This is a genomic window from Escherichia sp. 94.0001 (genome assembly GCF_013369155.2).
Lineage (GTDB): Bacteria > Pseudomonadota > Gammaproteobacteria > Enterobacterales > Enterobacteriaceae > Escherichia > Escherichia coli_F.
Genome location: NZ_JABWMS020000037.1, coordinates 1 through 43,989, shown reverse-complemented (window position 1 = coordinate 43,989; position 43,989 = coordinate 1). Strand labels below are relative to the sequence as shown.

Below are 43,989 nucleotides of genomic sequence, written 5' to 3'. Positions count from 1 at the left end.
CGTAGGCCGGATAAGGCGGTCACGCCGCATCCGGCATGAACAACGCGCACTTTGTTAGCAATCTCGGGGCAACTAAATGTCCCCTAAGATTGCGGGTAAACGCAAAACTGCCTGATGCGCTACGCTTATCAGGCCTACACCGCTCCTGCAATATATTGAATTCTTGCGGTTTCGTAGGCCGGATAAGGCGGTCACGCCGCATCCGGCATGAACAACGCGCACTTTGTCAGTAATCTCGGGGCAACTAAATGTCGCCCCCTTTGGTTATTACCCTACCGCTGGTGTCGGATCGTCGCCTTTGTACTCGCGTTTGACTTCCGTCACCTCATCGCCCTTCTCGTTGTGCAGATGCACTTCAAGCTGGTTAAAGGCAATGTTGATGTCGTTTTCACGGCACAGCTGATCGATAGTACGGTTCAGCTCATCGACAGTACGACTGCGGTCACGCAGTTCACGCACGTACAGGCGCAGCTCATGATCCAACGTGCTGGCACCAAACGCCGTAAAGAAGACTTCCGGCATGGGTTCGTGCATCACCCTTGGATGCTCAGTCGCCGCCTTCAGCAATACTTTACGCACTTTTTCCAGATCGGAGCCATAGGCCACGCCCAGACGGATCACCAGACGCGTGGTGGTGTCGGTTAACGACCAGTTGATCAGACGCTCGGTAACAAACGCTTTGTTCGGGATGATCACTTCTTTGCGATCGAAATCGGTAATCGTTGTAGCACGAATACGGATCTTACTGACCGTCCCAGAGTAGGTACCAATGGTTACCGTGTCGCCAATGCGCACCGGACGTTCGAACAGGATAATCAAACCGGAGACAAAGTTACCGAAGATCTCTTGTAAACCAAAACCAAGACCTACGGATAATGCCGCCGCCAGCCACTGGAGTTTATCCCACGAGACACCCAGCGATCCGAACACCGTCATCGCACCAACGGCAATAATGATGTAGTTAAGGATGGTAGTAATGGCATACGACGCGCCCTGGCGCATATTCAGTCGCGAGAGCACCAGCACTTCCAGTAAACCAGGCAGGTTGCGAATCAACGCCCAGGCCACCATTGAGGCGATAATCGCAAACAACAGACTGCCCATGGTGACGTTTTTCACCACCGCAGCGCCAGCTTCAGTGCCGTTGTAATGCCAGAGCGTAATGCTGTCGAGATAGCTGAACACGGTGATCAAATCGGACCAAATCGCCCAGAACATGACACCGAACAGCGCAAACATCAGCAACATAGTAATACGCAGCGTCTGTTGGTTAACCTGCTCCAGTGCAATGGTAGGTTCTTCCGGCGGTTCGGCCCCTTCTGCGCCCTCTTTCACCAGATTCTGTCGACGCGCCAGCGCACGACGCCAGGCGATACGCCGCGCCGCTACGCTTAAGCCGCGCAATACCGTCTGGTACAGCAGGTTCCAGATAATCACCAGATACACGGTTTCAATCCAACGTCCGGAGAGGCGCAGTGTGGTGTAGAAATAACCCGTGGCGGTCAGCACCATCAACGCAATCGGGATTATTGACAGTATGGTAATGGTGACAAGTCGCATGGTGTGCGACTCTTTATCACGCCAGCTTTCGCGGCACATTGGCCATACCAGGAAGGCAATCAGCAGCAGGTTGAAGAAAATCATCGCCTGCCCCAGCACATCATCCATCAGATGCAGCGGGGAAAGTTCTGCCACCACAGACCAGAAATGAATTGGCAGCAACGCGAGACTGATGCGGACAATTTGCCGACGCCAGTGGCTGGTCTGCTGTTCCGGCATGCCAAAGTGACGTACGGCAACACCGTTTTTCTCCAGCACTTTCCAGCACAGGCCAAACACCAGCCAGAAGATCGCCAGTTTTTTACAGAACGACCACAGCAGTTCGCTGATGTTGAGCTGCATGGTTAGCAGAATCAGACCAACCGCAAGAATAATCAGACATACTGGCAGTGCGCGAATCAGGTCGATAAGGATCGCTTTTGGTGTGTTGAGCTGGCTGTCGTTACGCAGGGAACCCACAGCGGAAGCCAGTTTTTGTTGATACGCTTTCAGCCATCCCAGACGCCAGTGGATCAGCCCGGCAATTAATAGCAGTGGTAAACCAGCGAGGAAAGCGATAAAGACGGCAGGCCAGGCTTTTTCCCAGTTTACCGTGATCTTCATCGACTTAAATTCATCTTTCAGCGTTTGTGGGAACGCTTTGATCCAGTCCCAGTCCATTGGACGGTTACTGTTCACCCAAAAGATTTGCTGAGTCAGGATCGATTTCAGGTTTTTCGACACGCTCATTAACTGCTGCTGGTTGATTTGCAGGTTAATGGCCATCATCAACTGGTTACCCAACTGTTTATTAAGCTGATCCAGCAGTTCGCGACGCATATCCACAACCTGGAGTAATGCGTCATGAACTTCACTGTTAACTTCGTTGGCGTGGCCTTCTTCCAGCTTGTTAACGAACGCATCACTCTGGAAGAGCGCATCACGCTGCTGGTTGACTTCAAACTGTTCGAGACGCAAATCCGCGATGCGGTTGGTCATGTTTTCCAGTTCATCCGCCGAGGGCAGCGTTTGTTGTTGCTGGTAAAGGATACGAGACAACAGCAGACTGCCCTTCAGGACGGCAATCTGCTCCTTAATATTTCGTTCCGATTGCAGCGCCCGCTCAAGCCAGTTTTTGACTTTAATGTTTTGCTGCATTAGCTGATTACCGTTTTCAGTCGCGGTAATCAGACGCTGACTCAACTGCTGGTTAATTTCCAGTTCCTGTTTCACCAGAGGATTAGCCTGAATACGTGCAGCTTCATCCGGGGAGACGGCTTCCTGCGCCGTTTTTTCGGTTAAGGTCAGGCGCTTACTGTTTACCGCTTCTTGCAACAGTTGCAACTGGTGTTCCAGACGAGCACTGTTCGCCGTCACGTAATCACGCTGCTTTTGCAAGGTATCCTGTAAGACGGTGTTCCCTTCCAGGCTTTTTCGCTGCTGGTCAATCTCAGCATTCAGCAAAACCTGCTGGGCCTGCATCAACACTTTCTGGCTGGGACGTAAGGCAGTATCGCCAACATCAGTGCCATCCAGGCGGCTGCGAATTTGTTGCAGCTGCTGCGAAGCGTTATACATCGCATTTTGCACGCGTTCGGGCTGCGTCTGTAACGAAACCAGCTGGCTGTTATAAGACGCCAGATCGTTTTGTGCGTTTTGCAAATCGTCCAGCGCCTGGGCAACGCGAGTTTCCAGCTGGCGCAACGAAAGCGTGCTCAGAATTTTGCGCGTTTCTTCGTCGTTATCGACATCGCTAAGTGCTGTTAACGCCGCGGTCGCCTGACGCATTTTTTCCGGCGCTTCAGCGACTTTTTGCCGTAGCTGAACTGTCTCTTCTTTTATGCGATCGATTTTATCGAGGGTGGCTAATGTATCTGTCAGATCCTGCTGCACCAGTTTGTCCTGAGCAGAAAGATCTTTTTGTTTATTCAGTGAGTCAAGTTGTGCCTGCAGGTCCGCTTTTGTTGGCAGATCACCATTCGATGGCGCCCGCGCAAACGCCGTGTTCTGGCATAACAAGACAAAAACAAAAGCAATAAATGCTGAAAAAACAAAATGCCGTGATCGTTTGTAATACTGGAACATAGTCATGATGAATGAAGGTTTCTGAACCTGAAGAACGACCTGAAAAAGTCAAACCGCAAGAATATCACGACGCAGTGAACCAGAATAGCAACGACGAAAATGTCCAGGAAAAATCCTGGAGTCAGATTCAGGGTTATTCGTTAGTGGCAGGATTACGAAGCGTGGGGCACAGGAGATACATCTCCAGTAAGATGGCGACGTAATCGCGGGCTTCTTTTTTAAGATCAAAAGATTGCGGGGCAAAGAGCCAGTTTTCCATCAGGCCGGAAATATAGCCGCGCATAATAATTGCTGCGCGACGCGTCATTAAATCCGCAGGCAACATTTTCGCTTCAATACAATGTTTTAACGTTTGTTCTATACGGTCATAACTTTCCAGACAGAGATTACGTTGTGCCTGTTGCACAACAGCCATTTCTCCGACAAATTCGCATTTGTGGAATATAATCTCCATCAATAATCGACGCCGTTCTTCTGTCACCGTGGATTCAAGAACATGAATTAATATCTCTCTTAATACTGAGAGTGGATCGCCAGGGAATTTTGCCTGATACTCAAGCTCTAGTTCACCAATATTGGATTCTGACAGTTCCCAGATCTCACTGAACAAATCCGACTTGTCTTTAAAATGCCAGTAGATTGCACCGCGCGTAACGCCAGCTGCTTTTGCAATCTCGCCCAGCGAGGTGGATGATACCCCCTGCTGTGAGAAAAGACGTAGAGCCACATCGAGGATGTGTTGGCGCGTTTCTTGCGCTTCTTGTTTGGTTTTTCGTGCCATATGTTCGTGAATTTACAGGCGTTAGATTTACATACATTTGTGAATGTATGTACCATAGCACGACGATAATATAAACGCAGCAATGGGTTTATTAACTTTTGACCATTGACCAATTTGAAATCGGACACTCGAGGTTTACATATGAACAAAAACAGAGGGTTTACGCCTCTGGCGGTCGTTCTGATGCTCTCAGGCAGCTTAGCCCTAACAGGATGTGACGACAAACAGGCCCAACAAGGTGGCCAGCAGATGCCCGCCGTTGGCGTAGTAACAGTCAAAACTGAACCTCTGCAGATCACAACCGAGCTTCCGGGTCGCACCAGTGCCTACCGGATCGCAGAAGTTCGTCCTCAAGTTAGCGGGATTATCCTGAAGCGTAATTTCAAAGAAGGTAGCGACATCGAAGCAGGTGTCTCTCTCTATCAGATTGATCCTGCGACCTATCAGGCGGCATACGACAGTGCGAAAGGTGATCTGGCGAAAGCCCAGGCTGCAGCAAATATCGCGCAATTGACGGTGAATCGTTATCAGAAACTGCTCGGTACGCAGTACATCAGTAAGCAAGAGTACGATCAGGCTCTGGCTGATGCGCAACAGGCGAATGCCGCGGTAACTGCGGCGAAAGCTGCCGTTGAAACTGCGCGTATCAATCTGGCTTACACCAAAGTCACCTCTCCAATTAGCGGCCGCATTGGTAAGTCAAACGTGACGGAAGGTGCCCTGGTGCAAAACGGTCAGGCGACTGCGCTGGCAACCGTGCAGCAACTTGATCCGATCTACGTTGATGTGACTCAGTCCAGCAACGACTTCCTGCGCCTGAAACAGGAACTGGCAAATGGCACGCTGAAACAAGAGAACGGCAAAGCCAAAGTGTCGCTGATCACCAGTGACGGCATTAAGTTCCCACAGGACGGTACGCTGGAATTCTCTGACGTTACTGTCGATCAGACCACCGGGTCTATCACCCTACGCGCTATCTTCCCGAACCCGGATCACACTCTGCTGCCGGGTATGTTCGTGCGCGCACGTCTGGAAGAAGGGCTGAATCCAAACGCCATTTTAGTCCCGCAACAGGGTGTAACCCGTACGCCGCGTGGCGATGCTACCGTACTGGTGGTTGGCGCGGATGACAAAGTGGAAACCCGTCCGATCGTTGCAAGCCAGGCTATCGGCGATAAGTGGCTGGTGACAGAAGGTCTGAAAGCAGGCGATCGCGTAGTAATAAGTGGGCTGCAGAAAGTGCGTCCTGGTGTCCAGGTAAAAGCACAAGAAGTTACCGCTGATAATAACCAGCAAGCCGCAAGCGGTACTCAGCCTGAACAGTCCAAGTCTTAACTTAAACAGGAGCCGTTAAGACATGCCTAATTTCTTTATCGATCGCCCGATTTTTGCGTGGGTGATCGCCATCATCATCATGTTGGCAGGGGGGCTGGCGATCCTCAAACTGCCGGTGGCGCAATATCCTACGATTGCTCCGCCGGCAGTAACGATCTCCGCCTCCTACCCCGGCGCTGATGCGAAAACAGTGCAGGACACGGTGACACAGGTTATCGAACAGAATATGAATGGTATCGATAACCTGATGTACATGTCCTCTAACAGTGACTCCACGGGTACCGTGCAGATCACCCTGACCTTTGAGTCTGGTACTGATGCGGATATCGCGCAGGTTCAGGTGCAGAACAAACTGCAGCTGGCAATGCCGTTGCTGCCGCAAGAAGTACAGCAGCAAGGGGTGAGCGTTGAGAAATCGTCCAGTAGCTTCCTGATGGTTGTCGGCGTTATCAACACCGATGGCACCATGACGCAGGAGGATATCTCCGACTACGTGGCGGCGAATATGAAAGACGCCATCAGCCGTACGTCGGGCGTGGGTGACGTTCAGCTGTTCGGTTCTCAGTACGCGATGCGTATCTGGATGAACCCGAATGAACTGAACAAATACCAGCTAACGCCGGTTGATGTCATTACCGCCATCAAAGCGCAGAACGCCCAGGTTGCGGCGGGTCAGCTCGGTGGTACGCCGCCGGTGAAAGGCCAACAGCTTAACGCCTCTATTATTGCTCAGACGCGTCTGACCTCTACTGAAGAGTTCGGCAAAATCCTGCTGAAAGTGAATCAGGATGGTTCCCGCGTGCTGCTGCGTGATGTGGCGAAAATTGAGCTGGGTGGTGAGAACTACGACATCATCGCAGAGTTTAACGGCCAACCGGCTTCCGGTCTGGGGATCAAGCTGGCAACCGGCGCGAACGCGCTGGATACCGCTGCGGCAATCCGTGCTGAACTGGCGAAGATGGAACCGTTCTTCCCGTCAGGTCTGAAAATTGTTTACCCGTACGACACCACGCCGTTCGTGAAAATCTCTATTCACGAAGTGGTTAAAACGCTGGTCGAAGCGATCATCCTCGTTTTCCTGGTTATGTATCTGTTCTTGCAGAACTTCCGCGCGACGTTGATTCCGACCATTGCCGTACCGGTGGTATTGCTGGGGACCTTTGCCGTCCTTGCCGCCTTTGGCTTCTCGATAAACACGCTAACAATGTTCGGGATGGTGCTCGCCATCGGCCTGTTGGTGGATGACGCCATCGTTGTGGTAGAAAACGTTGAGCGTGTGATGGCGGAAGAAGGTTTGCCGCCAAAAGAAGCCACCCGTAAGTCGATGGGGCAGATTCAGGGCGCTCTGGTCGGTATCGCGATGGTACTGTCGGCGGTATTCGTACCGATGGCCTTCTTTGGCGGTTCTACTGGTGCTATCTATCGTCAGTTCTCTATTACCATTGTTTCAGCAATGGCGCTGTCGGTACTGGTGGCGTTGATTCTGACTCCGGCTCTTTGTGCCACCATGCTGAAACCGATTGCCAAAGGCGATCACGGAGAAGGTAAAAAAGGCTTCTTCGGCTGGTTTAACCGCATGTTCGAGAAGAGCACGCACCACTACACCGACAGCGTAGGCGGTATTCTGCGCAGTACGGGGCGTTACCTGGTGCTGTATCTAATCATCGTGGTCGGCATGGCCTATCTGTTTGTGCGTCTGCCAAGCTCCTTCTTGCCAGATGAGGACCAGGGCGTATTTATGACCATGGTTCAGTTGCCAGCAGGTGCAACGCAGGAACGTACGCAGAAAGTGCTCAATGAGGTAACGCATTACTATCTGACCAAAGAGAAAAACAACGTTGAGTCGGTGTTCGCCGTTAACGGCTTCGGCTTTGCGGGACGTGGTCAGAATACCGGTATTGCGTTCGTTTCCTTGAAGGATTGGGCCGATCGTCCGGGTGAAGAAAACAAAGTTGAAGCGATTACCATGCGTGCAACACGCGCTTTCTCGCAAATCAAAGATGCGATGGTTTTCGCCTTTAACCTGCCCGCAATCGTGGAACTGGGTACTGCAACCGGCTTTGACTTTGAGCTGATTGACCAGGCTGGCCTTGGTCACGAAAAACTGACTCAGGCGCGTAACCAGCTGCTTGCAGAAGCAGCGAAGCACCCTGATATGTTGACCAGCGTACGTCCAAACGGTCTGGAAGATACCCCGCAGTTTAAGATTGATATCGACCAGGAAAAAGCGCAGGCGCTGGGTGTTTCTATCAACGACATTAACACCACTCTGGGCGCTGCATGGGGCGGTAGCTATGTGAACGACTTTATCGACCGCGGTCGTGTGAAGAAAGTTTACGTCATGTCAGAAGCGAAATACCGTATGCTGCCGGATGATATCGGCGACTGGTATGTTCGTGCTGCTGATGGTCAGATGGTGCCGTTCTCGGCGTTCTCCTCTTCTCGTTGGGAGTACGGTTCGCCGCGTCTGGAACGTTACAACGGCCTGCCGTCTATGGAAATCTTAGGCCAGGCGGCACCGGGTAAAAGTACCGGTGAAGCAATGGAGCTGATGGAACAACTGGCGAGTAAACTGCCTACCGGTGTTGGCTATGACTGGACGGGGATGTCCTATCAGGAACGTCTCTCCGGCAACCAGGCACCTTCACTGTACGCGATTTCGTTGATTGTCGTGTTCCTGTGTCTGGCGGCGCTGTACGAGAGCTGGTCGATTCCGTTCTCCGTTATGCTGGTCGTTCCGCTGGGGGTTATCGGTGCCTTGCTGGCAGCCACCTTCCGTGGCCTGACCAATGACGTGTACTTCCAGGTAGGCCTGCTCACAACCATTGGGTTGTCGGCGAAGAACGCGATACTTATCGTCGAATTCGCCAAAGACTTGATGGATAAAGAAGGTAAAGGTCTGATTGAAGCGACGCTTGATGCGGTGCGGATGCGTTTACGTCCGATCCTGATGACCTCGCTGGCGTTTATCCTCGGCGTTATGCCGCTGGTTATCAGTACTGGTGCTGGTTCCGGCGCGCAGAACGCAGTAGGTACCGGTGTAATGGGCGGGATGGTGACCGCAACGGTACTGGCAATCTTCTTCGTTCCGGTATTCTTTGTGGTGGTTCGCCGCCGCTTTAGCCGCAAGAATGAAGATATCGAGCACAGCCATACTGTCGATCATCATTGATACAACGTGTAATCACTAAGGCCGCGCAAGCGGCCTTTTTTAGATGCATAACCTACGAGTTGAATGGGGAACTGAACAATCAACTCAGAATCTCATATGAAAACCAGTATTAACTTCGCATAAAATTCATAAAAAATACTGATTGTTAGTTAATTTATATTAAGCAGGGCTAATAGATTTAATAATCCATAATCATTTAGAGGCTTTTCTTAATTATTTGCGGTAATTCTTTATTCATTCCTCGGTTATTACGACATATTCAGAGCATTCCTGGTATTAGTGTGACCAATTTCATCTGGCGATAATCTTGAAATGTTATGAACAGTTCGAGCAAACTGCTTTTACCTGCAGCGGGTTGGTGCTAGTATGAAAAAGTGAGTCCTATCCCGCTTCCTTCCTATTTGTAATTTTTCGTAATAATGCGATGAAAACCTGCAAAGAGTGGCTTATAGTTAAGCTAACAAACGAGAGGGCAAGTCCAGGTCAGTAAGTTTTTTCCATCCCGAAAGGTGTCCGTTAGTTCAACCGCTAAGAAGGGGACGCGTTATGGATGAATACTCACCCAAAAGACATGATATCGCACAGCTTAAGTTTCTCTGTGAAACCCTGTATCATGATTGCCTTGCAAACCTTGAAGAAAGCAACCATGGCTGGGTTAACGACCCAACCTCGGCGATCAACCTCCAGTTGAATGAACTGATTGAGCATATTGCGACCTTCGCACTTAATTACAAAATTAAGTATAATGAAGACAATAAGCTCATTGAGCAGATCGACGAATATCTGGATGACACCTTTATGTTGTTCAGTAGTTATGGTATTAATATGCAGGATCTTCAAAAATGGCGGAAGTCAGGTAATCGACTATTCCGTTGTTTTGTCAATGCGACGAAAGAGAATCCTGCGAGTTTATCTTGTTAGAATTATTACAACCATGGGTAGAAGTATGTCCGAAAAACCTTTAACGAAAACCGATTATTTAATGCGTTTGCGTCGTTGCCAGACAATTGACACGCTGGAGCGTGTTATCGAGAAAAATAAATACGAATTATCAGATAATGAACTGGCGGTATTTTACTCAGCCGCAGATCACCGCCTCGCCGAATTGACTATGAATAAACTGTACGACAAGATCCCTTCCTCAGTATGGAAATTTATTCGCTAATAAATAATTGGCTTTCGGAGCTATAACCAGCTGTTTATTAAGAATTTTATACTTTATCGCCATGAAGGCGCACCCTATGTGATCTTCATCACACAGACGTAATGGGAACGTTCTCTTCACTGACTTTTCGTCTTACTGTGTTGCCGCATTTTCAGCAACCGGAGGTCAGTAATGAGCACAGAAAAAGAAAAGATGATTGCTGGTGAGTTGTATCGCTCGGCAGATGAGACGTTATCTCGCGATCGCCTGCGCGCTCGTCAGCTTATTCACCGATACAATCATTCCCTGGCGGAAGAGCACACATTACGCCAGCAAATTCTCGCTGATTTATTCGGTCAGGTGACAGAGGCTTATATTGAGCCAACGTTTCGCTGTGACTATGGCTATAACATTTTTCTCGGCAATAATTTTTTCGCCAACTTCGATTGCGTGATGCTTGATGTCTGCCCTATTCGCATCGGTGATAACTGTATGTTAGCGCCAGGTGTTCATATCTACACGGCAACACATCCCATCGACCCTGTAGCACGTAATAGCGGTATTGAACTGGGGAAACCCGTCACCATCGGTAATAACGTCTGGATTGGCGGACGCGCAGTCATTAACCCTGGTGTGACCATTGGTGATAACGTCGTGGTAGCCTCAGGTGCAGTTGTCACAAAAGATGTCCCGGACAATGTTATCGTGGGCGGTAATCCAGCCAGAATCATTAAAAAATTGTAACCTGTTTTTCGCAACTGTTATGCAAAATCGTGGCGAATCTGTTACTTTCCCTCTACTATTCCCACGTTAAAATAGGGTGTTCCCTGGAAAGTTGCAGATACCACGAAGGCAAACGATGACCGAAATACAACGCCTGCTGACCGAAACGATTGAGTCTCTGAATACCCGCGAAAAACGCGACAACAAACCCCGCTTTAGTATCAGTTTTATCCGTAAACATCCGGGGCTGTTTATCGGTATGTACGTTGCTTTTTTTGCCACCCTGGCGGTGATGTTGCAGTCCGAAACGCTGTCAGGCTCTGTCTGGCTACTGGTTGTATTATTTATCCTGCTTAATGGTTTCTTCTTTTTCGATGTCTACCCACGCTACCGCTATGAAGATATCGACGTGCTGGATTTCCGCGTTTGCTATAACGGCGAATGGTACAACACGCGCTTTGTACCTGCCGCGCTGGTTGAAGCCATCTTGAACTCTCCGCGTGTCGCGGATGTTCATAAAGAACAACTGCAAAAAATGATCGTCCGTAAAGGTGAACTGTCTTTTTACGATATTTTTACCCTCGCTCGCGCCGAATCAACATCTTAAGTTAGGGTTACATACCAGGCGTAAAGCTCTACGCCTGGTCAAATGACAACGATCGTTTCCACCCATCGCTTCATGAAATACCAGCTCTACCTCCTTATCTCCTGCCTGCCTTCTTCCACTATCAGATATACTTTCCCTACACTGTGTTAATAAGGATATGCTGGTGAGAACACGACATCTGGTCAGCCTGATTTCGGGAGTACTGATTCTTTCAGTATTACTGCCTGTCGGCTTAAGCATCTGGCTGGCCCATCAGCAAGTACAAACATCGTTTATTGAAGAGCTGAATACTTATTCCTCCCGCGTCGCTATTCGGGCCAATAAGGTGGCGATACAAGGGAAAGATGCTCTGCAGGAGCTGGAAAGGTGGCAAGGTGCGGCCTGTAGCGCAGCCCATCTCATGAAAATGCGTCGGGTATCTTACAGTTATCGCTATATTCAGGAAGTGGTTTATATCGATAACAACGTTCCCCAGTGTTCGTCTCTGGAGCATGAAAGCCCGCCCGATACCTTCCCCGAGCCAGGTAAAATTTCGAAAGATGGTTATCGTGTCTGGTTAACATCGCATAACGATTTAGGCATTATCCGTTACATGGTCGCCATAGGAACGGCACATTATGTCGTCATGATCGACCCCGCTTCCTTTATTGATGTCATTCCCTATAGCTCATGGCAAATTGATGCCGCCATTATTGGCAATGCCCATAATGTTGTCATAACCAGCAGCGATGAAATTGCTCAGGGAATTATTACCAGGCTACAAAAAACACCCGGTGAGCATATCGAAAATAATGGAATTATTTACGATATCCAGCCCTTCCCGGAGATGAATATTTCGATCATCACCTGGGCTTCAACGAAAATGTTGCAGAAAGGCTGGCATCGGCAAGTCTTTATTTGGTTACCGCTCGGGTTGGTGATTGGCCTGCTGGCAGCGATGTTTGTGCTGCGTATTTTGCGCCGTATCCAGTCACCGCATCATCGGCTGCAGGATGCTATCGAAAATCGTGATATTTGCGTGCACTATCAGCCGATTGTCTCCTTAGCCAATGGCAAAATTGTCGGTGCTGAGGCACTGGCGCGCTGGCCGCAGACAGACGGTAGTTGGTTGTCACCAGATAGTTTTATTCCGCTGGCACAGCAAACGGGGCTTTCTGAGCCGTTGACGCTACTGATTATAAAAAGTGTCTTTGAAGATATGGGCGACTGGCTGCGTCAGCATCCGCAGCAGCATATTTCGATCAATCTTGAATCCACCGTGCTCACCTCGGAAAAAATCCCGCAATTGCTGCGTGAAATGATCAATCACTATCAGGTTAATCCCAGACAGATCGCGCTTGAACTCACTGAACGCGAGTTTGCCGATCCGAAAACCAGCGCCCCGATAATTTCTCGCTACCGGGAGGCGGGCCATGAAATTTATCTCGATGATTTTGGTACGGGGTATTCAAGTTTAAGCTATTTACAGGATCTGGATGTCGACATTCTGAAGATCGATAAATCTTTCGTTGATGCGCTGGAATATAAAAATGTCACGCCACATATCATCGAAATGGCAAAAACACTGAAACTGAAAATGGTAGCGGAGGGAATCGAAACCAGTAAACAAGAAGAGTGGCTACGCCAGCATGGCGTGCACTACGGCCAGGGCTGGCTCTATAGCAAGGCATTACCGAAAGAGGATTTCTTACGCTGGGCCGAGCAACATTTGTGAATTTTTGGGCTGACGGCACGCCGCACAGCCCGTCACGCTACCTATTCGTCGATGATTGACTCGAATCCGCCATAGATCATTCGCTTGCCATCAAACGGCATGGACTCGCCGAACTCCTTCATCCGTGGGTCCGACATCATCTTTTGATTAGCAGCGTCGCGGACCTCTTTTGAAGGGTATTCAATCCAGCTAAAGACAACCTCTTCATTCTCTTCCGCTTTCACCGCCATACGAAAATCGGTCACTTTGCCATCCGGTACATCGCTGGCCCAGCATTCGACAATACGAAGCGCGCCAAACTCTTTAAACAATGGCGCGGCCTTAGCGGCCATTTCCCGATAGGCATCCTTTTTATCGGCAGGAACGGCAACCACAAAACCATCAACATACTTCATCAGACATACCTCCGAAGCGTACTGCGCAGCCAGACAATTCTTGCGACGTCAGTTGTGGTTAAAGTTTAGCCATGTTGGGATTTTTTTACGAAACGGTGGGAGGCAGAAATGGGTGGGGGCCCTGCCAGCTACATCCCGGCACACGCGTCATCTGCCTTGGCTGCTTCCTTCCGGACCTGACCTGGTAAACAGAGTAGCGTTGCGGGAGAACCAACAGAGCCCCCATTGAGAGCGTTGAGAACCAACGCGCAGGCGCATTATCACTGCTGCCCCGGCTAATTGCAACCCATTGCGTGCCAGATGCTGGTTTCTTGCGCAATGCGGCTTCACTCGGGCGTTTTTCCAGATTATGCTGAAAAATTACCTCAGGAAGAAAAGATGGAAAAAGAAGATTCATTTCCCCAACGCGTCTGGCAAATCGTAGCCGCTATTCCCGAAGGCTATGTCACCACTTACGGTGAAGTCGCGAAACTGGCGGGATCGCCCCGCGCCGCGCGCCAGGTAGGTGGTGTGTTAAAGCGTCTCCCGGAAGGCAACACCTTGCCCTGGCACCGGGTGGTTAATCGCCACGGCACCATTTCGCTAACCGGACCAGATTTACAGCGTCAGCGACAAGCATTACTGGCAGAAGGCGTGATGGTATCGGGAAGCGGACAAATCGACTTACAGCGTTATCGCTGGAACTACTAACCCTCTCCGGGCGGAGAGGGTTAACTTCGTTTAATATTGCGTAGGAGCCGGAACTGCCGAAGACAGATTCACCTGGGTTGGTGAGGTCGAAGGTACGGTAGTCGTTGCGCCACCGCTGGCCTGAACCGGCACGGCGGTTTGCTGCACCGGCACCAATGTCAGGTCAGCTTTAGTTCCGCCCTGGTTGATCACCGGCTGAACGGTATCGGTAATAAATACCAGTTTGTCATTCACGGTAATCGCCGCACTCAACAGAATACGTGCGTTCGGCTGAACATCTGCCGGGTTAAATGGCAGAACAAAGCTGAATGGTGACTGTTTACCTTCAGTACGCACCGCTTTTTGAGCCAGCACTTTTGACGGTGCATCGGCTAATGATGCGTCAGAAAGTGTCACGGTCAGCACGGCATCAGGCGGCAGTGCGACTTTCTGACGGATCCAGACGGTACCGGAAACATTCGGTTGCTGGATAGCAGGTTGCTGTGTTGCTGAAATAGACGTATTTGCAGCCGGTGCTGGCGTCTGAATATCCGCGCTTTTATCTGCGCAAGCCGCCAACGCAATCGCAACCGCTAAACCACTGGCCATGTGCACGAGTTTCATTTACTTCTCCTTATTATCAATGCACCAGCGGGCTAACTTTCCTCGCCGGAAGAGTGGTTAACAAAATAGTAACGTCAACAAGTGTGGCACACATCACGCATTTCTGCCTGTAATTGGCTAGTAATTCAGACTATTGCACCCATCGGACCAGTGGCAAATTTGCGTTATACTCAACTCACTTTGGCTTGCTGCGGCAGCTTTGTTACTGGAGAGTTATATGAGTCAGGCGCTAAAAAATTTACTGACATTGTTAAATCTGGAAAAAATTGAGGAAGGACTCTTTCGCGGCCAGAGTGAAGATTTAGGTTTACGCCAGGTGTTTGGCGGCCAGGTCGTGGGTCAGGCCTTGTATGCTGCAAAAGAGACCGTCCCTGAAGAGCGGCTGGTACATTCGTTTCACAGCTACTTTCTTCGCCCAGGCGACAGTAAGAAGCCGATTATTTATGATGTCGAAACGTTGCGTGACGGTAACAGCTTCAGCGCCCGCCGGGTTGCTGCTATTCAAAACGGTAAACCGATTTTCTATATGACAGCCTCTTTCCAGGCACCAGAAGCGGGTTTCGAACATCAAAAAACAATGCCGTCCGCGCCAGCGCCTGATGGCCTGCCTTCGGAAACGCAAATCGCCCAATCGCTGGCGCACCTGCTGCCACCAGTGCTGAAAGATAAATTCATCTGCGATCGTCCGCTGGAAGTCCGTCCGGTGGAGTTTCATAACCCACTGAAAGGGCATGTCGCAGAACCGCATCGTCAGGTATGGATCCGCGCAAATGGTAGCGTGCCGGATGATCTGCGCGTTCATCAGTATCTGCTCGGTTACGCTTCTGACCTTAATTTCCTGCCGGTAGCTCTACAGCCGCACGGCATCGGTTTTCTCGAACCGGGGATTCAGATTGCCACCATTGACCATTCCATGTGGTTCCATCGCCCGTTTAATTTGAATGAATGGCTGCTGTATAGCGTGGAGAGCACCTCGGCGTCCAGCGCTCGCGGATTTGTGCGCGGTGAGTTTTATACCCAGGACGGCGTGCTGGTTGCCTCGACCGTTCAGGAAGGGGTAATGCGTAATCACAATTAAAAAAATAGCCGGAGGTGAAAACCGTCCGGCTGTTTTTTGCAGTGCTTATTACGCGTTATAGGCATTTTCGCCGTGGCTGTTGACGTCCAACCCTTCTCGCTCCTGTTCTTCCGGTACACGCAGACCAACCGTCAGATCCGCCAGTTTGTAGCCAATAAACGCCACCACACCGGACCAGACAATCGTAATGGCAATGCTTTCCAGCTGTACCAGCAACTGATGGCCCATCGTCACACCTTCAGCGAAGCCCACGCCGCCCAGCGAGCTGGCGGCAAAAATCCCGGTCATGATACAGCCGACAATGCCACAAACGCCGTGCACACCGAAAACATCGCAGGGATCATCCACCCGCAGCAAGCGTTTGAGCATGGTAACGCCCCACAAGCCTGCCAGACCAGCTACCACGCCGATAATCAACGCGCCGCCAACACCAATGTAGCCACAGGCAGGCGTCACGCCGACCAGACCGGCAATCGCGCCAGAACACGCCCCCAGCAGTGAAGGCTTACCGCGCAGCGCCCATTCACCGAAGATCCAGCCAAGAATTGCCGCCGCCGTTGCGACCACAGTATTCACAAATGCCAGTGCTGCAATTTCATTCGCCGTGCCCGCTGATCCGGCGTTAAAGCCAAACCAACCGATATAGAGAATGGCAGTACCGGTAAAGACCATCGGCAGGTTGTGCGGTTTAAACGCCTCTTTGCCGAAGCCCACGCGTTTGCCAATTAGATATGCGCCCACCAGACCAGCAATTGCGGCGTTAATGTGCACCACCGTGCCACCCGCAAAATCCAGCGCACCGTGAGAAGCCAGCAAACCACCGCCCCAGACCATATGCGCAATCGGAATGTAAGAGAGCGTCAGCCACACCACCACGAAAATCAGCACAGCTGAGAAGCGGATCCGTTCCGCCAGCGCCCCGACGATCAAGCCGACGGTAATGCAGGCAAACGATCCCTGAAACGCCACGTGGATATACTGATAAATGCTGCCCATCACCGCCGTCAGTTCGATGTTTTTCAGCATCAACCAGTTAATGTTACCGAAGAAGTTGTTGCCCTCACCAAACGCCAGCGAGTAGCCGTAAACCACCCAGAGAATACAGACCAGTGCAAACGTCACCGTCACCTGCGTCAGCATCGACAGCACGTTTTTGCCGCGAATTAACCCACCGTAAAACAGGGCAATCCCCGGAATAGTCATAAACAGCACCAGCGCAGTACAAATCATCATAAACGCATTGTCGGCTTTATCGGCCACCGCAGGTGCAGCCATTACCAGTCCCGGCAGCATCGCCAGTGAAGCAAGCCCAGTTTTTATCGTCGCTATCTTCATTTTTCGTTCCTGTTGCTGTGTGCCAGAGATTACAGCGCCGCTTCGTCGGCTTCGCCGGTACGAATACGAATGACGCGTTGCAATTCAGCGACGAAGATTTTGCCGTCGCCAATTTTTCCGGTGTAAGCCGCTTTGCTGACGATATCGATCACTTCATCGAGTTGGTCATCAGCAATCGCCACATCAATTTTTACTTTTGGCAGAAAGTTGACGCTGTATTCCGCCCCCCGGTACAGCTCGGCATGCCCTTTCTGACGCCCGAAACCTTTCACTTCGGTGACGGTCAGGCCCTGAATACCAATGGAAGATAACGCTTCACGAACGTCTTCCAGCTTGAATGGTTTGATTATCACGGTCACCAGCTTCATAGATCCCCTCCGGTCAGAATTCGGTAATGGTTCTGCTACACGAATAAGGTATTGCAAGCGGTGTGCCAGAAATGAAAAACGAGAAAGAGAGCAGGAAGTTAAGAAGATTGAAAACAAAAACGCACTATGACAGTGCACAGTGCGTTACATTTTTGCACCAACGATGAAATATTGCGCTATTCAGGCGCTCAATGATTCATCTTCACGCACGCTGGCTGCCAGCTCTTCGCCCGCAAGTTGCAGTTGATACATCTGCCAGTAGCGCCCCTGGGCGGCCAGCAGTTGCTGGTGAGTCCCCTGTTCCACAGCCTGACCACGATGAAGCACCAGAATGGTGTCAGCATCAACAATGGTCGATAAGCGGTGAGCAATCACCACAAGCGTAGTGTGTTCACGCACCGCCGCCAGTGCGTGTTGAATCGCCTGTTCAGTACCGGAGTCAATGCTGGCGGTGGCTTCATCGAGGATCAGGATTTGCGGCGTCTCCACCAGCACGCGCGCCAGTGCCAGCAGTTGCTTTTGCCCGACGGAGAGATTATTCCCCTGCTCGCCCAGCGGCGTATAAATACCATCGCTCATGCTGCGCGCCAACTCCGCCAGTTGCACAGTTTCCAGCGCCTGCCAGACGCGTTCTTCGGAGATATCACGTCCCAGCGTCACGTTGGCGAGGAATGTATCCGCCAGCACTACCGGATCTTGCTGCACCATTGCCACGCCCTGGCGCAGCGCGCTGTGACTTAGCGAACTTAATGGACGACCATCAAGGCGAATATCACCTTCCGTTAGCGGGTAATAGCCCATCAATAAACTGGCGAGGGTACTTTTACCACTGCCGGTATGCCCCACCAGCGCCACAAAGTTGCGCGAAGGCACCGAGAGATTAATGTTCTTCAGTACCAGATTGTCATCGCGATAAGCAAATGACACGTTATCGACTTCAATGTTGCCGCTCTGTAAGGGGCGATCATCATTGCCATATTGCTGGCGCGGTCCGTCCATCAGCTCAAACACGCGCTCACCAGCAACAACAGCCTGTTGCAGCATCGCCTGTTGCGTGGTCAGTTCGATTAAGGGTTCGTTAAGCCGCCCAAGATAGCTGATAAACGCATACAGTACGCCCACTTCAATGGTGCCGCTGGCAGAGAAGCCAAACAGCATCAACAAGCCACAAAGAATGAGCGAAGAAAAGAGACTCAGCAGCGGACGCAGCAGAAAACCGTCGAGGCGCAGGGTTTGCATCCTCGCCATATAGTGTGAACGACTGGCCTCACCCATACGTTCGCCAAATCGCGCCTGCTGACGGAACTGCTGGATGACGCTCATGCCATTGATGATTTCGTTAAAGCCGTCGTTGATATCTGCCAGATAGGCGCGCACACGACGGACAATCGGCGTGCTGTAACGCTGGTATATCACCATTACCACCAGCACCACCGGGAAAATCATTATCGCTACCAGCGCCATTCGCCAGTCGAGACTAAACATCGCCACCAGCATCGCACCCACCAGGGCGGCGCTACGCAGGACCGTTGCCACTACGGTAACGTAGAGGTCGCGGATCACTTCAGTATCATTGGTAACGCGGGAAATCACCTGCCCGACAGGCTGGGTATCAAACTCGCTTAATGGCTGGCGCAACGCGGCATCCATCACGTCGGTACGCAACTGTTGCACTACACCTACTGCCGCCCGATTAAACAGCAGCGACTGCGCGTAATGTAGCCCGGCGGCAAACAGTTGTAGCCCAACATACGCCGCAGCCAGCCCGGCAACCACTTTCAACGGCAGGTTATTTTTCGCTACCATATTGTCGATAAAATAGCTGATAAGCAGCGGCCCGCTGACTTCTGCCGCCGCCGCAACCCACATCATCAGGACCGCAATCCCCAACGGTTTACGCCACGGCGAACCGTACGCTAACAGGCGCTTGAGAGTCGGCCACCGTTGGCTAAAACTACGCATCGATGGCCTCCTCGCGAATTTCCGGAGCGTCGTCGAGCGCCGCCTCCAGTTGTTGATAGCGATACATATCGCGATACCAGCCGCTTTGTTGTGCCAGCACATCATGATTGCCACGCTGGGCGATATGTCCGTGCTGCATCACAATAATTTCACTGGCTTCCGTCAGTGCCGAAAGGCGATGGGCACTGATGATTACCGTCCTTCCCTGCCCCCACTGGCGCAGGTTATGCAGGATCTGGTGCTCTGTGCGTCCGTCCACCGCCGAAAGCGCATCATCAAGGATGAGGATTTCCGCGTTGACTAATAACGCACGAGCAATGGAAATACGCTGTTTTTGCCCGCCAGAAAGCATCACGCCGCGCTCGCCCACTTCTGTGTCGTAACCTTGCGGTAGACGCAAAATATCGTCATGTACGCTGGCTAACCGCGCGACATGCTCAATCTCTTGCTGTGTGGCATTCGGGCAACCCAGCGCGATGTTGTTCGCCACGGTGTCGGAAAAAAGGAATGGCGTCTGGCTGACCACCGCCAGGCGGCTACGCCAGCTATCGAGTTGTAACTTCGTCAGAGGAATATCATGAAAGCGGATATCTCCCTCACTGACGTCGAAATGACGCTGAATGAGCGACAACAGGGTACTTTTGCCGGAACCAGTCGGCCCGCAGATACCCAGCATCTGACCGGGTTTCAGGGCGAAATTGACGTTTTCCAGCGCAGGATGGTCAGTCTGCGGATACATAAACTGGCGAATATTTACATCCAGTTCACCACGACCTTCTGGCACGGGTTCGCTACCATCGTTCACCACCGGCGCTTCCGCCAGCATCGCGCGAATACGGCTGTACGCAGCACTACCACGCTCCACTATGTTAAACATCCATGCCAGCGCCAGCATCGGCCAAATCATCAGACCTAAATACATCATAAAACTGGTGAGCTGGCCCAGCGTTAAACTGCCCTGCACCACCATCCAACTACCGCCGCCAATCGCCAGCAAGTTCGCCATACCAATCGCGATATAGATGGTCGGGTCGAAACGAGCATCAATACGCGCCACCCGCATGTTTTTTTTGCCGGTATCTTCGGCATCCGCGGCAAATAACGCCGACTGGCGATCTTCCAGACCAAAGGCTTTGATCATGCGGATACTGGTGAGGCTTTCCTGGGTGCGGTCATTAAGACTGGAAAACGCCGCCTGTGCCAGCTTAAAGCGTTCATGCAAGGCATCGCCGTTACGCTTAATCATGATCGCCATCACTGGCATAGGTAACAGGGCAAATAAGGTCAACTGCCAGCTAATTTGCGTAGACATCATAATCAACACAGCGCAGCCCATCACCAGTGAATCCACCAGCGTCAGCACCCCTTCTCCGGCAGCAAACACGACCCGATCGACGTCATTGGTCGCACGAGCCATGAGGTCACCCGTGCGATGACGCAGGTAAAACTCAGGATGCTGCCGGCTTAGCTGACGGTAATAATCTTCACGCAGTTCAACAGCCAGTTGATAAGACGCGCCAAACAGCAATACGCGCCAGACGTAACGCAGGAGATAAACCACAACAGCAATCAGCACCATGGTGGCGATCCACATCAGGATCTGCCCGGTAGTAAAGTGTTGTTCTGTCACGCCATCGACAACAATACCAACCACTTTCGGCGGAACCAGTTGCAGCATCGCGATAATGACAAGCAAGGCAACAGCCCCGAGATAGCGACGCCATTCCCGACGGAAATACCAGCTTAATTGAGCAAATAATCGCACGCGTTGTGTCCTGACCTGATTCTGGATATTTATTCGATGGGTAAAGAAGTGGTGTATTTAATCTGTTCCATCGCGAAGCTGGAAGTGACGTCCGACAGCCCCGGCACGCTGTTTACCAGACGCTTATAAAACTCGTCGTAGCGTTTCATATCGGCAACCTGGACGCGCATCAGATAATCGTATTCCCCGGCCATGCGCCAGAACCCCAGCACTTCTGGCATTTCAGTAACCACCGTCACAAAGCGGCAATACCATTCGCTGCTGTGATGTTGCGTTTTTATCAGCACAAAGGCGGTCAGACCGAGGCCAATTTTTTCCGGGTCCAACAGGGCGACTTTGCCGATAAGGATACCGTCATCCTCCAACCGTTTCAGTCGCTTCCAGCAAGGCGTGGTTGTCAGATTAACGGCTTCAGCCAGTGCCTGCAAAGAGAGGGTGCAATCCTGCTGTAGTAAGGCCAGCAGCTTACGGTCAATTTTATCTAACATAACCCTTCCACAGAGAATTTTTTTCTCTTTTAATTCTATTTTAAAGGTGAAATCGCGACAATTTATTCTGTGCGGTTTAAACATCACGGCACAAAATGACAAATTCAACGCAAAAAAAACCGGGCAATTGCCCGGTGCTGGAAGGGATCTCGTTATTCGGGGGAATAAGGTAGATGTGGATAGTCCAGCCAGTGCGTCAAATAGTGAGAGACCGCCTGATTTCGGCAATGTCCAATCACCGGTAAATGAGGGAGCTCCGCGCGCAGTTGCGGCATCGCATTGCCCATAATAAAGCCGCTACCGACGCTGCCTAACATTTCGCGATCGTTCATCGCATCACCAAAGGCCATGCAATCGCGCAACGATAAACCTAAATGTTGGGTCAGCACCGTCAATGCAGCGCCTTTATTGCAGCCCAGCGGGAGCACTTCGAGGCAATCCGTCGCGGAAAAACACAAATGTGCACGCTCGCCTAATGCTTCGTGTAGTTGGATCTGCAAGCGTGTAAGATCGTCGTGATCGCCACAGAAGCAGATCTTGGTGACGCTGCCGAGTGGCATTTTTTTAACATCGATTATCTGATAACGAAAACCGCTATAGACAAATGCCTGCAACAATGCAGGGATCTCTTTTCCGGTAAACCAACCGTCGTCATTGAAGATATGCATGCTGGCTCGGGTATCCCATTGCTGATACAGCACCAGCTCTGCCACATCCGCAGGTAAATCATCACGATGTAAAAGTTCACCTTCCAGAGAATGCACGCGCGTTCCGTTGCCGGTAATCAAATACGCATCCAGCGATAGCGCCCCGAGAATATGCTGCATCTCCAGCGCATGACGACCTGTGGCGAAAGTGAGGGTAATGTCGCGTTCACGCAGTCGTGCCAAAGTAGAGAGTGTTTTCTCACCTAAATGATGGTCAGGCATCAATAAAGTGCCGTCCATATCAAATGCTGCCAGACGAGCCATTTCTTTCTCCACTCTGTGACACGGTTAATAGCGATTGAGTATCACCTGATATATACGGAAGTAATAGTGAATAGTTAAATAATATTGTTCCGGGTTTATATGCGACTGCTCAACCGTCTTAACCAGTATCAACGTCTGTGGCAACCTTCCGCCGGAAAGCCGCAAACCGTCACCGTCAGCGAACTGGCCGAACGCTGTTTTTGCAGCGAACGCCATGTTCGTACGCTGTTACGCCAGGCACAGGAGGCGGGATGGCTGGAGTGGCAGGCGCAGTCAGGACGCGGAAAGCGCGGTCAACTACGCTTTCTGGTCACGCCAGAATCGCTACGCAATGCGATGATGGAACAGGCGCTGGAAACCGGAAAGCAGCAAGATGTGCTGGAGCTGGCGCAACTGGCCCCAGGTGAGCTGCGGACCCTGTTACAGCCGTTTATGGGCGGACAATGGCAAAACGATACGCCCACGTTGCGTATTCCCTACTATCGCCCGCTCGAACCGCTACAACCGGGCTTTTTGCCCGGCCGTGCCGAGCAGCATCTCGCCGGACAGATATTTTCCGGCCTGACCCGCTTCGATAATAATACCCAGCGCCCGATTGGTGATTTAGCGCATCACTGGGAAACCTCTGCTGACGGGTTACGCTGGGACTTTTATCTTCGTTCAACCCTACACTGGCATAACGGCGATGCAGTAAAAGCCTCACACTTACACCAGCGGTTATTGATGCTGTTACAACTGCCAGCACTGGGTCAATTATTTATTAGCGTGAAGCGTATTGAAGTCACCCATCCGCAGTGTCTGACCTTCTTTTTACATCGCCCCGATCACTGGCTTGCGCACCGGCTGGCGAGCTACTGCAGCCATCTGGCGCATCCGCAATTCCCCCTGATCGGCACTGGTCCTTTTCGCTTAACACAATTCACAGCGGAACTGGTGCGCCTGGAGAGTCATGATTATTACCATTTACGTCATCCGCTGCTTAAAGCGGTTGAGTACTGGATAACTCCGCCGCTTTTCGAAAAAGATTTGGGAACCAGTTGTCGGCATCCCGTGCAAATCACTATCGGCAAACCTGAGGAGCTGCAACGGGTCAGCCAGGTCAGTAGTGGCATCAGTTTAGGTTTTTGCTATTTAACGTTGCGCAAAAGTCCCCGACTGTCCCTCTGGCAGGCGCGAAAAGTGATCTCCATTATTCATCAATCCGGTTTATTACAAACGTTAGAAGTCGGAGAAAACCTGATCACCGCCAGTCATGCATTACTGCCTGGCTGGACTATTCCACAATGGCAAGTACCGGATGAAGTCAAACTACCGAAAACCTTGACGCTGGTTTATCACCTACCGATAGAACTTCATACCATGGCAGAACGCCTACAGGCGACACTGGCCGCGGAAGGCTGTGAACTTACAATTATTTTTCATAACGCAAAAAACTGGGACGACACGACCCTACTGGCACACGCAGACCTCATGATGGGCGACAGGTTAATTGGCGAAGCGCCGGAATATACCCTGGAGCAATGGCTGCGATGCGATCCGCTGTGGCCACATGTTTTCGACGCTCCAGCATTTTCACATCTGCAATCGACACTGAACGCAGTGCAAGTAATGCCTGATGAGGAAAACCGATTTAATGCCCTGAAAACGGTCTTTAGCCAGTTAATGGCAGACGCGACACTGACGCCGCTGTTCAACTATCACTATCGCATTAGCGCTCCACCCGGCGTGAATGGTGTGCGACTGACTCCGCGCGGCTGGTTTGAATTTACCGAAGCCTGGCTTCCCGCACCGTCACAATGAATAGCTGGTCCGGGTTAATCGCAGGCGTTACCATAACGCTTTTATTGTTCAAGCAGGATTATCTATGAAACGTGCTGTCGTTGTGTTCAGTGGAGGCCAGGATTCCACCACCTGTCTGGTGCAGGCATTACAACAATATGATGAAGTCCATTGCGTGACGTTTGATTACGGTCAGCGACATCGCGCGGAAATCGACGTGGCACGCGAACTGGCGCTGAAACTGGGGGCACGCGCGCATAAGGTTCTTGATGTAACGCTGCTCAACGAGCTGGCGGTCAGCAGCCTGACACGTGACAGCATTCCAGTGCCAGATTATGAACCTGAAGCCGATGGCATCCCGAATACGTTTGTCCCAGGCCGTAATATTTTATTCCTGACGCTGGCGGCAATATATGCGTATCAGGTCAAAGCCGAAGCAGTGATTACCGGCGTCTGCGAAACGGATTTCTCCGGTTACCCGGATTGCCGCAATGAGTTTGTGAAAGCACTAAACCATGCCGTCAGTTTAGGCATGGCGAAAGATATTCGTTTTGAAACGCCGCTGATGTGGATTGATAAAGCGGAAACCTGGGCGCTGGCTGATTATTACGGCAAACTAGATTTAGTCCGTAACGAAACGTTGACCTGCTATAACGGCATTAAAGGCGACGGTTGCGGTCATTGTGCGGCGTGTAATTTACGCTCCAACGGTTTGCATCATTATCTGGCCGATAAACCGACGGTGATGGCAGCGATGAAGCAGAAAACCGGGTTGAAGTAATTATTCCGGGTGTCGCCGGATGCGGCTTGAGCATCCGGCACCACAAAACGTTTACTTAACCATCTGCTCCAGCTTTTCGCGCAATTCCCCTTCCAGAGCTAATGCTTTCTGCGTTTTAAGATCAATACAAACAAACGTAATAAGCGCATCCGCGACCACCTGCCCTTCCGGCTCCAGTGTAATGACCTGGCTTAAGATGCCGCTTTTACCGTTTAATTGCTGCAACTGACTGGTAATGGTTAACAGGTCGCTTAATACCGCCGGGCGACGATAGTTAATATTGATATTGACCACGACGAAGGCGATGTTATGGGCCGTCATCCACTGAAAACTGTCGCTATTTTCCAACCCATCCCAGCGGGCTTCTTCGAGAAACTCAAGGTAGCGGGCGTTGTTTACGTGCTGGTAAACGTCGAGATGATATCCACGAACTTTGATTTGTGTTTGCATAGCGCAATAACCTTACGTTGTTGTTATAAGAACTGTTATAAGTGCAGAGGTCATAACTGGTATGACCTCTTCAGTCTGGCAAAAATTTGCCACTATGCAAATTAATTACAGGGTTAATACCGCCAGATTACGTTCCACCAGCGAATTGCCCATCCCCGGCACCTGCTTGAGATCCTCCACCGTTTTAAACGGACCGTACTCTTCGCGATAACTGACAATCGCCTGCGCCTTCTTCAGGCCAACGCCATTCATCGCGCGGGCTAACTCTTCCGCGCTGGCATTATTAATGCTGACCCGGGTACCTTCTTCGTCACTGGCTTTAGTCGGTACTGCTGCTTTACTTTGTGCTGCAGGAGCTTCCGCTTTGGTTTCTACCGTTGTCGGTTTCGCCGCAGGAGCTGCCGCCAGCGCGCTATGAGACATTCCGGCACAGGCCAGGGACAGGGTAATGAGCAGTGCTTTAATTCCGTGTTTCATACTGTTTTCTCCTTGTTTGTTAACAGTGGAATCACCTTAACGGCAGTGAAAACAGGAAACAAATGGCAATGTTCAGAAATGGAAAAGGCCGCGAAAGCGACCTTTTCTTGTTACAGCTGCAAAGCATTTTTTTGCGAGGCGGCTTCAGGATTATTGCTGTTCCAGCGCATCGCCAATTTTGATTTTCGCCTCTTTACGCAGGTTACTCATCAGAGCTTCAAAGACGATTTGTGCGTTGTTCTGGGTGATACCCTGCACCATCGCTTTTTTCTGATCTTCCGGCATTGAACCTTGTTTCACTTCATCCAGCGCCAGCAGAACCACATTACCTTGCATATCGGTCGCCATACCGTAGCTCGGTTTGTCTTTCGCTGGCAGTGGCAGTGCAAACGCCGCCTGGCTAATCGGGTCACGACCGGAACGGCTTAAGGTTTTCGGCTCGCCAAATTTCAGACCGGCGGCCTGCATAGCTTCTGCACCTTTGCCGGCTTTCAAATCAACCAGCAGTTTTTCAGCATCCACTTTCGCCTGTTGTTCAGCTTTGTTGTGCTGAACCAGTGCCTTAACTTGTTCCTGAACATCTGCCAACGGTTTCACCGCTTCCGGTTTGTGCTCGCTGATGCGCAGCACGAATGCGCGGTCGCCGTCTACGGTGATGATGTCAGAGTTGATGCCCGGTGCGCCGTTTTCACCTACCAGACCGCCGTTAAAGATAGCGTCTGCAACCGGCTTAAAGTTCAACTCTTCCGGCAGGTTATCTTTGCTGAACCAACCCGTCTGAGTGGCTTTTACGCCCGCAGCTTGCTCTGCACCGGCCAGAGACTCGGTATCATTGCTTGCTGCATCGCTCACTTTCTGCTGCAGTGCGTAGTACGCATCGAGGGCTTTATCGTGTTTCACTTTCGCCACGACATCGTCACGCACTTCGTCTAACGACTTCACTTTCGCTGGCTGAATGTCGTCCAGACGTACAATCAGGAAACCGACCGAAGATTTGATGACACCAGAGAGTTGGCCTTTTTCTTTCAGACCAGCATTTTTCAGTTCGTCCGGGATAGTGGCATCTTCTAACCAACCCATATCGCCGCCGTTACGGGCAGAGATAATATCGGCAGATTTTTCTTTGGCTAACGCAGCAAAATCACCGCCTTTATTCAGCTCATCAAGTACCGCTTTCGCTTCATCTTCAGTTTTGGTCTGGATGATGCTGTAGCGGGTACGCTGCGGCTGGGTGAATTGATCCTGATGCTGATCGTAGTAGCTCTGGATATCCGCATCGCTAACCGGTTGCTGCATCGTTGCGGCATCCAGCTTGATGTAACTCACGCGGAATTGTTCCGGCGTCATGAAATTGTTTTTGTTTTGTTCGTAGTAGCTGGCAATTTCCTGTTCGGTCACAGGCTGCTTCGCCGCCAGCGCGTTAACATCGATAGTCGCTTCACGTACCACGCGTTGTTGAGCTACCAGTGCCGCCAGCTCGTCGGTTTCACCTTTCAGCATAAAATCGGTACCGGCAACGCCGTTAATCAGCTGTTGGGTAGTGAGCTGGTTACGTAGCGCCTGGGCGTACTGATCGGCGGTCATCCCCATCTGGTTGAGGATACCGTTATAGCGGCTGTTATCAAATTTGCCGTCAACCTGGAAGGCTGGGGTCGCGAAAATCGCCTGTTTAACCTGCTCATCACTGATACCCAGTTTCAGCTCACGAGCGTACTGATCCAGCAGCGCCTCGTCGATCAGACGATTCAGCACCTGTTGACGCAGGGTTTTCATATAGCCTTCGTTCGCTGCAAGCTCAGAGTATTGATCGCCCAGCTGTTGCTGCATGCGATTACGCTCGCTGTTGAAGGCGTTCTCGAACTGCCCACGGCTGATTTCCTGGTCATTCACTTTTGCGGCGTAGTTATTGCCTCCGCCAATCAGGTAACCACTCACGCCGGTCAATATGAACGACACGATAATGATACCGAAAATAATCTTGAGCACGAGACTGTTTGCAGCCGTGCGTAAGCTGTCCATCATGGTGTAACAACACTCCGCTGTAGATGACTGTGTACCTCACGCAACGTATCGATGCGCGCAAAGGCCTATTGTGACAAGAAACGGGGGCAATTGTCAGCCCACAAGACGCAGAAAGTCACCGAATACAAATAAAAAAGGCACATCAGTAGATGCGCCCTTGAACTTCGTCACATCCCCACTGGGGACAACGCTTAGTTTACCGCGTCTTTCAGTGCTTTACCTGCACGGAAGCTCGGTACTTTAGCGGCAGCGATGGTGATCTCTTTACCGGTCTGCGGGTTGCGGCCAGTACGGGCAGCACGCTCTTTAACGGCAAAAGTACCAAAACCTACCAGTGCTACATCATCCCCTTCTTTCAGAGATTCAGTTACGGAAGCAATAATAGCATCTAACGCACGGCCAGCCGCAGCTTTAGAGATATCAGCCCCTGCAGCAATCTTGTCGATCAATTGAGATTTATTCACTCTTCTCTTCCTCTTTATAATTTATATCGCACTTGAATCCTTCAAGGTACGAACGCGCAGCAGTTATATCAGGCCAGCCATCCCCTTACAACACCCCTTAATAAGGGCAAGCCCAATCCGCCATCTAACTTAGCGAGACAAAAAAAGGCTGGCAAGTCCGAATTAGCCTGCCAGCCCTGTTTTTATTAGTGCATTTTGCGCGAGGTCACTATTTTGCAGTCACAACCTGCATGCCAGACGGTTCATTTTGCAGCGCCAGAGTCAGAACTTCCTCAATGCGTTTCACAGGATGAATGTCCAGATCAGCAATTACGTTGTCAGGAATCTCTTCCAGATCGCGTTTATTTTCGAACGGAATTAACACTGTTTTAATCCCGCCACGATGCGCTGCCAGTAGTTTTTCTTTCAAACCACCGATCGGCAGTACCTGACCACGCAGAGTGATCTCACCGGTCATTGCCACATCGGCACGAACCGGGTTACCGGTCAGGCAAGAAACCAGCGCGGTGCACATAGCAATACCGGCACTCGGACCATCTTTTGGCGTCGCACCTTCCGGTACGTGGACGTGGATGTCGCGTTTTTCGTAAAAATCAGGGTTGATCCCCAGTTTTTCCGCACGCGCACGAACCACCGTTAACGCCGCCTGAATGGACTCTTGCATTACTTCGCCGAGCGAACCGGTATAGGTCAGTTTGCCTTTACCCGGAACGCACGCGGTTTCAATGGTAAGTAAGTCACCGCCCACTTCCGTCCACGCCAGACCGGTTACCTGACCGACACGGTTTTCGTTATCCGCGCGTCCATAGTCGAAACGCTGAACACCGAGGTAGTCATGCAGGTTATCGCCGTTAATTTCGATATGTTTTAATGACTTATCGAGCAGTAACTGCTTAACCGCTTTGCGGCACAGTTTGGAGATTTCACGTTCCACACCACGTACGCCCGCCTCACGGGTGTAGTAACGAATAATGCCGATAATGGCGCTATCGTCGACGGTCAGCTCACCTTTTTTCAGTGCATTACGTTCAATCTGCTTTGGCAGCAGGTGACGTTTGGCGATGTTCAGTTTTTCATCTTCGGTATAACCGGAGAGGCGAATCACTTCCATACGATCCAGCAGCGGTGCCGGAATGTTCATGGAATTCGACGTCGCGACAAACATCACGTCGCTGAGATCGTAATCCACTTCCAGGTAGTGGTCGCTGAACGCTACGTTCTGCTCTGGATCCAGCACTTCAAGCAGTGCGGAAGCCGGATCGCCTCGCATGTCAGAAGACATTTTGTCGATCTCATCGAGCAGGAACAGCGGGTTTTTCACGCCCACTTTCGCCATTTTCTGGATCAGTTTACCCGGCATAGAACCGATGTAAGTACGGCGGTGACCACGGATTTCCGCTTCGTCACGCACGCCGCCCAGCGCCATACGAACATATTTACGTCCGGTAGCTTTGGCGATGGACTGACCAAGAGAAGTTTTACCTACCCCCGGCGGCCCTACCAGGCAGAGGATCGGTCCCTTGATTTTGTTGACACGGCTTTGAACCGCAAGATACTCAAGGATGCGATCTTTCACGCGCTCCAGACCATAATGGTCGGTATCAAGGATTTCCTGCGCCTGACGCAGGTCTTTTTTGACCTTGCTACGCGCATTCCACGGTACCTGTACCATCCAGTCGATATAACCACGCACTACGGTCGCTTCTGCCGACATCGGAGACATCATTTTCAGCTTCTGCAACTCTGCTTCCGCTTTCTCTTTTGCCTCTTTCGGCATTTTCGCCGCGTCGATTTTGCGCTTCAGGGCTTCGTTTTCGTCCGGCGCGTCGTCCATTTCACCGAGTTCTTTCTGAATAGCTTTCATTTGCTCGTTCAGATAGTACTCACGCTGGGATTTCTCCATCTGCTTTTTAACGCGGTTGCGAATGCGTTTCTCAACCTGCAGCAGATCGATTTCCGATTCCATCATCGCCATCAGATATTCCAGACGTTCGTTGACGTCGGACATCTCCAGAACAGACTGTTTGTCAGCCAGTTTCAGCGGCATATGCGCAGCAATGGTATCCGCCAGACGCGCCGGATCGTCGATGCTGTTCAGCGACGTCAGCACTTCTGGTGGAATTTTTTTGTTCAGCTTGATGTAGCCTTCGAACTGGCTGATTGCAGTACGCACCAGCACTTCCTGTTCCCGCTCATCAATGGTCGGCGACTCCAGATACTCCGCCTTCGCAGAAAAGTGTTCGCCATTGTCAGAGAGCGCAGAAATACGCGCGCGCTGTAACCCCTCGACCAGCACTTTGACGGTGCCGTCAGGCAGTTTCAGCATCTGCAATATAGAGGCCACGGTCCCGACGGTGAAAAGATCGTTTACACCCGGCTCATCCGTTGAAGCTTCTTTCTGCGCGACCAGCATAATTTTTTTATCATGGTCCATCGCCGCTTCCAGACAACGGATAGATTTTTCCCGCCCGACAAATAAGGGGATGACCATGTGCGGATAAACCACCACATCGCGCAGCGGCAATACGGGGATTTCAATGCGTTCAGAACGCTCAGGATTCATAGAGCTCTCTCTTAGTTTAATTTCCGCCAGGTAATCAGATGACACGACTGTGCTTCACGCCATCTATTAACATGTACGTCAGTATATGGGGATGTTTCCCCCACATTCAACGCCGAGAATAGAGGAAAAATTAAAGGGGAGATAAAATCCCCCCTTTTTGGTTAACTAATTGTATGGGAATGGTTAATTATTCACCAGATGCCTGTTGCGCTTCCGGCTTGCCATAAATCAGCAACGGCTTGCTTTGACCATCAATTACCGATTCGTCGATAACCACTTTTTCGACGTCTTCCATGGACGGCAGATCGTACATGGTATCGAGCAGTGCGGCTTCTACGATGGAACGCAGGCCACGGGCACCGGTTTTACGCGCCATCGCTTTCTTAGCGATAGCATCCAGCGCCTCGTCACGGAATTCCAGATCCACGCCTTCCAGATTAAACAGCGCCTGATACTGCTTGGTCAGGGCGTTTTTCGGCTCTTTGAGGATCTGAATCAGAGCTTCTTCGCTCAGTTCATTCAACGTTGCGACAACCGGCAGACGACCAATGAACTCAGGGATCAGACCAAACTTGATCAGATCTTCCGGTTCAACCTGCGCCAGCAGCTCGCCTTCACTTGCTTTGTCAGATTTCGCTTTTACCGTCGCACCAAAACCAATGCCGGAGCCTGTTTCTACACGATGGGAAATCACTTTATCCAGACCGGCAAACGCACCGCCACAGATAAACAGGATCTTAGAGGTATCAACCTGCAAGAATTCCTGCTGCGGATGTTTACGCCCACCTTGCGGTGGAACAGCAGCTACCGTACCTTCGATCAGTTTCAACAGTGCCTGCTGTACGCCTTCACCGGAAACGTCTCGGGTAATGGACGGGTTGTCTGACTTACGAGAAATCTTGTCGATTTCATCGATGTAGACAATCCCGCGCTGCGCTTTCTGTACGTCGTAATCGCACTTTTGCAACAGCTTCTGAATGATGTTTTCAACGTCTTCGCCCACATAACCGGCTTCGGTCAGCGTGGTTGCATCGGCCATGGTGAACGGGACGTCCAGCAGGCGCGCCAGCGTTTCGGCCAGCAGCGTTTTACCGGAACCGGTCGGACCGATCAGCAGAATGTTACTTTTGCCCAACTCGACACCATTGCTGGTATCTCCGTTGCGCAGACGTTTGTAGTGGTTGTATACCGCGACCGCCAGCACTTTTTTCGCCTGTTCCTGACCGATAACGTAATCGTCCAGGTGGTTGCGAATTTCATGCGGCGTCGGTAGCGCACTGCGTTCACGATGCGGTGCAACTTCTTTAATCTCTTCGCGAATGATGTCGTTACATAAATCAACACATTCGTCGCAGATATACACGGATGGACCGGCAATCAGCTTGCGCACTTCATGCTGGCTTTTGCCGCAAAAAGAGCAATACAGCAATTTGCCTGAGCCATCTTTGCGTTTATCTGTCATGGGTCAAAACCTCTTCTTTGTTCTTTGTGCCGCACACGACGACGCAAATGCCATTCTCAGGCGCAAGCCGCTTTATAGCGTTGTGCCGCCCTGGATAAGTATAGCGGCACAGTTGCGCCTCTGGCATCAATTACGATGGGTCAGAATCGAATCGACCAGACCGTATTCCACCGCTTCAGGGGCGGAAAGGAAGCGATCGCGCTCGGTGTCACGTTCAATCTGTTCTAATGATTGACCCGTATGAAGCGCCATAAGTTCATTCATACGCCCTTTAACTTTCAGAATTTCACGGGCATGAATTTCGATATCGGTCGCCTGGCCCTGGTAGCCGCCCAACGGCTGGTGAATCATCACGCGCGAATTCGGCAGGCAGAAACGTTTACCTTTTGCCCCGGCGGTCAGCAAGAAAGCGCCCATCGAGGCCGCCTGGCCCATGCAGATGGTGCTGACATCAGGCTTGATAAACTGCATGGTGTCATAGATAGACATCCCGGCAGTGATCACCCCGCCTGGGGAGTTAATGTACAGATAGATATCTTTTTCTGGGTTTTCTGCTTCCAGGAACAGCATCTGCGCCACAATCAGGTTAGCCATGTGGTCTTCAACCTGGCCAGTCAGAAAAATGACGCGTTCCTTAAGTAGACGAGAATAGATATCAAAAGAGCGCTCACCACGTGAGGTCTGTTCAATGACCATCGGCACCAGCGCCATATGGGGTGCAAAGTTATCTCGTTCGCCGCTGTATGACATTTCCGTCTCCTGGATAAAATTGAAAAAACCTGCTGTACCGATTGTAACCTTATGGACGGATTATCAGCTAGTCCCTGTGTTATGGGTACGGCATCACCATATTTCAAGCATAACAATCTTTTGTTGTTACGCTAACACCGAAAGAGGCTTTTCGCACGGTTCCATGCAAAATTCATGACAAAAAAAAGACCCACCACCTGGCGGTGATGGGCCTTTGTGCGAATTTAGCGCGTTATGCTGCGTAAATTACGCCTGCTGGTTCATCAGCTCGTTGAAAGTGGTTTCTTTTTCAGTCACTTTCGCTTTCGCCAGTACAGCTTCAACAGCCTGTTCTTCCAGAGCAACATTGCGCATGTTGTCCATCAGTTCTTTGTTTTTGCTGTAGAACTCGATAACTTCTTTCGGATCTTCGTACGCAGAAGCCATCTCTTCGATCAGGCCTTTAACGCGTTCTTCGTCAGCTTTCAGCTCGTTGGTGCGGATAACTTCGCCCAGCAGCAGGCCAACAACTACGCGGCGTTTAGCTTGTTCTTCGAACAGTTCGCGCGGCAGTTCCAGAGCCTGTTTTTCGTTACCGCCGAAACGCTGTGCAGCCTGGCGACGCAGAACGTCGATTTCGCTGTCGATCAGCGCAGCCGGTACGTCGATGTCGTTAGCTTTTACCAGACCTTCGATCGCCTGAGACTTAACGCGGTTACGGATGGCGCTCTTCAGCTCGCGCTCCATGTTTTTACGCACTTCAGCGCGCAGACCTTCTACGGAACCATCTTCAACGCCGAAACGTTTGATGAATTCTGCAGTCAGTTCCGGCAGTTCACGCTCTTCAACTTTCTTCAGGTTGATAGCGAATTTCGCTGCTTTACCTTTCAGGTTTTCTGCGTGGTACTCTTCCGGGAAGGTCACGTCGATGGTGAACTCTTCGCCAGCTTTGTGGCCTTTGATACCGTCTTCAAAGCCCGGGATCATACGACCCTGGCCCATCGCCAGTACGAAATCAGACGCTTTACCGCCTTCGAACTCTTCGCCGTCTACAGAACCGGTGAAGTCGATGGTTACGCGGTCTTCTGCTTCAACAGCGCCGTCTTTTTCTTTCCAGGTCGCCTGCTGTTTACGCAGAGTATCCAGCATGCCGTCAACGTCAGCGTCGGTCACTTCAACGATCGGTTTTTCAACTTCGATCGCTTCCAGACCCTGCAGTTCAACTTCCGGATAAACTTCAAACTCTACAGAGTAGGTGAAGTCTTCACCCAGCTTGTATTCGCCCGGAACATAAGTCGGTGCGCCAGCCGGATTGATTTTTTCTTTAATGATGGCGTCAATGAAGTTACGGCTCATCAGGTCACCCAGAACGTCCTGGCGTACAGACGCGCCATAACGCTGAGCAACGATATTCATTGGCACTTTGCCTTTGCGGAAGCCGTCAATACGTACTTTTTTCGCAACGTTGACCAGCTCGCTTTTAACAGCGGTCTCGATGCTGTCAGCAGCGATAGTAATCGTTACACGGCGGCCAAGGCCTTGAGTGGTTTCAACTGAAACTTGCATCTTGTTACCTCAAAAAATCACAGTGCTCGGTCAACTCTTACCCCGCAAGCACAGGTTGTTGGCTTCGCGGAACCGGGATGTTCTTATAATCAATCACATTCCCTGTTACCAGAATCATCCCGAAAGCATTCAAATAGGACGCGGCATTATAGCGGCATCACTTTTATGAGTCGAGAACGGTTATTGCGCGCTGTCGCGTATTTTTTCACAATTCCCGGGCAATTTTCGTCTGAATGCTGGGCAAAAAGCGCAAAATCCAGACAAAACAAAACGGCCCGCAGGCCGTTTTTCATAAAATCTTTAGCAACATACTGGAAAAGCGCCGACAGTTGCAAATGCGTTTTTACGCGATGCTTCCTGCTCCACGACAGGGAGGAGAGGCAAAGACGGTGTCCTGCAACCCTTCCCACTCCTTAATAGTGTAAGTATGCAGAGCCAGCGCATGAACGGTAGTAGAGAGTTCCTCCGCTAAAGTACTGTAAATCATTCGATGACGATTCAGAAAACGTTCACCCGTAAAACGATCGCTGACCAGCACAACTTTAAAATGGCTTTCAGAGCCGGCTGGGACATTGTGACGATAGCTTTCATCCACTACTTCGAGGAATACGGGTTGGAACGCCGCCCTTAATTTTTCTTCTATCCGCTCACGTATCATCATGAAATATCTCCTCCGACAACGCTGAGATGTCATCCATCCCTTTAAATACTAGCCGCTTTTACCGTTTCCATTGCAGCTTAACAACAAATATTTAGGTTTCGTCCTGGTTTTTCCGTCAAGCGTATGAAGTTTACTGATTTAAAGATTGAAACACAGACCTCGCATCAGCGTTTCTTTTACCAGGGGCGATTATTTCGTCAACATGATGAATTTACATGCCTTACCCACTTCCCCTCGCCGTTGGCAATGTTATGATGGCGGGAATTTTTACCAAACACGCTTTAGAGTCTCTGAGAGCCCGAACATGTTCAAAAAAATCCTCTTCCCGTTAGTTGCTCTGTTTATGCTTGCAGGATGCGCAAAACCGCCAACAACTATTGAAGTTTCACCGACGATAACACTGCCACAGCAGGATCCAAGCCTGATGGGCGTCACCGTAAGCATTAATGGTGCCGATCAGCGTACCGATCAGGCGCTGGCAAAAGTCACCCGCGATAATCAAATCGTTACCCTGACCGCCTCCCGCGATCTGCGTTTCCTGCTGCAAGAAGTACTGGAAAAACAGATGACCGCGCGTGGTTACATGGTTGGTCCGAATGGCCCGGTTAATCTGCAAATCATCGTTAGCCAACTGTATGCTGACGTGTCCCAGGGCAACGTGCGCTATAACATCGCCACCAAAGCGGATATCGCTATCATCGCTACCGCGCAGAATGGCAACAAAATGACCAAAAACTATCGTGCCAGCTACAACGTTGAAGGTGCGTTCCAGGCCTCCAACAAAAATATCGCCGATGCGGTTAACAGTGTGCTGACCGATACCATCGCTGATATGTCTCAGGACACCAGCATCCACGAATTCATCAAGCAGAACGCGCGTTAATTTCTGCCCTCTGGCCCGGTGCAAACCGGGCCTGTAGACGCCCATGTCCAGTCAATATTTACGTATTTTTCAACAGCCACGTTCAGCCATATTGCTGATTCTGGGTTTTGCTTCCGGGCTACCGCTCGCCCTGACATCCGGCACCTTACAGGCCTGGATGACGGTCGAGAATATCGATCTTAAAACCATTGGTTTCTTCTCTCTGGTAGGCCAGGCTTACGTTTTTAAATTCCTCTGGTCACCGCTGATGGACCGCTACACGCCCCCATTTTTCGGGCGGCGGCGCGGTTGGCTGCTCGCCACGCAAATCCTGTTATTAGTCGCTATTGCGGCGATGGGTTTTCTCGAACCAGGCACCCAGCTCCGCTGGATGGCGGCACTGGCGGTGGTGATCGCTTTTTGCTCTGCCTCCCAGGATATTGTCTTCGATGCGTGGAAAACCGATGTGCTCCCGGCAGAAGAGCGTGGTGCGGGCGCGGCAATCAGCGTGCTGGGTTACCGTTTAGGGATGCTGGTTTCCGGCGGCTTAGCCCTGTGGCTGGCAGATAAATGGCTGGGCTGGCAGGGCATGTACTGGTTGATGGCGGCGCTGTTGATCCCCTGTATTATCGCGACGTTGCTTGCACCAGAACCCACCGACACCATTCCTGTGCCCAAAACGCTGGAACAAGCGGTTGTTGCACCTCTGCGAGATTTCTTTGGTCGCAATAATGCCTGGCTTATTTTGCTTCTTATCGTGCTGTATAAGCTGGGCGACGCATTCGCTATGAGCCTGACAACCACGTTTTTGATTCGCGGCGTCGGGTTTGATGCGGGTGAAGTAGGCGTGGTTAACAAAACGCTTGGCTTACTGGCGACCATTGTTGGCGCATTGTACGGTGGGATTTTGATGCAGCGCCTGTCGCTGTTCCGTGCACTGCTGATTTTCGGCATTTTACAAGGTGCATCTAACGCCGGTTACTGGCTGCTGTCGATTACTGATAAGCATCTCTACAGCATGGGTGCAGCCGTCTTTTTCGAAAACCTCTGTGGCGGGATGGGTACATCAGCCTTTGTCGCGCTGTTAATGACGCTGTGTAATAAGTCATTTTCCGCTACTCAATTTGCCCTGCTCTCAGCGCTTTCTGCTGTAGGGCGAGTTTATGTCGGCCCCGTGGCGGGTTGGTTTGTTGAAGCACACGGCTGGTCGACATTCTATCTGTTCTCCGTCGCCGCTGCCGTACCAGGGCTTATTTTGCTGCTGATTTGTCGCCAGACGCTTGAATATACACGAGTAAATGACAACTTTATCTCCCGCACCGAGTATCCGTCAGGTTATGCCTTTGCCATGTGGACACTGGCGGCGGGCGTCAGCCTGTTGACCGTGTGGTTACTGCTGTTGACGATGGACGCGCTGGATTTGACGCACTTCTCTTTTCTGCCTGCTCTGCTGGAAGTCGGGGTTTTAGTCGCCCTTTCTGGCGTCGTGCTTGGTGGTTTGCTGGATTATCTGGCGCTACGAAAAACGCATCTGACGTAATCTGTAAATATTATTTAGCTGTAGTAATCACTCGCCGTAATTATTACGGCTAAATAAACATCAGCATCGCTTATTAATATTTGTTCTTTTGTGCGGCTTAGTGTTTGGAAATTATTGACACCATTTATGAATTCTATTTTTTCTTACACGATTCAGCTAATGAGACTTTATTTCCCCACCACCCAATTGTCACCTTAATGATAATTATTTGTTAAATAAATGTTTTATTTAGCATTGGTTATACCAATTGCCCGCTCAGACTCCTTCTGCACTCCCCTTTCGTTATAACGCCCTTTTGCAACAGCTTCTTAAAATCAACTTGATATGTTTTGCAACATATGTGACCTGGCAGCCAAATCCAAGTAACAGGAATTTAATCATGTTTACAGTAATGTAACCTTCCCGTAAAATGCCCACACACTTTAAACGCCACCAGATCCCGTGGAATTGAGGTCGTTAAATGAGACTCAGGAAATACAATAAAAGTTTGGGATGGTTGTCATTATTTGCAGGCACTGTATTGCTCAGTGGCTGTAATTCTGCGCTGTTAGATCCCAAAGGACAGATTGGTCTGGAGCAACGTTCACTGATACTGACGGCATTTGGCCTGATGTTGATTGTCGTTATTCCCGCAATCTTGATGGCTGTTGGTTTCGCCTGGAAGTACCGTGCGAGCAATAAAGATGCTAAGTACAGCCCGAACTGGTCACACTCCAATAAAGTGGAAGCTGTGGTCTGGACGGTACCTATCTTAATCATCATCTTCCTTGCGGTACTGACCTGGAAAACCACTCACGCTCTTGAGCCTAGCAAGCCGCTGGCACACGACGAGAAGCCCATTACCATCGAAGTGGTTTCCATGGACTGGAAATGGTTCTTCATCTACCCGGAACAGGGCATTGCTACCGTGAATGAAATCGCGTTCCCGGCGAACACTCCGGTGTACTTCAAAGTGACCTCCAACTCCGTGATGAACTCCTTCTTCATTCCGCGTCTGGGTAGCCAGATTTATGCCATGGCCGGTATGCAGACTCGCCTGCATCTGATCGCCAACGAACCCGGCACTTATGACGGTATCTCCGCCAGCTACAGCGGCCCGGGCTTCTCAGGCATGAAGTTCAAAGCTATTGCAACACCGGATCGCGCCGAATTCGACCAGTGGGTCGCAAAAGCGAAACAGTCGCCGAACACCATGTCTGACATGGCAGCGTTCGAAAAACTGGCCGCGCCTAGCGAATACAACCAGGTGGAATATTTCTCCAACGTGAAACCAGACTTGTTTGCCGATGTGATTAACAAGTTTATGGCTCACGGTAAGAGCATGGACATGACCCAGCCAGAAGGTGAGCACAGCGCACACGAAGGTATGGAAGGCATGGACATGAGCCACGCGGAATCCGCCCATTAAAGGGGTTGAGGAAGAATAAAGATGTTCGGAAAATTATCACTTGATGCAGTCCCGTTCCATGAACCTATCGTCATGGTTACGATCGCTGGCATTATTTTGGGAGGTCTGGCGCTCGTTGGCCTGATCACTTACTTCGGTAAGTGGACCTACCTGTGGAAAGAGTGGCTGACCTCCGTTGACCATAAACGCCTCGGTATCATGTATATCATCGTGGCGATTGTGATGTTGCTGCGTGGTTTTGCTGACGCCATTATGATGCGTAGCCAGCAGGCCCTTGCCTCTGCGGGCGAAGCGGGCTTCCTGCCACCTCACCACTACGATCAGATCTTCACCGCGCACGGCGTGATTATGATCTTCTTCGTGGCGATGCCTTTCGTTATCGGTCTGATGAACCTGGTGGTTCCGCTGCAGATCGGCGCGCGTGATGTTGCGTTCCCGTTCCTCAACAACTTAAGCTTCTGGTTTACCGTTGTTGGTGTGATTCTGGTAAACGTTTCTCTCGGCGTGGGCGAATTTGCGCAGACCGGCTGGCTGGCGTATCCACCGCTATCGGGAATAGAGTACAGTCCGGGAGTCGGTGTCGATTACTGGATATGGAGTCTCCAGCTATCCGGTATAGGTACGACGCTTACCGGTATCAACTTCTTCGTTACCATTCTGAAGATGCGCGCACCGGGCATGACCATGTTCAAGATGCCAGTATTTACCTGGGCATCTCTGTGCGCGAACGTACTGATTATTGCTTCCTTCCCAATTCTGACGGTTACCGTCGCGTTGTTGACCCTGGATCGCTATCTGGGCACCCATTTCTTTACCAACGATATGGGTGGCAACATGATGATGTACATCAACCTGATTTGGGCCTGGGGCCACCCGGAAGTTTACATCCTGATCCTGCCTGTTTTCGGTGTGTTCTCCGAAATTGCGGCAACCTTCTCGCGTAAACGTCTGTTTGGTTATACCTCGCTGGTATGGGCAACCGTCTGTATCACCGTGCTGTCGTTCATCGTCTGGCTGCACCACTTCTTTACGATGGGTGCGGGCGCGAACGTAAACGCCTTCTTTGGTATCACCACGATGATTATCGCCATCCCGACCGGGGTGAAGATCTTCAACTGGCTGTTCACCATGTATCAGGGCCGCATCGTGTTCCATTCTGCGATGCTGTGGACCATCGGTTTTATCGTCACCTTCTCGGTGGGCGGTATGACAGGCGTGCTGCTGGCAGTACCTGGCGCGGACTTCGTTCTGCATAACAGCCTGTTCCTGATTGCGCACTTCCATAACGTGATCATCGGCGGCGTGGTGTTCGGCTGCTTCGCAGGGATGACCTACTGGTGGCCTAAAGCGTTCGGTTTCAAACTGAACGAAACCTGGGGTAAACGCGCGTTCTGGTTCTGGATCATCGGCTTCTTCGTTGCCTTTATGCCGCTGTATGCGCTGGGCTTCATGGGTATGACCCGTCGCTTGAGCCAGCAGATTGACCCGCAGTTCCACACCATGCTGATGATTGCCGCCAGCGGTGCAGTACTGATTGCGCTGGGTATTCTCTGCCTCGTTATTCAGATGTACGTTTCTATTCGCGACCGCGACCAGAACCGTGACCTGACCGGCGACCCGTGGGGTGGCCGTACGCTGGAGTGGGCAACCTCTTCCCCGCCTCCGTTCTATAACTTTGCCGTTGTGCCGCACGTTCACGAGCGTGATGCATTCTGGGAAATGAAAGAGAAAGGCGAAGCGTACAAAAAGCCAGACCACTATGAAGAAATTCATATGCCAAAAAACAGCGGCGCCGGTATCGTCATTGCGGCTTTCTCCACCATCTTCGGTTTCGCCATGATTTGGCATATCTGGTGGCTGGCGATTGTTGGCTTCGCAGGCATGATCATCACCTGGATCGTGAAAAGCTTCGACGAGGACGTGGATTACTACGTGCCGGTGGCAGAAATCGAAAAACTGGAAAACCAGCATTTCGATGAGATTACTAAGGCAGGGCTGAAAAATGGCAACTGATACTTTGACGCACGCGACTGCCCACGCGCACGAACACGGGCACCACGATGCAGGCGGAAACAAAATCTTCGGATTTTGGATCTACCTGATGAGCGACTGCATTCTGTTCTCTATCTTGTTTGCTACCTATGCCGTTCTGGTGAACGGCACCGCAGGTGGCCCGACAGGTAAGGACATTTTCGAACTGCCGTTCGTTCTGGTTGAAACTTTCTTGCTGTTGTTCAGCTCCATCACCTACGGCATGGCGGCTATCGCCATGTACAAAAACAACAAAAGCCAGGTTATCTCCTGGCTGGCGTTGACCTGGTTATTTGGTGCCGGATTTATCGGGATGGAAATCTATGAATTCCATCACCTGATTGTTAACGGCATGGGCCCGGATCGCAGCGGCTTCCTGTCAGCGTTCTTTGCGCTGGTCGGCACGCACGGTCTTCACGTCACTTCCGGTCTTATCTGGATGGCGGTGCTGATGGTGCAAATCGCCCGTCGCGGCCTGACCAGCACTAACCGTACCCGCATCATGTGTCTGAGCCTGTTCTGGCACTTCCTGGATGTGGTTTGGATCTGTGTGTTCACTGTTGTTTATCTGATGGGGGCGATGTAATGAGTCATTCTACCGATCACAGCGGCGCGTCCCATGGCAGCGTAAAAACCTACATGACAGGTTTTATCCTGTCGATCATTCTGACGGTGATTCCGTTCTGGATGGTGATGACAGGGGCTGCCTCTCCGGCCGTAATTCTGGGAACAATCCTGGCAATGGCAGTGGTACAGGTTCTGGTGCATCTGGTGTGCTTCCTGCACATGAATACCAAATCAGATGAAGGCTGGAACATGACGGCGTTTGTCTTCACCGTGCTAATCATCGCTATCCTGGTTGTAGGCTCCATCTGGATTATGTGGAACCTCAACTACAACATGATGATGCACTAAGAGCGGCGGTTATGATGTTTAAGCAATACCTGCAAGTAACGAAACCAGGCATCATCTTTGGCAACCTGATCTCGGTGATTGGGGGATTCCTGCTGGCCTCAAAGGGCAGCATTGATTATCCCCTGTTTATCTACACGCTGGTTGGGGTGTCACTGGTTGTGGCGTCGGGTTGTGTGTTTAACAACTACATCGACAGGGATATCGACAGAAAGATGGAAAGGACGAAGAATCGGGTGCTGGTTAAAGGCCTGATCTCTCCTGCTGTCTCGCTGGTGTACGCCACCTTGCTGGGTATTGCTGGCTTTATGCTGCTGTGGTTTGGCGCGAATCCGCTGGCCTGCTGGCTGGGGGTGATGGGCTTTGTGGTTTATGTCGGCGTCTACAGCCTGTACATGAAACGCCACTCGGTCTACGGCACGTTGATTGGTTCGCTCTCCGGCGCAGCGCCGCCGGTGATTGGCTACTGTGCAGTGACAGGCGAGTTCGATAGCGGCGCAGCAATCCTGTTGGCTATCTTCAGTCTGTGGCAGATGCCTCATTCTTATGCCATCGCCATTTTCCGCTTTAAGGATTATCAGGCGGCAAACATTCCGGTACTGCCGGTGGTGAAAGGCATTTCGGTAGCGAAAAACCACATCACGCTGTATATCATCGCCTTTGCTGTTGCCACGCTGATGCTCTCTCTTGGCGGTTACGCTGGGTATAAATATCTGGTGGTCGCCGCGGCGGTTAGCGTCTGGTGGTTAGGTATGGCGCTGCGTGGTTATAAAGTTGCTGATGATCGAATCTGGGCACGCAAGCTGTTCGGCTTCTCGATCATCGCCATCACTGCCCTCTCGGTAATGATGTCCGTTGATTTTATGGTGCCGGACTCGCATACGCTGCTGGCTGCTGTGTGGTAAATTCACGACGTTCACTAAGATAAAACGCCCCGGATGACGCATCCGGGGCGTTTTTTATTATGCTAATTGCAAGGCGCTACGATCGGGCGCAAAGCCAACTCATGAGCCATAAATCAGACAGCATCTCTGCCGCCTGCGGGTTGTTTATTTTAATTCCCACAGCTTATGCGTCTCGATTTTTATGGTCGGTTCACCGCTAGCTTCATCAATGTCGGCATCCTTTATTTGAATCATCCCTGGATGCTGAGGATCTGGTTTTATCAATCCATCAGCCATTGCGCCTTCCTGAATACTAATATTCATAGAAAATGAAGGTATGGTCTTAATCCATTGTCCCTGTTGGATGTCATAAAGATAAATGACTCGCCAGCCGCTACTCCACCAGTCAGGCCCCAGTGCAATGCGATCGCGCCCGCTACCGTCGAGATCTTTTATCGTCATCACATAACCTACCAGACACTGCCTGATTTTTACCGGCTGTATATTAGGGTTGCTATTCCAGAGAAAACACTGGCATTCATATGCGCCATCTTCGTCATCAATACAAGCGCCACCTGTGCGCGGATTCTGAACCGCCCCGGGAATCCTGGAGACTAAACTCCCTGAGAAAGAGGTAAACAGG

General features: G+C 51.0%; 37 protein-coding genes, 1 other RNA gene and 1 pseudogene. 18 read left to right on the top strand and 21 right to left on the bottom strand.

Annotated features, from left to right (window positions below; translation table 11 throughout):
- Window positions 1–267: 267 nt before the first annotated feature.
- Window positions 268–3,630 carry a mechanosensitive channel MscK gene (gene mscK / locus HEN33_RS16365; RefSeq protein ID WP_039020783.1) on the bottom strand — a complete coding sequence of 1,121 codons (3,363 nt, stop codon included), beginning with the start codon at window positions 3,628–3,630 and terminating at the stop codon, window positions 268–270.
- Window positions 3,631–3,757: 127 nt separating this feature from the next.
- Entirely contained in the window at window positions 3,758–4,405 is a 648-nt protein-coding gene (acrR, locus tag HEN33_RS16360; RefSeq protein WP_000101737.1) for a multidrug efflux transporter transcriptional repressor AcrR, read from the bottom strand.
- A gap of 141 nt (window positions 4,406–4,546) precedes the next feature.
- On the opposite strand from acrR, the gene acrA reads away from it, so the two are divergent.
- The 7 genes from acrA (at window position 4,547) to pdeB (ending at window position 13,100) form a co-directional block, all read left to right on the top strand.
- Window positions 4,547–5,740 carry a multidrug efflux RND transporter periplasmic adaptor subunit AcrA gene (gene acrA, locus HEN33_RS16355; RefSeq protein ID WP_176263436.1) on the top strand — a complete coding sequence of 398 codons (1,194 nt, stop codon included), beginning with the start codon at window positions 4,547–4,549 and terminating at the stop codon, window positions 5,738–5,740.
- 22 nt (window positions 5,741–5,762) lie between these two features.
- Window positions 5,763–8,912, top strand: a complete 3,150-nt coding sequence (acrB, locus tag HEN33_RS16350; RefSeq protein WP_001132492.1) for an efflux RND transporter permease AcrB — start codon at window positions 5,763–5,765, stop codon at window positions 8,910–8,912.
- A gap of 546 nt (window positions 8,913–9,458) precedes the next feature.
- Window positions 9,459–9,833 carry an Hha toxicity modulator TomB gene (tomB, locus tag HEN33_RS16345; protein WP_000344800.1) on the top strand — a complete coding sequence of 125 codons (375 nt, stop codon included), beginning with the start codon at window positions 9,459–9,461 and terminating at the stop codon, window positions 9,831–9,833.
- 25 nt (window positions 9,834–9,858) lie between these two features.
- A complete protein-coding gene (locus tag HEN33_RS16340; RefSeq protein ID WP_001291435.1) occupies window positions 9,859–10,077 on the top strand; it encodes an HHA domain-containing protein in 219 nt (72 codons plus the stop codon).
- A gap of 171 nt (window positions 10,078–10,248) precedes the next feature.
- On the top strand, window positions 10,249–10,800 hold the full coding sequence (gene maa, locus HEN33_RS16335) for a maltose O-acetyltransferase (RefSeq protein WP_176263582.1): 552 nt from the start codon (window positions 10,249–10,251) through the stop codon (window positions 10,798–10,800).
- Window positions 10,801–10,915: 115 nt separating this feature from the next.
- Window positions 10,916–11,386 (top strand): YlaC family protein, encoded by a 471-nt coding sequence (locus tag HEN33_RS16330; RefSeq protein WP_000136192.1) that lies wholly within the window; start codon window positions 10,916–10,918, stop codon window positions 11,384–11,386.
- A 163-nt stretch (window positions 11,387–11,549) separates the two neighbouring features.
- The gene (pdeB, locus tag HEN33_RS16325; RefSeq protein WP_039020800.1) at window positions 11,550–13,100 is read left to right on the top strand and encodes a cyclic-guanylate-specific phosphodiesterase PdeB; all 1,551 of its coding nucleotides are present in this window, start codon (window positions 11,550–11,552) and stop codon (window positions 13,098–13,100) included.
- 41 nt (window positions 13,101–13,141) lie between these two features.
- On the opposite strand, the gene HEN33_RS16320 is transcribed toward pdeB, so the two are convergent.
- Together HEN33_RS16320 and ffs are read right to left on the bottom strand one after the other, a co-directional pair.
- On the bottom strand, window positions 13,142–13,495 hold the full coding sequence (locus tag HEN33_RS16320; protein WP_000878140.1) for a DUF1428 domain-containing protein: 354 nt from the start codon (window positions 13,493–13,495) through the stop codon (window positions 13,142–13,144).
- 119 nt (window positions 13,496–13,614) lie between these two features.
- Window positions 13,615–13,711, bottom strand: an RNA gene (ffs, locus tag HEN33_RS16315) — signal recognition particle sRNA small type.
- 162 nt (window positions 13,712–13,873) lie between these two features.
- On the opposite strand from ffs, the gene HEN33_RS16310 reads away from it, so the two are divergent.
- Window positions 13,874–14,185: an MGMT family protein gene (locus HEN33_RS16310; protein WP_176263581.1), complete on the top strand. Its 312-nt coding sequence runs from the start codon at window positions 13,874–13,876 to the stop codon at window positions 14,183–14,185.
- A gap of 30 nt (window positions 14,186–14,215) precedes the next feature.
- Here HEN33_RS16310 and HEN33_RS16305 read toward each other — a convergent pair whose 3' ends face one another.
- On the bottom strand, window positions 14,216–14,788 hold the full coding sequence (locus HEN33_RS16305; protein WP_176263580.1) for a YbaY family lipoprotein: 573 nt from the start codon (window positions 14,786–14,788) through the stop codon (window positions 14,216–14,218).
- Between the two features lie 217 nt (window positions 14,789–15,005).
- On the opposite strand from HEN33_RS16305, the gene tesB reads away from it, so the two are divergent.
- Complete coding sequence (tesB, locus tag HEN33_RS16300) at window positions 15,006–15,866, top strand: acyl-CoA thioesterase II (RefSeq protein ID WP_000075876.1); 861 nt, start codon at window positions 15,006–15,008, stop codon at window positions 15,864–15,866.
- A gap of 48 nt (window positions 15,867–15,914) precedes the next feature.
- Here tesB and amtB read toward each other — a convergent pair whose 3' ends face one another.
- From amtB to cof, 6 genes are all read right to left on the bottom strand, one after another.
- Window positions 15,915–17,201: an ammonium transporter AmtB gene (amtB, locus tag HEN33_RS16295; protein WP_000685029.1), complete on the bottom strand. Its 1,287-nt coding sequence runs from the start codon at window positions 17,199–17,201 to the stop codon at window positions 15,915–15,917.
- A gap of 29 nt (window positions 17,202–17,230) precedes the next feature.
- A complete protein-coding gene (gene glnK, locus HEN33_RS16290) occupies window positions 17,231–17,569 on the bottom strand; it encodes a P-II family nitrogen regulator (protein ID WP_000780338.1) in 339 nt (112 codons plus the stop codon).
- Window positions 17,570–17,749: 180 nt separating this feature from the next.
- Window positions 17,750–19,531, bottom strand: coding sequence for a SmdB family multidrug efflux ABC transporter permease/ATP-binding protein (locus HEN33_RS16285; RefSeq protein WP_176263579.1), 1,782 nt, complete (start codon window positions 19,529–19,531; stop codon window positions 17,750–17,752).
- Window positions 19,524–21,296: a SmdA family multidrug ABC transporter permease/ATP-binding protein gene (locus HEN33_RS16280; protein ID WP_032183483.1), complete on the bottom strand. Its 1,773-nt coding sequence runs from the start codon at window positions 21,294–21,296 to the stop codon at window positions 19,524–19,526. The genes HEN33_RS16285 and HEN33_RS16280 overlap by 8 nt, the downstream gene beginning before the upstream one ends.
- Window positions 21,297–21,325: 29 nt before the next feature.
- Window positions 21,326–21,784, bottom strand: coding sequence for a DNA-binding transcriptional regulator DecR (gene decR, locus HEN33_RS16275; RefSeq protein WP_000884589.1), 459 nt, complete (start codon window positions 21,782–21,784; stop codon window positions 21,326–21,328).
- Window positions 21,785–21,936: 152 nt separating this feature from the next.
- Window positions 21,937–22,755 (bottom strand): HMP-PP phosphatase, encoded by an 819-nt coding sequence (gene cof, locus HEN33_RS16270; RefSeq protein WP_176263578.1) that lies wholly within the window; start codon window positions 22,753–22,755, stop codon window positions 21,937–21,939.
- A gap of 99 nt (window positions 22,756–22,854) precedes the next feature.
- On the opposite strand from cof, the gene HEN33_RS16265 reads away from it, so the two are divergent.
- Window positions 22,855–24,555 carry an SgrR family transcriptional regulator gene (locus HEN33_RS16265; RefSeq protein ID WP_176263577.1) on the top strand — a complete coding sequence of 567 codons (1,701 nt, stop codon included), beginning with the start codon at window positions 22,855–22,857 and terminating at the stop codon, window positions 24,553–24,555.
- A gap of 64 nt (window positions 24,556–24,619) precedes the next feature.
- Window positions 24,620–25,315 (top strand): 7-cyano-7-deazaguanine synthase QueC, encoded by a 696-nt coding sequence (gene queC / locus HEN33_RS16260; RefSeq protein WP_176263576.1) that lies wholly within the window; start codon window positions 24,620–24,622, stop codon window positions 25,313–25,315.
- A gap of 51 nt (window positions 25,316–25,366) precedes the next feature.
- Here queC and fadM read toward each other — a convergent pair whose 3' ends face one another.
- The 9 genes from fadM to bolA form a co-directional block, all read right to left on the bottom strand.
- Window positions 25,367–25,765: a long-chain acyl-CoA thioesterase FadM gene (fadM, locus tag HEN33_RS16255; protein ID WP_001194534.1), complete on the bottom strand. Its 399-nt coding sequence runs from the start codon at window positions 25,763–25,765 to the stop codon at window positions 25,367–25,369.
- 105 nt (window positions 25,766–25,870) lie between these two features.
- Window positions 25,871–26,242: a helix-hairpin-helix domain-containing protein gene (locus HEN33_RS16250; RefSeq protein WP_000680297.1), complete on the bottom strand. Its 372-nt coding sequence runs from the start codon at window positions 26,240–26,242 to the stop codon at window positions 25,871–25,873.
- Window positions 26,243–26,392: 150 nt separating this feature from the next.
- Entirely contained in the window at window positions 26,393–28,264 is a 1,872-nt protein-coding gene (ppiD, locus tag HEN33_RS16245; RefSeq protein ID WP_176263575.1) for a peptidylprolyl isomerase, read from the bottom strand.
- A gap of 191 nt (window positions 28,265–28,455) precedes the next feature.
- On the bottom strand, window positions 28,456–28,746 hold the full coding sequence (hupB, locus tag HEN33_RS16240; protein ID WP_254892905.1) for a nucleoid-associated protein HU-beta: 291 nt from the start codon (window positions 28,744–28,746) through the stop codon (window positions 28,456–28,458).
- 190 nt (window positions 28,747–28,936) lie between these two features.
- Window positions 28,937–31,291, bottom strand: a complete 2,355-nt coding sequence (lon, locus tag HEN33_RS16235; protein WP_176263574.1) for an endopeptidase La — start codon at window positions 31,289–31,291, stop codon at window positions 28,937–28,939.
- Between the two features lie 187 nt (window positions 31,292–31,478).
- Window positions 31,479–32,753, bottom strand: a complete 1,275-nt coding sequence (gene clpX / locus HEN33_RS16230; RefSeq protein WP_000130305.1) for an ATP-dependent protease ATP-binding subunit ClpX — start codon at window positions 32,751–32,753, stop codon at window positions 31,479–31,481.
- Between the two features lie 126 nt (window positions 32,754–32,879).
- Window positions 32,880–33,503, bottom strand: a complete 624-nt coding sequence (gene clpP, locus HEN33_RS16225) for an ATP-dependent Clp endopeptidase proteolytic subunit ClpP (RefSeq protein ID WP_000122253.1) — start codon at window positions 33,501–33,503, stop codon at window positions 32,880–32,882.
- Window positions 33,504–33,749: 246 nt separating this feature from the next.
- Window positions 33,750–35,048 (bottom strand): trigger factor, encoded by a 1,299-nt coding sequence (tig, locus tag HEN33_RS16220; protein WP_001198386.1) that lies wholly within the window; start codon window positions 35,046–35,048, stop codon window positions 33,750–33,752.
- A gap of 343 nt (window positions 35,049–35,391) precedes the next feature.
- Window positions 35,392–35,709, bottom strand: a complete 318-nt coding sequence (gene bolA, locus HEN33_RS16215; protein ID WP_000973448.1) for a transcriptional regulator BolA — start codon at window positions 35,707–35,709, stop codon at window positions 35,392–35,394.
- 304 nt (window positions 35,710–36,013) lie between these two features.
- Here bolA and HEN33_RS16210 point away from each other — a divergent pair, with 304 nt between their 5' ends.
- The 7 genes from HEN33_RS16210 (at window position 36,014) to cyoE (ending at window position 43,367) form a co-directional block, all read left to right on the top strand.
- Window positions 36,014–36,592 carry a lipoprotein gene (locus HEN33_RS16210; RefSeq protein WP_001295326.1) on the top strand — a complete coding sequence of 193 codons (579 nt, stop codon included), beginning with the start codon at window positions 36,014–36,016 and terminating at the stop codon, window positions 36,590–36,592.
- Between the two features lie 43 nt (window positions 36,593–36,635).
- A complete protein-coding gene (gene ampG / locus HEN33_RS16205; RefSeq protein ID WP_176263573.1) occupies window positions 36,636–38,111 on the top strand; it encodes a muropeptide MFS transporter AmpG in 1,476 nt (491 codons plus the stop codon).
- Between the two features lie 460 nt (window positions 38,112–38,571).
- Entirely contained in the window at window positions 38,572–39,519 is a 948-nt protein-coding gene (cyoA, locus tag HEN33_RS16200) for a cytochrome o ubiquinol oxidase subunit II (protein WP_001239441.1), read from the top strand.
- A 21-nt stretch (window positions 39,520–39,540) separates the two neighbouring features.
- Window positions 39,541–41,532 (top strand): cytochrome o ubiquinol oxidase subunit I, encoded by a 1,992-nt coding sequence (gene cyoB, locus HEN33_RS16195; protein ID WP_000467180.1) that lies wholly within the window; start codon window positions 39,541–39,543, stop codon window positions 41,530–41,532.
- The gene (locus tag HEN33_RS16190) at window positions 41,522–42,136 is read left to right on the top strand and encodes a cytochrome o ubiquinol oxidase subunit III (protein ID WP_000179807.1); all 615 of its coding nucleotides are present in this window, start codon (window positions 41,522–41,524) and stop codon (window positions 42,134–42,136) included. Before cyoB ends, HEN33_RS16190 begins: the two co-directional genes overlap by 11 nt.
- Window positions 42,136–42,465 carry a cytochrome o ubiquinol oxidase subunit IV gene (locus tag HEN33_RS16185; RefSeq protein WP_000019869.1) on the top strand — a complete coding sequence of 110 codons (330 nt, stop codon included), beginning with the start codon at window positions 42,136–42,138 and terminating at the stop codon, window positions 42,463–42,465. Before HEN33_RS16190 ends, HEN33_RS16185 begins: the two co-directional genes overlap by 1 nt.
- 11 nt (window positions 42,466–42,476) lie before the next feature.
- Complete coding sequence (gene cyoE, locus HEN33_RS16180) at window positions 42,477–43,367, top strand: heme o synthase (protein WP_000971336.1); 891 nt, start codon at window positions 42,477–42,479, stop codon at window positions 43,365–43,367.
- Window positions 43,368–43,511: 144 nt separating this feature from the next.
- On the opposite strand, the pseudogene HEN33_RS16175 reads toward cyoE, so the two are convergent.
- Window positions 43,512–43,989: pseudogene (locus HEN33_RS16175) on the bottom strand (hypothetical protein); the annotation flags it as partial.

What these genes read in the sequence shown, in the direction of transcription:
- mscK (WP_039020783.1), bottom strand. Translation starts at nt 3,630, where the DNA reads ATGACTATGTTCCAGTATTACAAACGATCACGGCATTTTGTTTTTTCA.
- acrR (WP_000101737.1), bottom strand. Translation starts at nt 4,405, where the DNA reads ATGGCACGAAAAACCAAACAAGAAGCGCAAGAAACGCGCCAACACATC.
- acrA (WP_176263436.1), top strand. Translation starts at nt 4,547, where the DNA reads ATGAACAAAAACAGAGGGTTTACGCCTCTGGCGGTCGTTCTGATGCTC.
- acrB (WP_001132492.1), top strand. Translation starts at nt 5,763, where the DNA reads ATGCCTAATTTCTTTATCGATCGCCCGATTTTTGCGTGGGTGATCGCC.
- tomB (WP_000344800.1), top strand. Translation starts at nt 9,459, where the DNA reads ATGGATGAATACTCACCCAAAAGACATGATATCGCACAGCTTAAGTTT.
- HEN33_RS16340 (WP_001291435.1), top strand. Translation starts at nt 9,859, where the DNA reads ATGTCCGAAAAACCTTTAACGAAAACCGATTATTTAATGCGTTTGCGT.
- maa (WP_176263582.1), top strand. Translation starts at nt 10,249, where the DNA reads ATGAGCACAGAAAAAGAAAAGATGATTGCTGGTGAGTTGTATCGCTCG.
- HEN33_RS16330 (WP_000136192.1), top strand. Translation starts at nt 10,916, where the DNA reads ATGACCGAAATACAACGCCTGCTGACCGAAACGATTGAGTCTCTGAAT.
- HEN33_RS16320 (WP_000878140.1), bottom strand. Translation starts at nt 13,495, where the DNA reads ATGAAGTATGTTGATGGTTTTGTGGTTGCCGTTCCTGCCGATAAAAAG.
- HEN33_RS16310 (WP_176263581.1), top strand. Translation starts at nt 13,874, where the DNA reads ATGGAAAAAGAAGATTCATTTCCCCAACGCGTCTGGCAAATCGTAGCC.
- HEN33_RS16305 (WP_176263580.1), bottom strand. Translation starts at nt 14,788, where the DNA reads ATGAAACTCGTGCACATGGCCAGTGGTTTAGCGGTTGCGATTGCGTTG.
- tesB (WP_000075876.1), top strand. Translation starts at nt 15,006, where the DNA reads ATGAGTCAGGCGCTAAAAAATTTACTGACATTGTTAAATCTGGAAAAA.
- amtB (WP_000685029.1), bottom strand. Translation starts at nt 17,201, where the DNA reads ATGAAGATAGCGACGATAAAAACTGGGCTTGCTTCACTGGCGATGCTG.
- glnK (WP_000780338.1), bottom strand. Translation starts at nt 17,569, where the DNA reads ATGAAGCTGGTGACCGTGATAATCAAACCATTCAAGCTGGAAGACGTT.
- HEN33_RS16285 (WP_176263579.1), bottom strand. Translation starts at nt 19,531, where the DNA reads ATGCGTAGTTTTAGCCAACGGTGGCCGACTCTCAAGCGCCTGTTAGCG.
- decR (WP_000884589.1), bottom strand. Translation starts at nt 21,784, where the DNA reads ATGTTAGATAAAATTGACCGTAAGCTGCTGGCCTTACTACAGCAGGAT.
- cof (WP_176263578.1), bottom strand. Translation starts at nt 22,755, where the DNA reads ATGGCTCGTCTGGCAGCATTTGATATGGACGGCACTTTATTGATGCCT.
- HEN33_RS16265 (WP_176263577.1), top strand. Translation starts at nt 22,855, where the DNA reads ATGCGACTGCTCAACCGTCTTAACCAGTATCAACGTCTGTGGCAACCT.
- queC (WP_176263576.1), top strand. Translation starts at nt 24,620, where the DNA reads ATGAAACGTGCTGTCGTTGTGTTCAGTGGAGGCCAGGATTCCACCACC.
- fadM (WP_001194534.1), bottom strand. Translation starts at nt 25,765, where the DNA reads ATGCAAACACAAATCAAAGTTCGTGGATATCATCTCGACGTTTACCAG.
- HEN33_RS16250 (WP_000680297.1), bottom strand. Translation starts at nt 26,242, where the DNA reads ATGAAACACGGAATTAAAGCACTGCTCATTACCCTGTCCCTGGCCTGT.
- ppiD (WP_176263575.1), bottom strand. Translation starts at nt 28,264, where the DNA reads ATGATGGACAGCTTACGCACGGCTGCAAACAGTCTCGTGCTCAAGATT.
- lon (WP_176263574.1), bottom strand. Translation starts at nt 31,291, where the DNA reads ATGAATCCTGAGCGTTCTGAACGCATTGAAATCCCCGTATTGCCGCTG.
- clpX (WP_000130305.1), bottom strand. Translation starts at nt 32,753, where the DNA reads ATGACAGATAAACGCAAAGATGGCTCAGGCAAATTGCTGTATTGCTCT.
- clpP (WP_000122253.1), bottom strand. Translation starts at nt 33,503, where the DNA reads ATGTCATACAGCGGCGAACGAGATAACTTTGCACCCCATATGGCGCTG.
- tig (WP_001198386.1), bottom strand. Translation starts at nt 35,048, where the DNA reads ATGCAAGTTTCAGTTGAAACCACTCAAGGCCTTGGCCGCCGTGTAACG.
- bolA (WP_000973448.1), bottom strand. Translation starts at nt 35,709, where the DNA reads ATGATGATACGTGAGCGGATAGAAGAAAAATTAAGGGCGGCGTTCCAA.
- HEN33_RS16210 (WP_001295326.1), top strand. Translation starts at nt 36,014, where the DNA reads ATGTTCAAAAAAATCCTCTTCCCGTTAGTTGCTCTGTTTATGCTTGCA.
- ampG (WP_176263573.1), top strand. Translation starts at nt 36,636, where the DNA reads ATGTCCAGTCAATATTTACGTATTTTTCAACAGCCACGTTCAGCCATA.
- cyoA (WP_001239441.1), top strand. Translation starts at nt 38,572, where the DNA reads ATGAGACTCAGGAAATACAATAAAAGTTTGGGATGGTTGTCATTATTT.
- cyoB (WP_000467180.1), top strand. Translation starts at nt 39,541, where the DNA reads ATGTTCGGAAAATTATCACTTGATGCAGTCCCGTTCCATGAACCTATC.
- HEN33_RS16190 (WP_000179807.1), top strand. Translation starts at nt 41,522, where the DNA reads ATGGCAACTGATACTTTGACGCACGCGACTGCCCACGCGCACGAACAC.
- HEN33_RS16185 (WP_000019869.1), top strand. Translation starts at nt 42,136, where the DNA reads ATGAGTCATTCTACCGATCACAGCGGCGCGTCCCATGGCAGCGTAAAA.
- cyoE (WP_000971336.1), top strand. Translation starts at nt 42,477, where the DNA reads ATGATGTTTAAGCAATACCTGCAAGTAACGAAACCAGGCATCATCTTT.